General features: G+C 69.5%; 61 protein-coding genes and 1 tRNA gene (1 of these 62 running past the window's edge). 29 read left to right on the top strand and 33 right to left on the bottom strand.

The features are described 5' to 3' along the window. Together AB0M47_RS10765 and AB0M47_RS10760 are read right to left on the bottom strand one after the other, a co-directional pair. Positions 1-718, bottom strand: partial view of a helix-turn-helix transcriptional regulator gene (locus AB0M47_RS10765; RefSeq protein WP_363411588.1) — the 5' portion only. Its footprint begins 455 nt before the window's first position; the window shows 718 of its 1,173 coding nt (coding positions 1-718); it begins with the start codon at positions 716-718; its stop codon lies beyond the left edge, outside the window. A 42-nt stretch (positions 719-760) separates the two neighbouring features. Next, on the bottom strand, positions 761-2,542 hold the full coding sequence (locus AB0M47_RS10760; RefSeq protein ID WP_363411586.1) for an NlpC/P60 family protein: 1,782 nt from the start codon (positions 2,540-2,542) through the stop codon (positions 761-763). 480 nt (positions 2,543-3,022) lie between these two features. Here AB0M47_RS10760 and AB0M47_RS10755 point away from each other — a divergent pair, with 480 nt between their 5' ends. Further along, a complete protein-coding gene (locus AB0M47_RS10755) occupies positions 3,023-4,705 on the top strand; it encodes an endo-1,4-beta-xylanase (protein WP_363411584.1) in 1,683 nt (560 codons plus the stop codon). Positions 4,706-4,809: 104 nt separating this feature from the next. Continuing rightward, positions 4,810-6,174 carry a PHB depolymerase family esterase gene (locus AB0M47_RS10750; RefSeq protein WP_363411582.1) on the top strand — a complete coding sequence of 455 codons (1,365 nt, stop codon included), beginning with the start codon at positions 4,810-4,812 and terminating at the stop codon, positions 6,172-6,174. A 72-nt stretch (positions 6,175-6,246) separates the two neighbouring features. Here the strand turns inward: AB0M47_RS10750 and AB0M47_RS10745 are convergent, their stop codons facing one another. Together AB0M47_RS10745 and AB0M47_RS10740 are read right to left on the bottom strand one after the other, a co-directional pair. Beyond that, positions 6,247-7,710: a M1 family metallopeptidase gene (locus tag AB0M47_RS10745; RefSeq protein ID WP_363411580.1), complete on the bottom strand. Its 1,464-nt coding sequence runs from the start codon at positions 7,708-7,710 to the stop codon at positions 6,247-6,249. Between the two features lie 85 nt (positions 7,711-7,795). Further along, positions 7,796-8,827 carry a LacI family DNA-binding transcriptional regulator gene (locus AB0M47_RS10740; RefSeq protein WP_363411578.1) on the bottom strand — a complete coding sequence of 344 codons (1,032 nt, stop codon included), beginning with the start codon at positions 8,825-8,827 and terminating at the stop codon, positions 7,796-7,798. Positions 8,828-9,015: 188 nt separating this feature from the next. Between AB0M47_RS10740 and AB0M47_RS10735 the strand changes: the two genes are divergently transcribed. Both AB0M47_RS10735 and AB0M47_RS10730 read left to right on the top strand, forming a co-directional pair. Continuing rightward, positions 9,016-11,271, top strand: a complete 2,256-nt coding sequence (locus AB0M47_RS10735) for a glycoside hydrolase family 3 N-terminal domain-containing protein (RefSeq protein ID WP_363411576.1) — start codon at positions 9,016-9,018, stop codon at positions 11,269-11,271. A gap of 167 nt (positions 11,272-11,438) precedes the next feature. After that, a tRNA-Ile gene (locus AB0M47_RS10730) sits at positions 11,439-11,512 on the top strand. A 56-nt stretch (positions 11,513-11,568) separates the two neighbouring features. On the opposite strand, the gene AB0M47_RS10725 is transcribed toward AB0M47_RS10730, so the two are convergent. The 3 genes from AB0M47_RS10725 to AB0M47_RS10715 all read right to left on the bottom strand — a co-directional run bounded on the left by AB0M47_RS10725 (position 11,569) and on the right by AB0M47_RS10715 (position 13,993). After that, positions 11,569-11,904 (bottom strand): DUF5615 family PIN-like protein, encoded by a 336-nt coding sequence (locus AB0M47_RS10725; RefSeq protein WP_363411639.1) that lies wholly within the window; start codon positions 11,902-11,904, stop codon positions 11,569-11,571. A 20-nt stretch (positions 11,905-11,924) separates the two neighbouring features. Further along, on the bottom strand, positions 11,925-12,371 hold the full coding sequence (locus AB0M47_RS10720; RefSeq protein ID WP_363411574.1) for a hypothetical protein: 447 nt from the start codon (positions 12,369-12,371) through the stop codon (positions 11,925-11,927). 1,103 nt (positions 12,372-13,474) lie between these two features. Further along, the gene (locus tag AB0M47_RS10715; protein WP_363411572.1) at positions 13,475-13,993 is read right to left on the bottom strand and encodes a hypothetical protein; all 519 of its coding nucleotides are present in this window, start codon (positions 13,991-13,993) and stop codon (positions 13,475-13,477) included. A 210-nt stretch (positions 13,994-14,203) separates the two neighbouring features. Here AB0M47_RS10715 and AB0M47_RS10710 point away from each other — a divergent pair, with 210 nt between their 5' ends. Further along, a complete protein-coding gene (locus AB0M47_RS10710; RefSeq protein ID WP_363411570.1) occupies positions 14,204-14,842 on the top strand; it encodes a type IV toxin-antitoxin system AbiEi family antitoxin in 639 nt (212 codons plus the stop codon). 156 nt (positions 14,843-14,998) lie between these two features. Here AB0M47_RS10710 and AB0M47_RS10705 read toward each other — a convergent pair whose 3' ends face one another. Continuing rightward, the gene (locus AB0M47_RS10705) at positions 14,999-15,844 is read right to left on the bottom strand and encodes an NAD(P)H-binding protein (RefSeq protein WP_363411568.1); all 846 of its coding nucleotides are present in this window, start codon (positions 15,842-15,844) and stop codon (positions 14,999-15,001) included. A 117-nt stretch (positions 15,845-15,961) separates the two neighbouring features. On the opposite strand from AB0M47_RS10705, the gene AB0M47_RS10700 reads away from it, so the two are divergent. From AB0M47_RS10700 to AB0M47_RS10690, 3 genes are all read left to right on the top strand, one after another. Beyond that, positions 15,962-16,354 (top strand): helix-turn-helix domain-containing protein, encoded by a 393-nt coding sequence (locus tag AB0M47_RS10700; RefSeq protein ID WP_363411566.1) that lies wholly within the window; start codon positions 15,962-15,964, stop codon positions 16,352-16,354. An 84-nt stretch (positions 16,355-16,438) separates the two neighbouring features. Beyond that, positions 16,439-17,467 (top strand): hypothetical protein, encoded by a 1,029-nt coding sequence (locus tag AB0M47_RS10695; RefSeq protein ID WP_363411564.1) that lies wholly within the window; start codon positions 16,439-16,441, stop codon positions 17,465-17,467. A gap of 105 nt (positions 17,468-17,572) precedes the next feature. Beyond that, positions 17,573-18,220, top strand: coding sequence for a dihydrofolate reductase family protein (locus AB0M47_RS10690; RefSeq protein ID WP_363411562.1), 648 nt, complete (start codon positions 17,573-17,575; stop codon positions 18,218-18,220). Positions 18,221-18,260: 40 nt separating this feature from the next. On the opposite strand, the gene AB0M47_RS10685 is transcribed toward AB0M47_RS10690, so the two are convergent. Beyond that, on the bottom strand, positions 18,261-19,415 hold the full coding sequence (locus AB0M47_RS10685) for an FAD-dependent monooxygenase (protein ID WP_363411560.1): 1,155 nt from the start codon (positions 19,413-19,415) through the stop codon (positions 18,261-18,263). 57 nt (positions 19,416-19,472) lie between these two features. Between AB0M47_RS10685 and AB0M47_RS10680 the strand changes: the two genes are divergently transcribed. Then, positions 19,473-20,171 carry a TetR/AcrR family transcriptional regulator gene (locus tag AB0M47_RS10680; RefSeq protein ID WP_363411558.1) on the top strand — a complete coding sequence of 233 codons (699 nt, stop codon included), beginning with the start codon at positions 19,473-19,475 and terminating at the stop codon, positions 20,169-20,171. Position 20,172: 1 nt separating this feature from the next. Here AB0M47_RS10680 and AB0M47_RS10675 read toward each other — a convergent pair whose 3' ends face one another. The 5 genes from AB0M47_RS10675 to AB0M47_RS10655 form a co-directional block, all read right to left on the bottom strand. Then, the gene (locus AB0M47_RS10675) at positions 20,173-20,742 is read right to left on the bottom strand and encodes a GNAT family N-acetyltransferase (RefSeq protein WP_363411556.1); all 570 of its coding nucleotides are present in this window, start codon (positions 20,740-20,742) and stop codon (positions 20,173-20,175) included. A 110-nt stretch (positions 20,743-20,852) separates the two neighbouring features. After that, positions 20,853-21,647, bottom strand: a complete 795-nt coding sequence (locus AB0M47_RS10670) for a C39 family peptidase (protein WP_363411554.1) — start codon at positions 21,645-21,647, stop codon at positions 20,853-20,855. A gap of 528 nt (positions 21,648-22,175) precedes the next feature. Continuing rightward, a complete protein-coding gene (locus AB0M47_RS10665; protein WP_253761219.1) occupies positions 22,176-23,495 on the bottom strand; it encodes an MFS transporter in 1,320 nt (439 codons plus the stop codon). A gap of 55 nt (positions 23,496-23,550) precedes the next feature. Continuing rightward, the gene (locus AB0M47_RS10660; RefSeq protein ID WP_363411551.1) at positions 23,551-25,524 is read right to left on the bottom strand and encodes a bifunctional diguanylate cyclase/phosphodiesterase; all 1,974 of its coding nucleotides are present in this window, start codon (positions 25,522-25,524) and stop codon (positions 23,551-23,553) included. A gap of 11 nt (positions 25,525-25,535) precedes the next feature. Beyond that, entirely contained in the window at positions 25,536-26,045 is a 510-nt protein-coding gene (locus tag AB0M47_RS10655) for a GAF domain-containing protein (RefSeq protein WP_363411549.1), read from the bottom strand. 299 nt (positions 26,046-26,344) lie between these two features. Between AB0M47_RS10655 and AB0M47_RS10650 the strand changes: the two genes are divergently transcribed. Further along, on the top strand, positions 26,345-26,923 hold the full coding sequence (locus AB0M47_RS10650) for a dihydrofolate reductase family protein (protein ID WP_363411547.1): 579 nt from the start codon (positions 26,345-26,347) through the stop codon (positions 26,921-26,923). A gap of 48 nt (positions 26,924-26,971) precedes the next feature. On the opposite strand, the gene AB0M47_RS10645 is transcribed toward AB0M47_RS10650, so the two are convergent. The 9 genes from AB0M47_RS10645 to AB0M47_RS10605 form a co-directional block, all read right to left on the bottom strand. Next, a complete protein-coding gene (locus AB0M47_RS10645; protein ID WP_363411545.1) occupies positions 26,972-27,616 on the bottom strand; it encodes a LysE family translocator in 645 nt (214 codons plus the stop codon). A 112-nt stretch (positions 27,617-27,728) separates the two neighbouring features. After that, positions 27,729-28,085 (bottom strand): nucleoside triphosphate pyrophosphohydrolase family protein, encoded by a 357-nt coding sequence (locus AB0M47_RS10640; protein WP_253761224.1) that lies wholly within the window; start codon positions 28,083-28,085, stop codon positions 27,729-27,731. A 74-nt stretch (positions 28,086-28,159) separates the two neighbouring features. After that, positions 28,160-28,507 carry a hypothetical protein gene (locus AB0M47_RS10635; protein ID WP_363411543.1) on the bottom strand — a complete coding sequence of 116 codons (348 nt, stop codon included), beginning with the start codon at positions 28,505-28,507 and terminating at the stop codon, positions 28,160-28,162. Between the two features lie 93 nt (positions 28,508-28,600). Then, a complete protein-coding gene (locus AB0M47_RS10630) occupies positions 28,601-29,191 on the bottom strand; it encodes a hypothetical protein (RefSeq protein WP_363411541.1) in 591 nt (196 codons plus the stop codon). 180 nt (positions 29,192-29,371) lie between these two features. Next, positions 29,372-29,797 (bottom strand): hypothetical protein, encoded by a 426-nt coding sequence (locus AB0M47_RS10625; RefSeq protein WP_363411539.1) that lies wholly within the window; start codon positions 29,795-29,797, stop codon positions 29,372-29,374. A gap of 38 nt (positions 29,798-29,835) precedes the next feature. Next, a complete protein-coding gene (locus tag AB0M47_RS10620) occupies positions 29,836-30,075 on the bottom strand; it encodes a hypothetical protein (RefSeq protein ID WP_363411537.1) in 240 nt (79 codons plus the stop codon). A gap of 17 nt (positions 30,076-30,092) precedes the next feature. Continuing rightward, positions 30,093-30,467 (bottom strand): DUF2089 domain-containing protein, encoded by a 375-nt coding sequence (locus tag AB0M47_RS10615; RefSeq protein ID WP_253761229.1) that lies wholly within the window; start codon positions 30,465-30,467, stop codon positions 30,093-30,095. A gap of 55 nt (positions 30,468-30,522) precedes the next feature. After that, positions 30,523-31,488 (bottom strand): alpha/beta hydrolase, encoded by a 966-nt coding sequence (locus AB0M47_RS10610; protein WP_363411535.1) that lies wholly within the window; start codon positions 31,486-31,488, stop codon positions 30,523-30,525. A gap of 51 nt (positions 31,489-31,539) precedes the next feature. Then, the gene (locus AB0M47_RS10605; RefSeq protein ID WP_363411533.1) at positions 31,540-32,358 is read right to left on the bottom strand and encodes a helix-turn-helix domain-containing protein; all 819 of its coding nucleotides are present in this window, start codon (positions 32,356-32,358) and stop codon (positions 31,540-31,542) included. A 63-nt stretch (positions 32,359-32,421) separates the two neighbouring features. On the opposite strand from AB0M47_RS10605, the gene AB0M47_RS10600 reads away from it, so the two are divergent. Then, positions 32,422-33,225 carry a hypothetical protein gene (locus AB0M47_RS10600; protein ID WP_363411531.1) on the top strand — a complete coding sequence of 268 codons (804 nt, stop codon included), beginning with the start codon at positions 32,422-32,424 and terminating at the stop codon, positions 33,223-33,225. Here AB0M47_RS10600 and lepB read toward each other — a convergent pair. Beyond that, positions 33,142-33,732, bottom strand: a complete 591-nt coding sequence (gene lepB, locus AB0M47_RS10595; RefSeq protein ID WP_363411529.1) for a signal peptidase I — start codon at positions 33,730-33,732, stop codon at positions 33,142-33,144. The two genes, AB0M47_RS10600 and lepB, sit on opposite strands and share 84 nt — an antisense overlap. 79 nt (positions 33,733-33,811) lie before the next feature. Then, positions 33,812-34,807, bottom strand: coding sequence for an NADP-dependent oxidoreductase (locus AB0M47_RS10590; RefSeq protein ID WP_363411527.1), 996 nt, complete (start codon positions 34,805-34,807; stop codon positions 33,812-33,814). Positions 34,808-34,899: 92 nt separating this feature from the next. Between AB0M47_RS10590 and AB0M47_RS10585 the strand changes: the two genes are divergently transcribed. From AB0M47_RS10585 to AB0M47_RS10565, 5 genes are all read left to right on the top strand, one after another. Next, positions 34,900-35,511 (top strand): helix-turn-helix domain-containing protein, encoded by a 612-nt coding sequence (locus AB0M47_RS10585; RefSeq protein ID WP_363411525.1) that lies wholly within the window; start codon positions 34,900-34,902, stop codon positions 35,509-35,511. Positions 35,512-35,551: 40 nt separating this feature from the next. Further along, complete coding sequence (locus tag AB0M47_RS10580; protein ID WP_363411523.1) at positions 35,552-36,103, top strand: hypothetical protein; 552 nt, start codon at positions 35,552-35,554, stop codon at positions 36,101-36,103. A 277-nt stretch (positions 36,104-36,380) separates the two neighbouring features. After that, positions 36,381-36,995 carry a GrpB family protein gene (locus tag AB0M47_RS10575; RefSeq protein ID WP_363411521.1) on the top strand — a complete coding sequence of 205 codons (615 nt, stop codon included), beginning with the start codon at positions 36,381-36,383 and terminating at the stop codon, positions 36,993-36,995. After that, entirely contained in the window at positions 36,992-37,726 is a 735-nt protein-coding gene (locus AB0M47_RS10570; protein WP_363411519.1) for a class I SAM-dependent methyltransferase, read from the top strand. The genes AB0M47_RS10575 and AB0M47_RS10570 overlap by 4 nt, the downstream gene beginning before the upstream one ends. Before the next feature lie 30 nt (positions 37,727-37,756). Further along, positions 37,757-38,113: a VOC family protein gene (locus AB0M47_RS10565; protein ID WP_363411517.1), complete on the top strand. Its 357-nt coding sequence runs from the start codon at positions 37,757-37,759 to the stop codon at positions 38,111-38,113. A gap of 98 nt (positions 38,114-38,211) precedes the next feature. Here AB0M47_RS10565 and AB0M47_RS10560 read toward each other — a convergent pair whose 3' ends face one another. Beyond that, complete coding sequence (locus AB0M47_RS10560; RefSeq protein WP_363411515.1) at positions 38,212-39,096, bottom strand: RNA polymerase sigma-70 factor; 885 nt, start codon at positions 39,094-39,096, stop codon at positions 38,212-38,214. A gap of 146 nt (positions 39,097-39,242) precedes the next feature. On the opposite strand from AB0M47_RS10560, the gene AB0M47_RS10555 reads away from it, so the two are divergent. Next, positions 39,243-39,995, top strand: coding sequence for an SDR family NAD(P)-dependent oxidoreductase (locus tag AB0M47_RS10555; protein ID WP_363411513.1), 753 nt, complete (start codon positions 39,243-39,245; stop codon positions 39,993-39,995). A gap of 175 nt (positions 39,996-40,170) precedes the next feature. On the opposite strand, the gene AB0M47_RS10550 is transcribed toward AB0M47_RS10555, so the two are convergent. Beyond that, on the bottom strand, positions 40,171-40,929 hold the full coding sequence (locus AB0M47_RS10550; RefSeq protein ID WP_363411511.1) for a hypothetical protein: 759 nt from the start codon (positions 40,927-40,929) through the stop codon (positions 40,171-40,173). A gap of 49 nt (positions 40,930-40,978) precedes the next feature. Here AB0M47_RS10550 and AB0M47_RS10545 point away from each other — a divergent pair, with 49 nt between their 5' ends. The 4 genes from AB0M47_RS10545 (at position 40,979) to AB0M47_RS10530 (ending at position 43,957) form a co-directional block, all read left to right on the top strand. Further along, on the top strand, positions 40,979-41,359 hold the full coding sequence (locus AB0M47_RS10545) for a helix-turn-helix domain-containing protein (protein WP_363411509.1): 381 nt from the start codon (positions 40,979-40,981) through the stop codon (positions 41,357-41,359). Between the two features lie 25 nt (positions 41,360-41,384). Then, complete coding sequence (locus AB0M47_RS10540) at positions 41,385-42,497, top strand: histidine kinase (protein ID WP_363411637.1); 1,113 nt, start codon at positions 41,385-41,387, stop codon at positions 42,495-42,497. Beyond that, positions 42,494-43,153 (top strand): response regulator transcription factor, encoded by a 660-nt coding sequence (locus AB0M47_RS10535; protein WP_363411507.1) that lies wholly within the window; start codon positions 42,494-42,496, stop codon positions 43,151-43,153. Before AB0M47_RS10540 ends, AB0M47_RS10535 begins: the two co-directional genes overlap by 4 nt. Positions 43,154-43,246: 93 nt before the next feature. Further along, positions 43,247-43,957 carry a DUF2306 domain-containing protein gene (locus AB0M47_RS10530; protein ID WP_363411505.1) on the top strand — a complete coding sequence of 237 codons (711 nt, stop codon included), beginning with the start codon at positions 43,247-43,249 and terminating at the stop codon, positions 43,955-43,957. Here the strand turns inward: AB0M47_RS10530 and AB0M47_RS10525 are convergent. Then, positions 43,899-44,591 carry a DUF998 domain-containing protein gene (locus AB0M47_RS10525; RefSeq protein WP_363411504.1) on the bottom strand — a complete coding sequence of 231 codons (693 nt, stop codon included), beginning with the start codon at positions 44,589-44,591 and terminating at the stop codon, positions 43,899-43,901. The two genes, AB0M47_RS10530 and AB0M47_RS10525, sit on opposite strands and share 59 nt — an antisense overlap. Positions 44,592-44,733: 142 nt before the next feature. Here AB0M47_RS10525 and AB0M47_RS10520 point away from each other — a divergent pair, with 142 nt between their 5' ends. Both AB0M47_RS10520 and AB0M47_RS10515 read left to right on the top strand, forming a co-directional pair. Further along, positions 44,734-45,063 carry a YciI family protein gene (locus AB0M47_RS10520; RefSeq protein WP_363411502.1) on the top strand — a complete coding sequence of 110 codons (330 nt, stop codon included), beginning with the start codon at positions 44,734-44,736 and terminating at the stop codon, positions 45,061-45,063. A gap of 10 nt (positions 45,064-45,073) precedes the next feature. Continuing rightward, on the top strand, positions 45,074-46,987 hold the full coding sequence (locus tag AB0M47_RS10515; protein WP_363411500.1) for a sigma-70 family RNA polymerase sigma factor: 1,914 nt from the start codon (positions 45,074-45,076) through the stop codon (positions 46,985-46,987). On the opposite strand, the gene AB0M47_RS10510 is transcribed toward AB0M47_RS10515, so the two are convergent. Together AB0M47_RS10510 and AB0M47_RS10505 are read right to left on the bottom strand one after the other, a co-directional pair. Next, complete coding sequence (locus AB0M47_RS10510) at positions 46,988-47,785, bottom strand: hypothetical protein (RefSeq protein ID WP_363411498.1); 798 nt, start codon at positions 47,783-47,785, stop codon at positions 46,988-46,990. Positions 47,786-47,940: 155 nt separating this feature from the next. After that, entirely contained in the window at positions 47,941-49,059 is a 1,119-nt protein-coding gene (locus tag AB0M47_RS10505) for a lytic polysaccharide monooxygenase (RefSeq protein ID WP_363411496.1), read from the bottom strand. A 166-nt stretch (positions 49,060-49,225) separates the two neighbouring features. Here AB0M47_RS10505 and AB0M47_RS10500 point away from each other — a divergent pair, with 166 nt between their 5' ends. Further along, positions 49,226-49,849 (top strand): transcriptional regulator, encoded by a 624-nt coding sequence (locus AB0M47_RS10500; protein WP_363411494.1) that lies wholly within the window; start codon positions 49,226-49,228, stop codon positions 49,847-49,849. 32 nt (positions 49,850-49,881) lie between these two features. Continuing rightward, positions 49,882-50,349, top strand: a complete 468-nt coding sequence (locus tag AB0M47_RS10495; RefSeq protein WP_363411492.1) for a DUF3291 domain-containing protein — start codon at positions 49,882-49,884, stop codon at positions 50,347-50,349. Here AB0M47_RS10495 and AB0M47_RS10490 read toward each other — a convergent pair. Next, entirely contained in the window at positions 50,333-50,908 is a 576-nt protein-coding gene (locus tag AB0M47_RS10490) for a DUF664 domain-containing protein (protein WP_363411490.1), read from the bottom strand. The genes AB0M47_RS10495 and AB0M47_RS10490 overlap by 17 nt on opposite strands. A gap of 62 nt (positions 50,909-50,970) precedes the next feature. Between AB0M47_RS10490 and AB0M47_RS10485 the strand changes: the two genes are divergently transcribed. From AB0M47_RS10485 to AB0M47_RS10475, 3 genes are read left to right on the top strand one after another with little or no spacing between them, the layout of a single operon-like run. Beyond that, the gene (locus AB0M47_RS10485; RefSeq protein ID WP_363411488.1) at positions 50,971-51,261 is read left to right on the top strand and encodes a DUF1905 domain-containing protein; all 291 of its coding nucleotides are present in this window, start codon (positions 50,971-50,973) and stop codon (positions 51,259-51,261) included. Continuing rightward, positions 51,251-51,724, top strand: a complete 474-nt coding sequence (locus AB0M47_RS10480; protein WP_363411486.1) for a GNAT family N-acetyltransferase — start codon at positions 51,251-51,253, stop codon at positions 51,722-51,724. The genes AB0M47_RS10485 and AB0M47_RS10480 overlap by 11 nt, the downstream gene beginning before the upstream one ends. A 49-nt stretch (positions 51,725-51,773) precedes the next feature. Beyond that, complete coding sequence (locus AB0M47_RS10475; protein ID WP_363411484.1) at positions 51,774-52,196, top strand: hypothetical protein; 423 nt, start codon at positions 51,774-51,776, stop codon at positions 52,194-52,196. Positions 52,197-52,252: 56 nt separating this feature from the next. Here AB0M47_RS10475 and AB0M47_RS10470 read toward each other — a convergent pair whose 3' ends face one another. Then, the gene (locus AB0M47_RS10470; protein ID WP_363411482.1) at positions 52,253-53,224 is read right to left on the bottom strand and encodes a WYL domain-containing protein; all 972 of its coding nucleotides are present in this window, start codon (positions 53,222-53,224) and stop codon (positions 52,253-52,255) included. A 66-nt stretch (positions 53,225-53,290) separates the two neighbouring features. Between AB0M47_RS10470 and AB0M47_RS10465 the strand changes: the two genes are divergently transcribed. Next, a complete protein-coding gene (locus AB0M47_RS10465; protein ID WP_363411480.1) occupies positions 53,291-54,148 on the top strand; it encodes a hypothetical protein in 858 nt (285 codons plus the stop codon). A gap of 69 nt (positions 54,149-54,217) precedes the next feature. On the opposite strand, the gene AB0M47_RS10460 is transcribed toward AB0M47_RS10465, so the two are convergent. Then, on the bottom strand, positions 54,218-54,412 hold the full coding sequence (locus AB0M47_RS10460) for a hypothetical protein (protein WP_363411478.1): 195 nt from the start codon (positions 54,410-54,412) through the stop codon (positions 54,218-54,220). Positions 54,413-54,509: the final 97 nt, after the last annotated feature.

Genomic DNA, 54,509 nt, shown 5'->3' with positions numbered 1-54,509 from the left:
TGGCGTCGTGCACCCGTTGCCCCACACAGAAACCAGTGAAGCCGAGCGTGCATCCACTCGGGACGGTGGAGAGCACGGGATCGGCGAGCGAGGCGGCTGCGCGTACCGGTGCGCCCTTGCCGTAGGTCACGGCGGTGAAGGTGCGATGCGACGGCATGGCCGGGCAGCCGTTCGCGTCGGCCTTCGGCGCCGGGTCGCCGAGCACCAGGACGATGGTGGTCGCCGCCACGATCAGGGCCACGGCGCCGCCGGCCAGGACCGGCCATCGCCAGCTCCTCCGCCTGCCGGGCGCGGTGATGGGTCCTTCGTCCGGCGCCGCGTCGAGATCCGCGCCCGGTTCCGGATCAGGCTCCGCGATCTCGCGGTCCAACTGCTCCCAGCGGCGCCGCCAGGCCTCGACGTCGCCACCGCAGGCCCCCACGTACGCGAGGACGACGTCCAGCGACGGTTTGCGGAGTCCGGCCGCCGCCTCGGACAGCGTGGTGGGACTGTAGCCCGCCGTTCTGGCCAGCGAGCGATAGGTCGGATTGCCCGCCTCGATCCGGACCTTGCGAAGGTCGTACGCGAAGGACTGGAGCGGGCCGGCGAAGGGATCGACAGGATTCTCCTGACGCGCCACGACATCCTCCCAGCGTTCGGAAGGGATCATCGTGCCGAGCCGCCAGCCTGTCGTCAAGCCGATGAGCAGCGCACTGTGGATAACCCGAGGACTATCCACAGTGCACTCATTTGGTTACGGACAGGTGCCCCCCCGGGCTCGTCAGCTCAGGACGCGGACGACCGAGGCGTGTGAGCCGTACACCGAGGTCTGGTGCACGCTCGACGAACCCCGCGGCGGCGCGGCCTCCAGCATCTGGTTGTTGCCGAGGTAGATCGCCACGTGGACGCTCACCCCGCCGGAGAACCAGAAGATGAGGTCGCCCGGCTTGCGCTGGCTGTACGGCAGGACCCGGCCGGATCCCCACTGGCTGCCGGTGTTCGGGCCGATGTCGACGCCAGCCCCGACCCAGTACGCGTACAGCGTGTAACCGGAGCAGTCGAAGCCGTAGCGATTGTAGTCGATGTGGCCACCCGGGCTGGGCGAGCTGATGCCGCACGAGGGCCCGCCCTTGCCGCCGCCGCCCCACGAGTAGGACAGGCCCTTGCCGGTCATGGCCTTGGCCGCGGCGATGACCCGGGCGACCTTCTGCGCGGCGGTGCCGGCCGTCGAACCCTTCGTGCCGCCGATCCGGCCGTGCCCGTCCCGGCAGTCGCCGTAGTGCGAGCCCGTGCCGGTGCTCGTCGACGGCCCGCCGGTCGGCTTGTCGTCGTCGCAGCGCGCCATGTCCGACACGAAGCCGTCGGTGCCCGTCTTCAGGTAGTAGTCGGCGACCCACAGCCCGTCGCTCGTCTTGTCCCAGATGTAGGACCCGTACGCGTACGCGCCGTACGCCTGGCAGACGACGCGCACCTTGCTGCCGGACGCGTACGTCTTGACCTCGGCCGACGAAGTCGACTTCGACTTGCGTCCGGCGAGGTCCACCTTGGCCGGGAAGGTCGTGCCACCGGTCGCGGCGGCCGTCGGGCTGGGTGACGCCACCGGCGTGCCCGCGCACTTCGGTACGCCCGGCGTGAAGTTGTCGAAGCCGGTCTTCAGGTAGTGGTCGGCGACCCAGAGGTTGTCGACCGTCTTGTCCCAGATGTTCGAGCCGTAGGCGTTGGCCCCGATCGTCTGGCAGGTGATGTAGACGGTGCTGCCGGCGGCGTACGTCTTGACCTCCTTGGCCGAGACGGACTTGGCGTCCCGCCCGGCGAGGTCCACGGAGGCCTTGAAGCCGAAGCGCGCGGGGGCCGTGTCGGTGCAGCGGGCGATCCCAGGCGCGAAGTTCTTCTCGGTGCCCGTCTTCACGTACGCGTCGGGGACGTAGACGCCGTCGTCGGTCTTGTCCCAGATGGTCGACCCGTACGCGACGGAGCCGGTGATCTGGCAGACGATGACGACCTTCTCGCCCTTGCGGTACATGTTCTCCTCGACCACCCGGGCGGTGAGCGACGGCCCGGCCCGGCCGTTGAGATCGGCGGTCGCCGGGTACGCCTTGCCGCTCTGGGCGAGGTCGGTGCAGCGGGCGACGCCGGGGGCGAAGCCGTCGGTGCCCGTCTTGACGTACGCGTCCGGCACGTAGACGCCGTCGGAGGTGCGATCCCAGATCGCCGACCCGTACGCCATGTCGCCGCGGTCCTGGCAGACGACCTTGATGGTCGCGCCGGCCTTGTACATGTCCTTCTTGACGACGTTGGCGTCCATCGAGGCGCCGTCACGTCCGTTCAGCGTCTCCTTGGCGGTGAACGAGACCGCCGAATGCGTCGCGGCGGCGGCCTTGCCCTCGGCCACGAAGGTCATGTCGGCGGCGGCGTCGTCGGCCACCGCGCTCGGCTCGGCCGAGGTGGGGGTGAAGGTCGCCGGATCCCCGCCAGATCTCAGCGCGACCGCCGTGCCGACGGCCACCGCGAGAACGGCGGCGGAACCGATGAGGAACCAGGGTTTCTTGAGCACATTTGCCACGCGTCGTTTGTAGACCGGACTGCGGCGCGCAGGAAGCCCCTGACCTGCCGATCAATCAATTCCGACCAACGGACGCCCCACCTCTCCGCGCTGCGCTCCGGCTTGGGCGCTCCTCTCCGCGCTGCGCCCCGGCTTGAGCGCTCCTCTCCGCGCTGCGCTCCGGCTTGAGCACTGGATCAGGGTTCTCGGTCGAATCTTGGCCCAAGATTCGACACAGAACCCTGATCCAGTGCTCAACAGCCGGCGGCAGCGCCCACTAGTCGGCGCAGGCGGCGCGGGCGGCGCGGGCGGCGCGGGCGGCGCAGGCGACGCGGACCGCAGCCGCGCGCTGACGCTGGGAAGCGATAACGATTCCGATAATTTCCGGAAGGTCATTGACGTGTTGTTCGGCACCCTCAATACTGGGGTCGCTTCCATTGATGCGCGCCTGTCCGCTCCTCGCCGACCAGCGCGAACGCCCCATCAACGCAGGGAGGAACAATGCCATTCCGTACCCGCCGGCTCGGTGCAGCGACGCTCGCGCTGACCGCGCTGGCCGGTTTCACCGTCAGCCTCTTGTCGGCTCAGCCCGCCGCGGCCGCCGATCCGTTGCGTACGCTCGCGGCGGCCAAGGGCAAGTTCATCGGGACCGCCGTCGCGACCAGTCCGCTGGCCAACGAGACGGCGTACCGGACGATCGCGGCTCGGGAGTTCAATCAGGTCACCGCCGAGAACGCGATGAAGTGGGACGCCACCGAGCCGAGCGACAACCAGTACAACTTCATCGGCGCCGATCAGGTGGTCGCCTTCGCCCAGGCGAACAACCAGATCGTCCACGGGCACACGCTCGTCTGGCATTCGCAGACGCCGAGCTGGGTGCAGAGCCTCTCGGCGACCGCGATGAAGGCGGCCATGCTGGACCACATCGCGACCGTGGTCGGCCACTTCGCGAACAACTCGGCGGTCCAGTCCTGGGACGTCGTCAACGAGGTGTTCGACGAGAGCGGCGGCTACCGGACCAGCTTCTGGTACAACACGCTGGGTTCGAGCTTCATCGCCGACGCCTTCCGGGCCGCGCGGGCCGCCGACCCCGACGCCAAGCTGTGCATCAACGACTACAACGTCGAGGGGATCAACGCCAAGTCGACGGCGATGTACAACCTGGTGTCGACGTTGAAGTCGCAGGGCGTCCCGATCGACTGCGTGGGATTCCAGTCGCATCTGGCCACCCAGTACGGCTTCCCGGGCCAGGTCACCGAGAACGTCGCCCGGTTCGCCGCGCTCGGGGTGCAGGTCCGCTTCACCGAGCTGGACGTCCGCATCGTGCTGCCGGCCGACGCCACCGAGATCACCACGCAGAACCAGTACTACACGAACATCATCAACGCCTGCCTGGCGTCGACGGCCTGCCCCGGCGTGACGATCTGGGGCTTCACCGACAAGTACTCGTGGGTGCCCGACACCTTCCCCAGCGAGGGTCAGGCGCTCATCTACGACGCCAGCTACAACGCCAAGGCGGACTACACGGCGATCGCGACCGCGTTGGGCGGCACGCCCAGTGGTGACACCACCGCGCCGAGCGCGCCGACCAACCTCACCGCGTCCGGCACCACGTCGAGCGGCACGACGTTGTCGTGGACGGCGTCCACGGACAACACCGCCGTCACCGGCTACGACATCCTTCGCGCGCCCGGCGCCAGCGGCGGCACGTTCGCCGTCGTCGGCAGCTCGACGTCGACGTCCTATGCCGACAGCGGGCTCTCCGCGTCCTCGACCTACCGCTACCAGGTCCGGGCGAAGGACGCGGCCGGCAACCTCTCGGCCGTCTCGGCCACGGTCAGCGTCACCACGCCGGCCGGCGGCGGCGGACCCGGCGGCTGCTCGGCCGTGGGGACCACGCAGACGCAGTGGCAGGGGGGCTACGTGATCCAGCCGGTCACGGTGACCAACACCGGCTCGGGCCAGATCACCTCCTGGACCGTGACCTTCACGCTGCCCGCGGGCCACACGATCACCGGCTCGTGGAACGCGGTGCTCACGGTCAGCGGCCAGACCGTGACCGCCAAGAACGCGAACTACAACGGCACGCTGGGGGCCGGTGCGAGCACCTCCTTCGGCTTCCAGGTCGCCCGGCCCACGAGCAACACGGCATTGCCCAGCGGGTACGCCTGCGCAGCGTCCTGATCGGCAACGCGCCGGCGGTGTCCCCGGGCACCGCCGGCGCGCTCGCCGACCGCTTGTCCCGCCGGCGTCGCCCCGCACGCCGGCTCTCCACGGAAGAGGTGATCATGCAAACCCGCGTGAAAGCCCTGCTCGCCCACGTCACCGCCGCCCTGGTCGCGGTGACGGCGGCGATGATCAGCGCCCCGCCCGCCCAGGCGGCGACGCTCACCGAGGTCACCGGCTTCGGTACCAATCCCACCAACCTGCGGATGTACCTCTACGTCCCCGACACCGTGCGTACGCGGCCCGCCGTGCTGCTCGCCCTGCACTACTGCACCGGCACCGGACCGGCCTTCTACTCCGGTACGCAGTTCGCGTCCCTGGCCGACCAGTACGGCTTCATCGTCATCTACCCGTCGGCGACCCGCAGCGGCAGCTGCTGGGACGTCTCGTCGCCGCAGGCGTTGTCGCACAACGGCGGCAGCGACCCGGTGGGGCTGATGTCGATGGTCACCTACGTGCTCCAGAACCGTGGGGCCGACGCCAGCCGCGTCTACGTCACCGGGGCCTCCTCCGGCGGCATGATGACCAACGTCATGCTGGGCGACTACCCGGACGTCTTCAAGGCCGGGGCGTCGTTCATGGGCGTACCGTTCGGGTGCTTCGCCACGACCGACGGCTCCAGCTGGAACAGCGCCTGCGCCAACGGCACCATCACGAAGACGCCACAGCAGTGGGGCGACCTCATACGCACGGCGTACCCGGGCTATTCCGGGGCGCGCCCCCGGATGCAGATCTGGCACGGCACCGACGACACCACGCTGCGCTACCCGAACTTCGGGGAACAGGTCAAGCAGTGGACCAACGTCCTCGGCGTCAGCCAGACCCCGGTCTCGACCGACACCCCGCAGTCGGGCTGGACCCGGACGCGCTACGGGGCCAACAGCGTCACGGCACCGGTCGAGGCGATCAGCGTGCAAGGCGTCGGGCACAGTCTGCCGCTGAGCGGGCAGGCCGCGATGGCGGTCGCCTTCTTCGGCCTGAACGTCCAGCCCACGTCCTCGCCGTCGACGTCGCCGTCGCCGTCGCCGTCGACGTCGCCGTCGACGTCGCCGTCGACGTCGCCGTCGACATCCCCGTCCACGTCTCCGACGACCTCGCCGCAGCCCGGCGGGGGCTGCAAGGTCGTGGACACGGTCAACGCCTGGAACACCGGCCTGACCTCGGACATCGCCATCACCAACACCGGCACGACGGCGATCAGCGGCTGGACGCTGACCTTCACGCTGCCGTCCGGGCAGGCCATCACCAGCGGCTGGAACGCGACCTACGCGCCGACCAGCGGCGCGGTGTCGGCCCGCAACGTCAGTTACAACGGGACCATCGCGCCGGGCGGCTCGACGAGCATCGGCTTCCAGGCCACCCACACCGGTAACACCGCCAAACCGGCGTCGTTCGCGCTCAACGGCGTGACCTGCACCGTCGGTTAGGCGCCGCGGACAGCGAGGTCCCGGGAAGCGTCCACCCGGGACCTCGCCTCGCGGCGTCGATCAGGCGCGCTGCTACGGCTTGGCGGGCTTCTTCGTCCCGAACAGCCAGGCCTGGAACACCGCGTCGAGCTGTTTGCCGGAGACCTGCTCGGCGAGCGTGACGAACTCGTCCGTCGTCGCTACGCCGTCCGCCTTCTGCTCGGCCCACTTCTTCAGGATCTCGAAGAACGCCTTGTCGCCGACCGCCTTGCGCAGCGCGTGCAGTGCCATCGCGCCCCGGTCGTAGGGCGAGTCGCCGAACAGCTCCTTCTTGCCCGGCTTGGCCGGAGGCGTACGCCAGATCGACGCGTCGGAGTTCTTGTAGACATTGTCGAAGATCGCCTGAGCGGTGGACTCGTGCTTGTGCTCGGCCCACAGCCACTCCGCGTACGAGGCGAACCCCTCGTTCAGCCAGATGTCCTGCCAGGTCTTGACCGAGACACTGTCGCCGAACCACTGGTGGGCCAGTTCGTGCACCACGACGCTGTCGTTCACGCCGCGCCGGAAGAACCCGGCCGAGTAGACCGGCCGGCTCTGACATTCGAGCGCGAAGTGGAGGTCGTCGTCCTTCACCACCACGCCGCCGTAGGAGTCGAACGGGTACGCCCCGAAGACCGACTCGAGATAGTCGGCGATCGCGACGGTGTGGCTCATGGAGGTGTCCGCCGCCCCCTTGGCGAGCTGCTTCGTCACGCCGAGCACGACCGGCTTGCCCTTGTGGGTGGAGTTCACGACGCGGTAGTCGCCGATGGCGAGCGTGGTCAGATAGCTGGCCATCGGCTTGCTCTCCGACCATTTCCAGGTCGTCCAGCCCGCCTCGGTCTGCTGCGGCCCCGGTACGCCGTTGCTGATGGCGGTCAGCCCCGCCGGGACGGTGACCTGCACGTCGTAGGTGGCCTTGTCCTGCGGATGGTCGTTGACGGGGAACCACAGGCTGGCCGATTCGGGCTCACCGACCACGAACGCTCCATCGGCGGTGTGGAAGAAGCCCATCTTGCCGACCTCGGGATCGGTCACCGAGCCCGGTACGCCGTCGTAGACGACGCGTACGGTGAACTTCACGCCGGTCGCCAAGCCGTGGTCCGGGGTGATCACGAGCTCGTTGCCCGTGCGGGTCTGCGTCGCGGGCTTCTCGTCCACGGCGACCGACCGCACCGTCATACCGCGCAGATCGAGATTGAACGTCGACAGGTCGGCGGTCGCCGCAGCGGTCACCGTCACGTCGCCGTTCAGCCGATTCGTCTTCGGGTCGTACTTGACCTTGATCGCGTACGACGCGACGTCGTAGCCGCCGTTGCCATAGGTCGGGTAGTACGGATCCCCGATGCCGGCCGCACCCGCCTGGAAGTTCAGGCTCGGCGTCGGCGTCGGCGACGCGGCCGGCGCGGACGAGGCGGACGTCGGCGAACCCGTGTCGTGGCTGGTGCACCCGGTCGCGGTCGCGGCCAACGCCGCCGCCGCGAGGGCAGCCCAAACCGTCTTCCCCCGTGTGTTCAACTCTTCCTCCTGGTCGAACGAAGTCCGCCGAGCACTCGGCGGACTTCGAGGAGGTTAAGCCGATGAGATCACACCCGGATCACGGTCACTGACCAGCGCGGGCGGTGCTGTCCCGGACGACCAGCTCGGTGGCCAGCTCGACGCGCGGGCTCTCGACCTCCTCGCCCCGGGCCAGCCGGAGCACGGTACGCGCGGCGAGCATCCCCATCTCGGCCAGCGGCTGCCGGACGGTGGTCAGCGGCGGCGACGCCCAGCGGGCCTCGGGCAGGTCGTCGAAGCCGACCACGCTGATGTCGTCCGGCACGCGCAAACCCTTACGGCGTACGGCTTCGTAGACGCCGAACGCCATCTGGTCGCTCGACGCGAACACCGCCGTCGGCGGGTCCGGCAGTTCCAGGAGCGCGGTTCCGCTGGTGAAGCCGGACTCGTGGTAGAAGTCGCCCGGCTGGATCAGGGAGTCGTCCACCTCGATCCCGGCGGCCTCCAGCCCGGCGCGGTAGCCGTCCAGCCGGGCGCGGCTGCACAGCAGGCGACGCGGTCCGGCGACGAAGCCGATCCGCCGGTGGCCCAGTGAGATCAGGTGCTCGGTCGCGGCCAGCCCGCCCGCCCAGTTGGTCGCGCCGATGGTGGGCACGTCGAACGACGGCACCCCGGCCGGGTCGATGACCACCAGGTGCACGTCGAGCCGCCGCAGTTCGGCCTGCACGGGCGGGTCGAGCACCGAGGTGACCAGGATGACGCCGTCGCTGGCCCGGGCGCGCAGGTTCTGTAGCCACTGCCGGGTCGACGAGGTACGCCGGTGGATGGCGGACACCACGGTGCCCGCCCCGCTGGTGTGGGCGACGTCCTCCACCCCGCGGATGATCTCCACCGCCCATGGGCTGTCCAAGTCGTTGAAGACGAGGTCGATCAGGTCCGCCCGATCGCGCGTACGCCCGGTGCGCCGCCGGTATCCGTGTCGCCGCAACAAGTCCTCGACGCGCTGGCGCGTCTCGGGCGCCACATCCGCTCGCCCGTTCACCACCCGCGACACCGTCGGCACCGAGACGCCGGCCTCCCGTGCGATCGCGGTGATGGTGATCCTCTGCTCGTCCGCCGCCACTACCTGTCTCCTCATCATTCGTCGGTTCAGCGTACGACCGGAATGTTGCGGAAGGCCACGGCCGCCCCAGTGAGCCGAAGTTTCGGAGGACTATCGTAAATTTTCGGTCCCATGACGTACGCTATGTCGGCCCGTCGGTCCGTCACAAGCGTTGCCAGGACGAAAACTCGGGCCAAAAGTTCCGGAAGACAGGCAGGAGCCGCATGCTCACGGACAAGGCCACCGGCGACACCGCCCGCGAAATCTGGCAGGACGTCGCCCGACCGGCCGCCGACCGGGCCGCCGATCTGCTCGCCCGGATGACCCTCGAGGAGAAGGTCGCCCAGCTGGGCTCGGCCTGGGTGGCATCGTCGCCGAACCCGGGCGCCGAGGTGGCGCCGCACCAGTACGAGTTCGCCGAGCCGACCATCGACTGGGCCAAGCTGGTCCAGCACGGCCTCGGCCAGCTCACCCGGCCCTACGGCACCGCTCCGGTCGAGCCCGTCGACGGCGCGCAGTGGCTGCGCCGCCGCCAGGCCGAGATCGTCGAGGCCAGCCGCTTCGGCATCCCCGCCCTCATCCACGAGGAGTGCCTCGTCGGGTTCATGACCTGGCGGGCCACCGTCTTCCCGACGCCGCTCGCCTGGGGCGCCACCTTCGACCCGGCGCTGATCGAGCTGATGGCCACGCACATCGGCGCGACGATGCGGTCCGCCGGAGTCCATCAAGGACTCGCGCCGGTCCTCGACGTCGTCCGCGACCCCCGCTGGGGCCGGACCGAGGAGACCGTCGGCGAGGACCCGTACCTCGTGGCCACCGTCGGCTCGGCCTACGTGCGCGGCCTCCAGCAAGCCGGGATCATCGCCACCCTCAAGCATTTCGCGGCCTACTCGGCCTCGCGCGCCGGGCGCAACTTCGGCCCGGTCGCGGTCGGCCCCCGCGAACTCGCCGACGTGCTCCTGCCGCCGTTCGAACTCGCGCTGCGCGAGGGCGCCGGCTCCGTCATGCACTCGTACGCCGAAATCGACGGAGTGCCGGCCGCGGCCGACGTCCGCCTGCTCACCGGACTCCTGCGCGACGAGCTGGGGTTCACCGGCACCGTCGTCGCCGACTACTTCGGGGTGTCGTTCCTCCAGACCCTGCACGGTGTCGCCGCCGACCCGGCGGACGCGGCAGCGCTCGCCCTGGCCGCCGGCGTCGACGTCGAACTGCCCGCCACCCGCTGCTACGGGGAACCACTGCTGGACGCCGTACGCTCCGGCGCGATCCCCGAAACGCTGATCGACCGCGCCGCGGATCGCGTACTGCGGCAGAAGATCGACCTCGGCCTGCTCGACCGGCTGGACCCGCCCACCGCCGTCGACTTCGACCCGGCTGCCAGCCGAGACCTGGCCCGGCGGGTCGCCGAGGAATCCGTCGTGCTGCTCGCCAACGACGGCACCCTCCCACTCCGGGCCGCCAAGATCGCCCTCGTCGGCCCGTACGCCGACGACGTGGCCGCGATGCTGGGCTGCTACTCGTTCGCCGCCCACCACGGCCGCCAAGCCGACCCGGGCGTGGACGTGCCGACGCTGCGGACGACGTTGCCCGCCGAACTCCCAGCGGCCACCTTCACCGACGACGTCGCCGACGCCGACGTCTGCGTAGCCGTCGTGGGGGACACCTCGGGACTCTTCGGCCGGGGCACCACCGGCGAAGGCTGCGACGTCGAAGACCTCAGCCTTCCCGGCGACCAGGACCGGTTCCTGAGCGAACTGCTCGACATCGGAACCCCGGTCGTCCTCGTCCTGCTGACCGGACGGCCCTACGCGCTCGGGGCGTACGCCGACCGCTGCGCGGCGATCGTGCAAGCCTTCCTCCCCGGCGAAGAAGGCGCCTCCGCCGTCGCCGGAGTGCTCAGCGGACGGGTCAACCCCTCCGGCCGCCTCCCGATCGGCATCCCGCGCGGCCCCGGTGGACAGCCTGCGGCGTACCTGGGACCCCGATTGGCCCACCGCACCGGCGTCAGCAGCGTCGACCCCACACCCCTGTACGCGTTCGGCTACGGTTTGGCGTACACGTCCTTCAGCTGGAGCGACGTGACCCCAGCCGAACCCACCGAGCTGGCCGCCGACGAGCCGATCACGGTGTCCCTGACCGTGACCAACGACGGCGACCGACCCGGCGCGGAGATCGTGCAGCTCTACCTCCACGACCCGGTGGCGCAGGTCACCCGGCCGGTCCAACGCCTCGTCGGGTACGCCCGCGTGCCCCTCGACGCCGGACGATCAGCCCGAGTCAGCTTCCGCTTCCACCCCGACCTCGCCGCGTTCACCGGCCTGGACGGCCGCCGCGTCGTCGAACCCGGCGACCTCGAACTCCGCCTCGCCGCCTCCAGCACCGACCTCCGGGCGACGATCCCGCTCCACCTCACCGGCCCCGAACGAGTGGTCGGCCACGATCGGGTCATGGTCGCCGACGTGACCCTGGGGGTTCGCTGACCCCCTTCCCAAGGGCCAGGGTTATCCATGCGATCTTGGGTCTGGATCGCATGGATAACCCTGCTCCGCTGAAAAGCACGGGACGGTGGATGAAATCGGCTGGCCCCGACGGCTACTCTAGGGACCACGCGAAGGTCAACCGGCCCGCCCGGCCGACCGCCGTGCCAGGGGCCGTAGCTCAGCCGGTCAGAGCAGGGGACTCATAATCCCTCGGTCGCGGGTTCGAGCCCCGCCGGCCCCACTTCACCATGTTGAGCTGGGCAAGTCTGCTTGGCGTGTGTCGGTATGCGAAGGAATTCAGCCGCTGGGCGCTAGCCAGATGACGCCGTCCGGGCCAGGAAGCTGGTCGGCGGCGAGTAGTGCTTCGAGGGCGTCGCCCAGTCGAACGAGTCCGTTGGTGGTGCGGGGGAACCTTTGAGAAGACACGAAGACGAGGCCGGCATGGGTCGCCCCCTGGGCGGCGAGGCGGGCGAAGTCGCTGATGTTCTCGGTCACTACGCAGCGGCTGTTGCGCGCTGCCCACGCCAAGACGTCGTCGTCGGACCTGGAGGCGAGACCGACTTCGACGTCCAGTGCAGCAAGCACGTCGTAACCCTTGTCGCGTAGTCGCTTCGCTAGCGCGGGCGGGTACATCTCGTCGAGTAGTACTCCGGTCAGGGCTTCCGTCGTAGAAGCGCCTGTTGGGCTGCCCACAGCTGCTCCTCTCGCTCGGACACCTCGACGTTGCTGGCGATGCGCTCGTCGATCTCGTCCGAATAGGCAGCGTAGTAGCGGAGTGCGACACTGACTCGAACCGAACTCAGACCGGTAACGGCGGCGAGCTCGGAGGCGAGGGCGTTCCCGTTCAGGTCGGGACTCTCCGTGCGGATGGCGTTGAGCGCCGCGATGACCTCCCAGACATCCGGACCACCCGCTAGTGCGGCTCGGCGGCCGGCTGGACCGGGGCGGAAGACGATGCCGGGATGTTCGTACGCACGCAGCGACTCGTCGATGAACATGTTGGCGACCGACGAGGAGGACGAGCCCGGGTGCTCCTTGACGTACTTGTCCAGCCGGGAGAGCACCTCTTCATCGAACCGCACAGAACGCGGAGCAGTCATGACTACAGCGTAGTCGATCGTAGTTTGCTGAGCGAGGAGTTTCGCGAACCCAAGCCGCATGCGAGTCAGCCGCCGGCATCGGTGGGCTGACAGGGGGTGCCATGATCCTGTGGTGGCGCGCACGACCGACTCTTCGAATCGTGGCCTGTCCCTGGTGGGATACCTGGTCGCAGGTGCTCTGTGGGTCAGCTTGATCGGCTGCTTCCGGGGCGTCTTGGGTGACGGGGGTGTCGCCGAGTCAGCAGCCGTCGGAGCTTTGACGGGACTTCCGATCGGCCTGTCGTGGTACGTGGAGGCGCGACGGGCACGGCGGTACCGCTCGTCCGTTGACCCGGACGCTCGATCACTACGCCCGCCTGAGCCGTCGGCTGCGGCGAAGCCCTGGCACGGAAGCCGCCGCTATCGGCATTCAGTCGGGCTCCGCGCCTTCATGATGACGAGTGCCTTGATCGGCTCGGCTGTCGCAGTCTGGGCCACCTTCGCGCCCGACGCCGCCCCCGCTGGCATCGCGGTCGGTCTTTGGGGCTTGGCGGCTGTCCCGGTCGCCTTCGTCTGGAGCCTCCACATGACGTTCACCGAAGTTGGCGCCGACGGTCTCGTTGTCCGTACACCGATCCGAAAGCAGGCGATCGGATGGAACGAACTGGACTTCGTTCGATGGCAGCGGGAGGAGAGCCATGACGTCTTGGTGTTCCGCACCATCGACGGCCGGGAGGTCAAAGCTGCTGGTGTCGCGGTCGCTGCGACCGGGCAGGGCGAGCGACGGATGCTGCGGCTGCGGGACGCTGTGCAGACGGCGTGGGCAGCTGGTTCGGCGCTTCGGCAGCGTCGCAGACTTGTGATCCGCCTGGCCGAGGTGCTCAGGGCGCGTCGGGCTCAGATGGCGCCGACCGAGTGCGAGGTACCGGGCACGATGTGCGCAAGATGTCCCCGTGCTCACAGCGGAGCTGCGTCAGGAGCGGGCTCCGCTACCTGCCGGCAGAGCGATGATGTCGCACCTTCGCCGCTCGAACAGCCAGTGGAGGGGCCAGTGACGAAGATGGGTCGGTTCGCATTCTGACGCTGCGGGCCGACAAATGTCCGATTTGCCCTCTAGGCTCGAACTAAATGATCTTGCGGGCCGCAGTCTCGGCCGGAGATCGAGATGAAGGCGTCGCTCGGGTGTCCGTCGCCACCCAGGTGAGCTCCCAGGTCTTGCCGCTGTCGGCGGAGTAGGACTGCTCGAAACGCGCCGAGTCGTCGCTGATCTTCAGGATGACGAAGCGGACGAGGATCGCACGTCCGCGTAGCGTGTCGACGCCGAAGAACTCGCCTCGTTCTTCGGTGAACTCACCGAATGTCGGTGGGGTGAGCAAGCCGTCGCCCATGTTGGCGAAGTTCAGGCTCCACTGCCGAGCCTCGGGACTGTAGAGCCGTAGCGAGACGCCCTGAATCCGGCCCGACGCGCCCGCGACGTCCAGCTCGACGAGATTGGAGCCGCCTTCACAGAAGGAATGAACAACCGACGTCCCGGCGAACTCGATCCACGTCGCCTCAGGCGAGAAGGCACCCCTCAGCACCCTGACATGGGTCGCCCAAGTGCCGATCTCCCAATCGAAATCCCGGCTGCCGTCGCGACTCATCGTCCACACCCACCGATCCGATGGACGGCCTCGTCGACGACGAGCCGGTCGTAATGGTCAAGCATCGGCATCAGCAGCCCTTCAGCGCGTGCACCTCGGCTTGCGGCGGTAAGCCCTCGCGGTCACCCTAGCGGACCGGGCTTCTGTCGGTGCACCATGCTTAGGAGGGCTTCGGCGCGGTTGGGTTCAGGCTGGGGAAGTCGGGTACGAGTGGCTGCGAGGCAGGCGGGGCTGCCGCTTGAGCTGGCACAGGCTCCGCTGCGGACGCTACGCCCACGGGACGTCACGGTCTACGCCCATGCGCGCCCGCAGCTTGCCCGGCTCGCCGAAAGCGGACTGCTTCACCGGCTCGCCCCTGGCTTCTACGCGGTCGTTCCCCAAGACCGTGTCGGTGGCAATTGGCTTCCATCGCTCGAAGGTGTCGCGGCCGGGATCGCTGCCGTCGAGTTCGGTGTCGGCCGCTATGCGTTGATGGGGATGACCGCGGCGCGCCTTCATCGCGCCGTCCCTCGGGCCATCGCAGTGGCGAGCGTCGCCGCTCCCCGGCGGAGGGAGTCGCTGAGGCTCACCGACCGCCCGGCGACGATCCGATTCTTCGTGCGCGACATTGATGTGATGCAGGCAGAAACGCTGCAGACGGACATGGGCCCCTGCCTCGTGACCACGCCGGAGCAGACGGTGCTCGACCTTGCGCATCTCGCCGTCGGTGACGACTCACCGCAGGAGGCCGAGTCGGCGATCCGCGCGCTGCTCCCTCGTTGCGATCGGGAGACGCTCGACGAGATCGCTGCGGGTCAACGGCTGAAGCGTGCGTTGGATCGCGTTCTCAGGCTGGAGACGACGAGATGAATGAGTCACGCCGGTCCGGTGATCAACGCCCAGGTCAGAGACGCATTCTGAAGCGGAATCGCACCAATCCTGGGGCTCGTGGCGGTCCGCGCGCTCGCATGAATGCGGGCCGGTATCGGGCGCCTGGGCATGCCGTGAGATCGAAGTCGACCCGTCCTACCGGAATGCCGAGATGTGGTCGCGGACCCAGTCGGCGAAGGTGCGTGGCGCGCGGCCGAGTAGCTGCTCGACAACGGGGCTGACCTCCTGCTCGGCCGGTGTCGGCTCGCCGAGGACGGCGAGCGTGGTCTCGACCGCCCACTCGGGCATGAACCGCAGCATCTGTGCGCGTGCCTCGTCGCGGGTCTGCTCGATGAACTGGATGTGCCCGCCGAGTGCCTCGCCGATCGCCTTGGCGCGCTGTCGCGGCGTACTGATCGCCGGCCCGGTCAGCTCGTAGATCGCTCCGGCGTGTCCGTCGTCGCCTAACGCGATAGCGGCGACTTCGGCGATGTCGGAGGGATCTACCGTCGGCATGCCGACGTCACCGAACGGCGTGATGACCGTCCGTTGATGACGGATCGAATCCGCCCAGGCGTACGCGTTGGAGTTGAATCCGCCGGGCCGCAGAACGGTCCAGTCCAGGCCCGATTGCTGTACGGCGTCCTCGGTGGAGCGCATCAGGACGCCGTGAGAGTGAGAATCGGGGCGAGTGCGGACCCCTTGCGACGACAGCAACACGACCCTGGTCACTCCGGCCGACGTGGCCAGGCTCAGGATGTCCTGCGGCTTCAGGATCTCGGCGCTATTGCTGCCGTCGTGGAGGAAGAGGGCTTCGGCGTTGTCGAAGGCGGGCCGCAGGCCCCGCAGGTCGGTGAGGTCCGCGGCGACGACGCGTACGCCCTCCGGCACGGCATCTTCACGGATGTGGCGGGACACGGCGGTCACCTTGTGTCCGGCGGCTGTGAGTGCTCGGACGAGCGGCCGGCCGACGTTGCCGGTCGCTCCTGTAACGACGATCATCGAAAGTTCTCCTGGTCAGAGCGGTCCGTTCGGGGCCTGGCGGCCGGGACGGGATGACGCTAACACCGCCGATATAGTAGGTACCTAGGAGAAAGTGACTATGCCGAAGGGATGTACATGCCGACCAAGCCGACCTGGACCGCACGAACGTCGACCGGCCCCGAGGATGCATGCCCGATCGGTCCGGTCGTAGACATCGTGTTCAGCCGATGGACCACGCCGATCCTGTGGAGTCTCCATGAACACGGCCGTCAGCGCTTCGTCGAGCTGGAACGGCGGATCAGCACGATCACGCCGAAGGTGTTGACTCAGCGGCTGCGCCAACTCGAACGGGACGGCCTGATCGTGCGCACCTATCATCCCGAAGTCCCGCCTCGAGTCGAGTACGAGATCAGCGATCTCGGCCGTAGCCTCGCACCGCTCTTCGCGCACCTGGCGACCTGGGCGAGCACCAACCTCGACACGGTGGAGCAGTCCCGGCACGATTACGACGCCAAGGCGGCCCGATAGCCGGAACGCCGTCACCGCCGGGCCGGTTTCGGGCAGCGCGACCCGTTAGCATCTCGACATCCAAAGTCGACAGAGGGAATCGAGATGTCACGCCTGCGCCTGCTCATCCCGCTGACGCTGCTGGCCGTCGTCGCGGCCGGATGCACGACGCCGCAACCGGAACCGGAGCCGACGCCGTCCGGACCGGCGGCTGAGGTGGTCGCGCCGGACTACGTCCGCATGGCCCAGAACTCGCCGAGCGAGGCCAGCCCGCTGCTGCGGCAGAAGCATCCGCTGACTCCGGCCGACGCGGCGATCATCGGTCCCGAGTACGCCGTGGCCTTCGACTGGACGGCGACGGTGTCGCGGATCGACGAGGACGACGCGACCCGGATGGGTCTGCCAGGGGCCATCGCCGCGCCGTCGGGTGCCGAGTTCTTCCTGGTTCACGTGGCGCAGCCGTCGCCGCGTCCCGTCGGCAAATCCGGCGCGTTGACGCCCGCGACGCAGGTGGTCGTGGCCGGACAGGCGCGGCCGTTGTCCGTCCGTTTCGGCCGCAACGGCGTACTCGTCATCTCTGCTCCCACGGGCGCGCCGGTTCTGCTGAAGATGACCGACAAGGGGCGTACGCAGACCCTCGATCTGCGTACGGGGAAGCGGGGTTCGGATGCGAACCCGTTGTTCTACACCCGCTATGCCATGAAGGACTTCGACGTCCGGACGAATATCCGGCCGCCGGAACCGGGCCGGATCGGGATGTCGGGCTCGCTGGCCCTGCTGCCCTGGACCGAGGACCGTGGCTGGGCGCCTTCCGGCAAGGCGTGGCTGCATTTCGAGGGGTCGCTGTATCAGCTGCTCGCCGACACCGACGGCCCCGTGACCCTGGACCTGTCGCGGAGCATCACCGTCATGGCGGGTGGGAAGGCGTACCCGGCTCCGGCGGAGAAGCGGCAGCTCTCCGAAGCGCTGAACAACACCCCTACTTCCGAATCGCTGGACATCGAGGTGCCGGTCGGCTTCCGCACCGGCGTACTTCGGCTGAAGCCCGTCGTGACCTGCGGTGACTGCCATCCCGGTACGCAGTCCAGCGTAGGCGTGACCTTGGTGGCGTCGCCCGTGCCGATGGAGCCGTGACGCCACGCTGGCCGGCCCCGATAGCGGGCCGGATCTCGCATGAGCGGCCATTATGAGGGAATTGGGCAGCAACTGGCCTGACTGCCGAGGAAGGGAACGCCGACGATGTCAGTCACCCGAGTCCACAACTTCTCCATCTCGCTCGACGGGTTCGGCACCGGTGAGGGGCTGAGCCTGGACGCCCCGTTCGGTCACGCGGGCGAACGGCTGCACGAGTGGATGTTCGCCACCCGGTTCTGGGGCGAGATGGTCGGCCAGCCCGGCGGTGGCCGCGGCGTCGACAACGCCTTCGCCCAGCAGCATGGTCCCGGTATCGGCGCCGAGATCATGGGCGCCGGAAAGTTCGGCTACCCGGGATGGCACAAGGACCCGGAGTGGCAGGGCTGGTGGGGCCCCAACCCGCCGTTCCACACGCCGACCTTCGTCCTCACCCACCACACGCGCGAGCCGATCGACATGGCGGGCGGCACGACGTTCTACTTCCTCGACACCTCGCCGGCCGAGGCTCTGAAGGCAGCCCGCGAGGCTGCCGGCGAGCTGGACGTACGCATCGGCGGGGGCGTCACCGTGGTCCGCGATTTCCTCGCGGCCCGGTTGATCGACCACCTGCACGTCGTGGTGGTCCCGATCCTGCTCGGCCGAGGCGTACGCCTCTGGGACGGGCTCGAAGGCATCGAGGACGACTACCAGATCGAGGCCACCGCTTCGCCCAGCGGAGTCACTCACCTGACGTTCACGCGTTCGGTTCGCTGACCGCGTCGCTTCCGCCGGCCCGCACCGCACAGCGCCCTCGTCACTCGGCGGGCGTCGGCTCAGCTGGCGTCGGCTCCGCTGGCGTCGGCTTGGCGGGCCGGCGGGTGAAGAAGCGGACGATGTCGTCGGCCGCGGTGGGGGACAGCATCATCGCCTGGATTCGGGCGGACCGCTCGGCGATCGGGTGGATTCTGGCGAACATCGCCTCCTCGTACGCCCGGATCGCCGAGTCGGGGTCGGCGGGGTTGGCGGCCAGTTCCGCGGCGAGTTCGGCGGCGTCGAGCATGGCTTGGTTGGCGCCCTCGCCGACCGGCGGCATGAGGTGCGCGGCGTCGCCGATGAGGGTGATCCCCGGTCGGTTCGCCCAGCGCGTACCGGTGGGCGTCGCTTCGACCACGCGAGGCGTCGGCTCGCTGTCGCCCGCTTCGATGAGTGCGGTGAGGCTGGGATCCCAGCCGCCGAACAGGTCGAGCAGGGCGTCCTTGCTCCGGTACGCGTCGACGGCGCGATCTTCCGCGCGCAGTGAGATCCCGACTCGGATGGTGCCGTCACCGAGGCGTTGCGCGGCCAGGATCTGGTTCACGCCGATGCTCCACAGGTTCCCGGGGCCGACCAGCTCGGCGATCGCCGGGTGGCGCCGATCGGCGTCGCTGATGCTCAGCTCCACCAAGGTAGCCACATAGGACAGTCGCGCGTCGGTGAGCAGCCGCCGAACGATCGAGCGTGCACCGTCGGCCCCGATGAGGACGTCGCAGTCGACGCGCCGGCCACCTTCGAACTCCAGCCCGAAGCCCTCGCCCGATCGTGGCGTCGCCGCGACGAGCCGGTGCCGCCAGCGGACTGTGCCGGGGGGAAGTGCATCGAGCAGGAGATCACGCAGTGCGCTCCGGTCGATCTCGGGGCGTCCGGAGAACGAGCCGGGAGTGGGCTTGTGGTGCACGAGGACGCGACCGGCCGGATCGAGGATGCGGTGCTCCTCGCCTTCCGGCCGCGCTTCAGCCTGAAAGCGGACGGACAGGCCCGCCTCGGCCAGTGCCCGCTGCCCGGACTCCGGGTGCAGGTCGAGCATTCCGCCTTGTGACCGGGCGGATGGGCTCGCCTCGCGCTCGTACACCACCGCGTCGATGCCGTGCAGGTGCAGAATCCGGGCCAAGGTCAGGCCGCCGAGGCCGCCACCGGCGATCGCGATTCGCATCAGGGTCTCCCTTACCGTACGCTGTATCTTATGGATACGCCGTACGGTAGCGAATCAGTGCCTGTTTGGGAACGGCCGGAGCCGCAGCCGCGAGCGGCGCCGGTGCCGCTGAGCCGGGCGAAGATCGTCGCCACGGCGATTCACCTGGCCGACGACCAGGGCCTCGACGTGCTGTCGGTACGCAAGATCGCCAAGGAACTCGGGGTCGGCCCGATGCGGCTCTACGACTACGTGACCAGCCGATCCGAGTTGCTCGACCTGATGGTCGACGCCGTGTACGCCCAGATCGCCGAGGCTGCCCAGCACGCCGAGTGGCGGGCCACGGTGCTGGCCGTCGTGCACCGGACCCGTACTGCCGCCCTCGATCACGAATGGTTCGCCGACCTGCTCGGCGGACGGCCACACCTGGGACCTCACGCGCTCGCAGTGGGCGAGGCGACCGCGGCGGCGCTCGACCAGGCTCCCGGCGTACGCGATGTCGACGAGCTTCAGCGGGCCTTGGGCGCCCTCAACTCCTTCATGATCGGAGCGATTCGCCGAGAGGTGACCGAGCGGCGTACCGCCCGGTCCACCGGCACCGAGTTGGCCGCGTGGCAAACCAGCCTCGGGCCCTACCTGACTCGCATGCTGAAGACAGGCCGCTATCCCACCGTGGCTCGGCTAGTGATCGACGGCGCTCACCTCGACGCCGAGGAGACCTTCCATCACAACCTGACCACGATCTTGGACGGCATCACCGGCCGTCCCGCCAGGTGACTCACCGTCCCGGGTCTCCAGTGGACGGTTGCCAATCGCGGCGGAGCAGGCCGAAGATCCACGAGTCGGAGACATCGCCGTTCACGACACAGTCTTCCCGCAGGGTCCCTTCGCGCTCGAAGCCGAGCTTCTCCAGGACACGCGCGGATGCCACGTTGCGCGTGTCGGTCTCGGCCTGGACTCGGTTCAGTTCCAGCGTGTCGTACGCCCACCGCAGCAGGCCACGCGCTGCCTCGGTCGCGTAGCCGTGGCCCCAGGCTGCTTCGCTGAAGCAGTAGCCCAGCGACGCGCTGCGGTACTCCGGGTTCCAACGGTTCAGGGTGCACCAGCCGATGAATGCCCCATCGGATACGCGATCCACGGCCAGCCGTGCTCCAGTGCCCTCTTCGGCCATCTGCCGGCAGGCGGCGATGAACCGCTCAGCGCGTACCCGCTCGCTCCATGGTGGCGCGTCCCAGTAGCGCAACACGTGGGCGTTGCTCTGGAGCGCGAAGAGGTCGTCCGCGTCCGAATCGTCGAAGGGCCGCAGCTTCAGACGAGTCGTGCGCAGCGTGGGAGTGGGTAGCGGCATGGGCCGATCAGACCGCCGATGCCGGTCGCTCGCAACGGGTTTTTGATCGGAAGACAGTTTTGGGGCGGGCCGATGACGGCCCGCCCCATGTCGCACTACGCGATCAAGCGTCAGTGGCTGTAGCCCCGGGTGGCGATCCAGTTGGCCAGATCGGTGGTGTTGATCCAGTAGCTGGCGCTGTTCGGGTCGGCGGAGTCGGCGATCTCTACCTGACGACCGTCGTTGCGGTAGCCGTGGACGGCGATGTAGTGACCGCCCTCGTAGCTGTGCGCCCCGCCGTTGGCGTCCTTGGCGGTGCCGGCGACGTTGGCGACAACAGCCCGGTTGTCGTCGATGGTGGCGACGATGTCCTTCTTGAGGGTGTCGGCCTGCTTGCTCGTGGCCGACGACTTGGGGATCTCGGTGGTGCGGTACTTGTTGCCGCCCATGATCTTGTTGAGGGCGGAGGTGATCTCGTAGGCGCTGTCGGTGCCGGCCTCGGTGGTGCCCATCGTCTTCGCGAGGCTGGCCATGGTGACGTTGTGCCCCATGGCGCTGAGGGCGTTACGGGTGGCGGCCGGACCGCACCAGTAGAAGTTCGGCTGGGACTGGTAGTTGACCTTCAGCACCTTGTAGGTGGCGCGCTTGGTGGTGGAGGTGGCCGCCTTCTTGCTGTCGGCCTTCTTGCTGGGGGTGGACTGCTTGCTGGGGGCGGTCATCGCGGCGGTCGCCACGGAGGCTGCGGCCGCGGGGGTGGCTGCTTCGGTGGTAGCCGGGGCGGCGGACAGCGCGAGGGCTCCGGCGCCTACTACCGCGAGCAGGCCGTACGACGCTGCGCGTCGAGGGGACAGGATGTGGGCACGGACGAAGTTGAAGGCCTTGGCACGGATGGTGGTCATGGCATTGACGTCGTTGTCGTGTCGCATGCCGACAACGATAGGGGGCAGAAGTCCAGCGCCAACCAGGCAAGATAGAAAGACTTCTTTGTGTCAAAGATTGACTTCGGAAATGATGGGCCGCCCGGGGTCTGTCGGGTTAAGTCCGGCAAACACCTCGTAGACTTCGCAATCAACGCTCAAAGCCGGAGTCGGACATGAATCGGGCGGACAATCAGCCCGAAACCTCGCGATCGTCACAGCATGATCAACACGGTGATGTGGCCTCATGCGACCGTGACCTGAGTAACATCCATAGTGGATTCAAGGAGCCGATAAGGCGCAATTCCGTTGCGTTACAAGGGGTGTACGAAGGGTAGCGTCATTTGCTCACTGGCCGTGTCGGCCTGATTGCGTACCGGAGTTGCGTGATGACGCGCTGACTGTCGGTGGTCGGCCGGGGGCCTCGCGTCGAGCGGTTTGACTTCCGGCGATTTCGGCGCGATGGGGACCTGCTGTCCGGTTCGGCTGCTGCCGGGATCTCCTGCAGCCGTAGCTCGACCTTTGCTGCCGGAGGGCTTAGGAGGCAGTGGAGGCCGCTTCGACCTTGTCGGTCGCGGGTCCGTCGACGATGCCCTCACGCGTCAGGAAGCGCTCGGCCATGCGTACCGACGGGTGGAAGCCCGCCACCGCGAGCAGTGAGATGCCGGCGATCACCAGCCAGCCCGCGCTGGGCAGGCCGGCGGGATGCCACGACATGGCGAGGAACGTGTACAAGGCCGGCGCCCAGCGGCCACCCAGCGTGCTGAACACCTCGGCGACGCCGCCGTACTCGCCGCGGCGGGCCGGATCCATGAGTTTGGCCTGGAATGCCCAGCCGGCGCCCGAGAAGTACAACTCCGCGCCGGTCACGGCCACGTGCCCCAGCCAGACCAAGAAGATGGTCAGCAAACCGGCCGTGTTGTGGGTGGCCATGGTGATCAGGCAGGAGGCGACGAAGAAAGCGCCCGAGATGCGTACGGAGCGAAGCGCGTCGGAGACTGTCTTGACTCCACGGGAGGTGTACGCGGGCAGGAAGATGCACAGCACCGTGTTGGTGCCGAACAACCAGGCCAGCAGCCAATGGGGCGCGTCCGTCGCCTGCACCAGCCACAGTGGAATGACGACGTTCAGGAGCACCTGGTTGGTCCACATCGTGCCGCTGAAGAAACTGCTCAGCATCCAGCCGACGTTGTGCAGCGGTCCGCGCCCCGTCGGCCGTACGCCGGTGGACTTCCGGCCGGAGGACGACCGCGCGATGTCATGGGGCGCCCGCGGCAGCCGCGCGATGAACACGGCGTTGAACAAGCCGATGACCAGCGTGAACAGTGGCATCCACCGGATGAGGGTCAGGTCGTCGACGGCCAGCGCGATGCCGCCGATGATCGCGCCGAGGGTGAAGCCGACGTTCAACGCCGAATACATGTACGCCTGCGTCGCCACCCGTTCCTCCTCGGGCATGACGTCGAGGATGTAGGCGTTCCGGCCGGCCCCGGCGGCGTTCTCGATGATCTCGAAGCAGATGACCATCGCGAGGTAGCCGGCGAAGCTGCCGATGAACGGCCAGGCGCCGAACAGGACGGCGGCCACCAACGCGCCGACGGCCCACATCCGCTTCGGCCCGATCCGGTCGGTCAGCTTGCCGGCGGGATACGCCAGCAGGAACGACACGACTCCGGCCGCGGTGAGGCCCAGCCCGACCTGCGCCGCCCGCAGGCCCACGACCTGGGTGAAGAAGACTGCCGAACCGGTGAGGAACGTTCCCTCGGCGGTCGCGAACAACAGAGACTGGGTCGCCAGCCGCCGGGACAGCGGTGTCGGGGGGATCAGCCGGCGGAGGGACGCTCGGAGGTGAGACACGGGTCCATCTGACCAGGAACAGCCGTGGTCTTCACCTGATTATCCCGCCCGGGGGTCACTCGGCGTTCGCTCGCCTCGTCCACGCGACGGCGTCTTCGTGCGACATCGGCCGGGCGAACAGGAATCCCTGACCGTAGCCGCAGCCGATGGCCATCGAGATGTCCCGCTGGCGCTCGGTCTCGATCCCTTCGGCCACCACCGTCAGGCCGAGCGTCCGGGTCAGCTGCACGATGCCCCGCACCAGCTCGCGTTGTCGCGTGGAGGTGGCCATCGTGCTGATGAAGATCCGATCGAGCTTGACGATGTCGAGCGGAACCTGGCGGAGGTAGCCCAAGGCGGAGTAGCCGGTGCCGAAGTCGTCGATCGCCATCCGGATGCCCCACTGCCGCAGTCGCTTCAGGTCGTTCCAGACCTTGTCGTCGTCGCGCAGCAGGAGGCTCTCGGTGATCTCCAGGACGAGCCGAGCCGGGGGCAGGCGGGTCTCGGTCAGCAGACGGAGCACCGTGTCCACGAAACCGCTGGAACGGAACTGTTGGACCGACACGTTGATGCTGATGTACGGGTACGTGTTCGACGCCGTTCGCGGCCACTCCAGCGCGTCGCGGATCGCCGTGGCGAGCACCCAGTCGCCGATCGGGGTGATCAGGCCGGACTCCTCGGCGATGTCGATGAACTCGCCCGGTGACAGTACGCCCCGCGTGGGGTGCCGCCAGCGGACCAGAGCCTCGAACCCGGCGGTGTGACCGGTGCCGAGCGCGATGATCGGCTGATACTCCACCAGCAGCGCGTCGTCCTGAAGGGCCTGCCGAAGCGCCGTACGCAACTCCAGCCGGTAGCCGACGGCGGTCGACGTCGCGGGATCGTACCGCCGCCAGTTGCCCCGGCCCGCGGCCTTGGCCGAGTCGAGGGCGAGGTCGGCGTGGCGCAGCAGTTCCTCGGCCGTGCCGGCGTTCATCGTCGTAGCCACTCCGATGCTGGCGGTGCACGACAACATGTCGGCGCTGTCGAGGATCGGGCTGGCGAAGGCGTCGGTGAGCCTGGCCGCCAGCTCGTCGACGATCTCGACGCCCGCGACGTTCGCCGCGAGCACGGCGAACTCGTTTCCGCCGACCCTGGCGATGAGGCAGTCTTCGGCGGCATCACCCAGCCGTTTCGCCACCGCTTGCAGAACCGCGTCCCCGGTCTCGCGGCCGAGGGCCTCGTTGATCGCCCGGAAGTTGTCCAGATCGATGAGGAGGACGCCGGTGACGTCGAGGTCCGCGGCGATGGCCTCGCTGACCCGCTCGTCGAAGAACAGCCGGTTCGGCAAACCGGTGAGCGCGTCCCGAAACAGCCGCCGGGTCAGCTCGTGCTCCAGGCGGCGTTGGTTGGTGACGTCCCGGAGCGTCACCACCACGCCGCGAATCGACTCGTCGGTACGCAGATCGCGACACGAAACCTCGACCCGGACGGTCCGGCCGTCGTCGGCCCGCAGGGTCCAGTCGGCTCGGCTGCCCCCCGCGACGGCACGGGGGTCGATCGATCGGGCATAGCGCAGCAGGTATCCGGCCTGTCGCCGCTCGGACGAATCAACCAGGTCGACGAGCGAAGCTCCGGACAGTGCCGAGGTGCCCAGCAGGACGCGGGCGGACGGGCTGGCGTACCGGATCCGGTCGTCGTCGTCGATGATCAGGATGACGTCGCTCGTCTGCTCCACCAGCGTGTTCAGCCGATCATGGTGGCGCTCGATGATCTCCGCGGTCAGGCGTACCCGCTCGAGTGCGAAGGTGACTTGGGACGCGAGCACTTCGAGAGCGACCGAGAGGTCCGGCCGCTCGGCCGTGTCGCGATCGAGGACCAATGCCCCTCGACGCACGGCGGCGGTCGGAGGCGTCCTCGTGGGCGGGAAGAGATCCGCGAAGACGGCAGGCCCGTCGGGGCGGTCGGCCAGGCGTGCGACGGCGCGTGCGACGACTGCGGCGACATCTTGGCGGCTGGTGGCGGTCAGGAACTCCGCCCCGGCGTCGCGTAACACGTCCAGCACCGACATCGGCGCGACGGTTACTTCGGCGACATCGCGTCCGCTGGGGCAGGCGACTCTGCGATCGAGCTGTCCATCCGGGCCAACGCCGCTGCGGCGGCGGCCGCAAGCTCTTCCAGTGCGGCGACTTCGTCGGCGGACGCGCGGTGCAGATCGGCCCAGTAGGCGCCAATCGCTCCGATCGGAGACTGCGGACGGATCGGCACCATCACCAGACTCCGCACGAAAGTGGGCCGGTACGCCTCCTGCGGGATGCGACCGTCGACGCGAATGTCCGGAACGACCACGGTCTGGCCGTGCATCATGGCCCACCCGCTGATGCACCGGTCGACCGGGAAGCGTTGCCCCTTCCACAGCGGGCTCATCGCGTCCTCGTCGGCGTAATGGCAGTGCCCGTCGTCGTCGAGCCGGACGATCGTGACGCCCTGGGCGTTCACGCCGGCCCGGGCGCTGCCCTTGAGAATGAGCTGAACCTCCTCGACGCTCTCGGCGTCCTCAAGCATCTGGACCGCCCATCCGATCGTATGCATCTTCGGGCTCCCCTCCGCTGCGCTCGACCCGCCGATCGCCTGCTCACCATGGCCAGCACCGATAGCGGTCTCGCATACTCGACCAAAGCCATCATATCAGACAAACCGAGTCATCCTCACGATACGATCCCGCGCCCAAGTAGGCGGTCGAGAGTGGGAATGCATCCGGCCCGCACGGGAATCCAGATGCCCGGCGGCGATGAGTTTCGCCGTCGCACTCGGTCTCTATCAATAACTTCCCAGGACGCCACAGATTCCCGGGACGACAGATTTCCAGGACGCACCGAGGAGAGATCATCATGACCGCGACCTACACGTTCGACGTCTTCTCCAGCCTCGACGGCTTCGGCTCCGTCAACGGCGGAGACTGGGGTGGATATTGGGGCAAGCAAGGCCCCGAGCTGCTCGAACACCGTCTGGCCCTGTACTCCGGCGAGCAGCGGATGGTCTTCGGGGCCACCACCTACCGGGTCTTCACCCAACTGCTCGCCGAGGGCGCCGAGGAGACCGTTCGCGACCCGTGGGTCACCCGGATGACGCACCTACCGGCCGTCGTGGTGTCGAGCACGCTGGACGGCGCCCCCGACTGGCCGGACGCGACCGTCATGAGCGGCGACGCCGTCGACGTCGTCGCCCGGCTCAAGGCGGAGTCCGACGTGCCGTTGCGCTCGCACGGCAGTCTGTCGATGAACCGGGCGCTCATGGCCGCCGGCCTGGTGGATCGGGTCCAGGTCACGATCTTCCCGGTGATCACCGGTCAGACCGGCGCGGAGCCCATCTTCCAAGGGGCGGCCGATTTCGATCTCGAACTGATCGAGAGCCGTACGCTCGACGGCAACATCCAGGAGCTGATCTACCACCCCGCGCTGCACGGCTGAGCACATGATCAAGCTGAGCCGTACCGTCCATCAACAGGTTCTCAGGCCTCAGGCGGAGAGCGGGCGTGCGCGGTCGGCGAGCATACGCACCGCCAAGACGCCCAGCACCGACGCCATCACGTAGCGCTGGACGCGGATCCACCTCGGCCGGGCCGCCAGGAATGTCGCGACCTTCCCGGCGGCCAGCACGATGAGCCCGTTGCCGATCAGCGCGATCGCGATCTGGACCAGGCCCAACAGCACCGCCTGTACCGCGACGTGGCCGCGGGCGGGCTCGATGAACTGCGGCAACAGCGCGACGTAGATCATCGCGATCTTCGGATTGAGCAGGTTGGTCAGGAAGCCCATCGCGAAAAGCCGCCAGGTGGGGTCCTTCGGCAACTGCTGGGACTCGAACGGTGAACCCTTCCGACCCCGGAGCGCCTGATAGGCCAGATACAACAGGTACGCCGCGCCGCTGACCTTGAGCGCTGTGTAGAGCACCGGAACAGCGGCGAAGACGGCGACGAGCCCGGCGGCCGTGGCGAGCAGGTAGACACCGAATCCGGCGGCCGTTCCGAGCAGCGAGGTCAGCCCGGCGGTACGCCCCTGGGACAGGGTGCGCGAGACGAGATAGAACATGTTCGGCCCGGGGATCGCGACCATCGTGAGCTCGACGAGTGCGACGCCGAGGACGGCACCGGTGCTGATCATGAACGGAGCCTTTCAGCGAGCCCATGACCAGGCAAGTCATTGCGATCCACGGCACAATTCGGCCGACCTGCGGCACCGGCCGGATCGGCCGGTCGGGCCTTCGGCCGGTCGCTTACCGGGCGTCGCCGTCGCCGTGGAGTACGCCGCGCGAGGCCCGGTCGGCGAGCTTGGCGATGTTCCGGGCGGCGACGTCCTCCAGCCGGATGTCGAGCCGGGTGCACAGCTCGGACAGGTACCACAGCACATCGCCCAGCTCCATGGTCAGCGCCTCCCGATCCGCGTCGGTGACCACGCCCTGCCGATCGCGGAAGATCTTCTTCACCTTCCCGGCGACCTCGCCGGCCTCGTTGGCCAGGCCCAGCGTGGGATAGACGATGGGATGGTCGGTCGCGATCGGCGCCCCCGTACGCGCGGCGGCCGCCTGGTAGGCGCTGAAGTCGAAGGCGTCTGAGCTGTTCTGGTCCGTCACGGTGCTAAGTGTGGCCCAAGCGAGCTGTCCCGGTTTCTGGCGACCGGGACAGCCCTGCCGACAGCGGCCGAGTATCAGCTCCAGACCCAGGTCGCGCCGTGCCGATGCTGCGACGGCGCGGGCTCGGCGTCCACCGGACCGCCGCCGCGATGCTCCTTGATCGCTTCGAGCAGCGTCAGGCGTACGGTCGAGCGCTGCCGGCTGGTCCAGTAGTCCCGGACGAACCACGCCGGCGGATGGTCCGGCCGCCAGGGCGCAGGCAGCCAGCGCCAACGGCACTCGGCGTACTTGCCGAACTGTCGATGTCTCGGGGGAGCGTCCGGCAGCGCGCATTCGCCGCGGCCGGACAGGCACTCCGGCGTGTGCCGGGGCTCCCGTTCGCGGCCCAGCCAGGCCGGGGCGTCCTTGTCGGTACGAGACACGATCGAACCCTCCTTCGAACCACACACGATGTGGCCCTAAGGAGGGTGAGAAGTCGAGGTCACGGCATCAGGGTAGCGATTCGGCCCGCGGTGTCAGCCGAGTATTTCGCGGCGACGGCGGTCCGACTCCGGTGTGTCCAGTTCGAGCGTCGTCTCGCTGAAGACGTTGTAGAGCTGGAGTTTCCGGCCGTTGTCGAAGACCAGTTCGAGTCCGGCCAACAACCACGTCTGGACCCGTTGCCCGTCCACCCGATCGAGGTGGAAGTCGTTCTCCAGCACGGCGACCTGCTGGACCGCCGAGCCGAGGACGGCGTCCAGTTCCGGCCGGCCCGGGTCGGCCCAGGCCAGCGCCAGATCCGGGTCGTCCGGGTCGTCCGGGTCGTCCTGGTCGGCAGAGTCGGCGGGGTCGGCAGGATCGGCCGTGTCGATCGGTACGCCGGAGTCGATCGTGTTCCAGCTCAGGTACAACTGGTCGAAGCCGTCGAAGACGAGCTCCAGACGCGTACCGCCGAAGTCGAGGATGAGCGGATAGGTGCTGCACCATTGCCCGTCGACGGTGAAGCACAGGCCCAGTACGGAGTCGAGCCGTCGGCCGACGAGCGCCCGCAGGTTCGGGCCGTGGGTGCTGAGCGTCGCGCCGACGGTGTCCGTCACGACGGGCCGGTAACCGGCGATTCCGAACATCGGGGCCTCCCCGCGAGGGTGGAACCAGGGGCCACCGGCAGTCGGTGGCCCCTGGTCAGAGCGGTCGATTCGGTTAGGATTCAGGTCGGCAGTTCCATCGTGCTCTGCTGTTGCGGGCGCGAACCTCGGGGAGGTGTTCCAGCACCTTCCCGGGGGCCCGTCCGATCATCCGGACGGCGCCTACTCGCAGAAGATGCGGACCTTGGCGTCCGGCTGGTCGACGTCGACCGTCAACTCGTCCAGGTGCTCGATGAGGGTTTCGAGCTGGTCGGGCTTGAGCTGGGTCAGGTCGAACGGGATGCCCGACCGGGAGAGTTCCTTGTTGGCCTCGCCGAGCGCCTGCGGGGGGATCAACGCCGCGAGGCGTACGCCGGCGCGGAGCAGTTGCAGGGGAACCCGGATGTTGACCCGGCTGGGCGTGCCGTCGTCCGTCGCGTCGACGACGACGCGCAGATACTTCGGCTTGCCCTTCGGACGGGCCTCCGCAGCAGGCGCGGTCGGGGCGGGCTGATCGCGGTCGAGGGCGGCGAGGAGCTGGTCGGCCTCCTCCGCCGTGAGCTTTCCCTCGGCGAGCATCTGCAGGATGTCCTTGCGCTGTTCGTTCACTGTGCTTCTCCTTTCCAGGTGACTGGCTGATGGTCTTGCTAGGTGATGGTCACGAGCACTGCCGTGCGCCCGTGCTCGACGTCGAGCCGGGTGCCGGGGAGGGCGGACACGATCCGCCAGCCGGAGCCGAGCGCCCGCAGCATGTTGACGCGGTACACCAGGCACGCGACCGCTGCCACGCCCACCGCCAGCACGATCAGCGGCGACAGGACGAGCAGAACGGGGAGCACCGGAATCCAGATCCGGATGGGACGACGGTTGTGACGCGTGGTCTTCACCGTCAGAAGCTGTGGCATCATGGGCGACCCTCCAACTCGCGCAGTGCCTGCTGGGCGTCGATCTCGCCGCGGCGCAGCCGATCGATGACATCGGCTCGCGACGGCGCCGGATCGGTCTCGACGAAGGCGAGTGTCTGCGTGATCCGGTTGAGCCGGGATTTGATCGTCGGGTAGCTCACCCCGAAGATCCGCTCCATCTCCTTGATGGAACCGTGGCACCGGACGAACGCCGTGACGAACACCTGGTCTTCCAGGCTGAGCTGGCCCAGTTGCGGGGGCTCGAACGCGCCTTCGATCGCCACGCCGCTGGCCAGGCGTACCCGCTCGACCACGAAGGGCTGGCCCCGGGTCAGGTTGGTGAGTTCTTGCCAGTCCATCGTCCGCGCTGTCATAACTCAAGTTGTACCTTGAGTATCTTGAACTTACAAGACGTGGATCTTAAGTTTCTTAAACCCGACTCAGCTTCGCCTGGAGGAAGGCGAGGATCTCGCGGCGGGCGGGCCTGGCGGCCGGCACCAGCCCGGGGATGCTCAGGAACGTGTGGGTGGCCCTCGGATAGCAGCTCAGCCGGGTCTCCACGCCGTCGGCGCGCAGCCGGTCGGCGTACCTGCGGCCATGGTCGTCGATCGGATCCAGTCCACCGGTGACGATCAGCGCCGGCGGCAGGTCGCTGAGATCCGCGTACCGCAGTGGAGACACCGTCCGGGCGTCGAGCGCCGACGGCACGGCGAACTTGCGTGCCGCGGACAGGCGCGACAGGGAGAGCGTGGGGTTGTCGGCGTTCGCCGCGATCGACGGATACTCCTCGGCCGAGGCCATGGCTGCGGTCCAGTCCGTGCACGGATAGTTCAACACCTGAGCACGGAGCGCCGGGCCTTCCGCGCGTGCCCACAAAGCGAGGAGTGCCGCGATCGTGCCGCCGGCGCTCTCGCCCATCACCGCGACGGCGCTGGGGTCGATGCCCCAGTCCTCGGCGGTCTCGGTCAGGTGCACCAGGGTGTCGTAGCCGTCGTCGACCGGCAGCGGAAGCGGATGCTCAGGGGCCAGGCGGTAGTCGACCGCCACCACGACCGCGGGGCAGCGAGCGGCGAGCCGGCTGTTGAGCCAGTCGTTCTGGGTCGCGCTGCCCGCGATGAAACCCCCGCCGTGGAACGAGAGGATCAGCGGCAGCGGGCGGTCCGCGGTCTTCGGGCGGTGCACCCGCACCGTCAGCGTGCGGCCTGGCAGCTCGATCTTCGTGTCCTCGATGTGGGCCCGGCGGTCGGGAAAGCCGGTGACGACGCGCGCGGCCCGGGACGCCATCGCCCGGTCGGCCTTCAGCCGCGCGGCGATCAGCTCATCCTCGGTCAGCGTCGACCAGTCTCGAGTGTCCCGGAGGAGGCGAGTGCCCAGAGGTGCCGTCGAACCGCGCATGACGGCCAGCATCGCTCGTCCCGGCGTTCGGAGTCTTGAAGAAATGTTCCGTCAGGGCCACGCCACGCTGTCGACGGAGAGCCAGGGCGCGGCGGCCACGGCCCTGGGGGTCAGACCGGTGAACGAGCCGACCTCGCGGCACAGGTGGGACTGATCCGCGAAGCCGCTCTCGGCCGCCACCGATGCGGCGTCGTGTCCGGCGGCCAGGCGATGCGCCACGTGATCGAATCGAATCAGCGACGCCGCGCGCTTCGGGCTGAGGCCGATCTGATCGCGGAACCGGGACCACAACCGCTTCCGGCTCCAGCCCACCTCCGCGGCCAGTCGCTCGACGCGAAGACGTCCGCGGCTGGTCACCATCCGTCGCCAGCCGAAGGCCACCTCCGGATCGGGCGCGCGGCCCACGGCGTACCGGCGGGCGAGGGCGGCCTCGACGATCGCGAACCGGTCACGCCACGACGTCGCGGTCCGCAGCCGCTCCTGGGTCCGCGCGGCGTCCCCGCCCCACAGGTCCGCCAGCGCGGCCACGGCTCCGCGCAGCTCCAGGCCCAAGCCGAGCAACTGGTACGCCATGAGGGGCGACAGTCGTACCTGGAGCAGGTCGACGTCGCGCCCGCCGCCGCGCACATTCCGGGGATCCAGGCCGATGACGATGCCACCACGCCACTCCCGGCTCGACGCGTCGACCAGCCGGGCGTCGCCGAAGTCCACGATCAGCGTGATCGCCGGATAGGGGATCAACTGCCAGCTCACCGGTTCCGCGGCGCGACCCCGGAAGCCCGCCATGCGTACGCCCGGCAGCCGGCCGCCGGCCGGGACGGCGATGTCCGGCACAGCTCCGCCGAACCGCACAGACTCCACAGGTCGCACATCGGCAAGCGTACGGCGGCCGATTCCGGCACCGGGGTGGCGGAGATGCGGGACGATCGCTGAGTGGAACCCCAGGCGTTGCATGACACGGCCCGGCGCTACCTGACCGACCGGTACGCCGAACTGTGCGCCGATGACAGCCGGCCGTTCCCTCGGTACCGCGTCGTCAACGCGATACTGGCCGAGATCGAACGCCTCGACGCCGACGATCTGCCGCCCGCACCCGAGCTGTCGGTCCTGCTCGGGCGGGCGGCGTTCGAGGCCGATTCCCTCTATACCCGGCCGTCCGACGAGGGTCAGGCGCGGGCGATGGCCGACGAGCGCGGGCTGTTCGCCACTCGCGTACGCGAGTGGGCGGCGCAGCCGGATTTGCAGGCAGAACCGGTCGGCTATCGGCGTGTGCTGACGAAGGACGAGTCCACGGAGTGGCGCGAACGGGTGGAGGTCCGGTGGGGCGTGGCCAACCTCGTCTGGTACCCGATGCTCTTCGTCGACGTGCCACCTGACGTGCTGATCGTCCAGGGAAGCACGATGTGGGAGGAGCCGAAGGCCGAGCTGATCCGCCAGGCCCTCCGGGAACTCGGGACGCAACGGGTGATCGAACTACGCGAAGGCGGCCAGGACCTGGCGATCGAACTGTCCCTGATGGCGCCGTGCTATTACGGCGGCGAGGAAGCAGTCTGGGTCGACGAGTCGCTGGCCTGGATCGCGTACGCCTCGCACGAGGACACGGTGGCGTTCGGCGGCACGCTGGCCGACCGGCTCCGGCTGCCGTCGAACGAGCTACTGCTGGACGACAGCGGTGACCGCCGCTACTGGAACGGTCGCCGTGCCGATGTCGTTGCTGACCATGAACATCCGGCGTGAGTCGTTGGAGTTCTCCCGGTTGTCGCCCATGACCCACAGCCGCCCGTCGGGGACGACGACGGCGAAGGGCCGCTCCGTGCCGGGCGTCTCGAGGTAGGGCTCGGCCAGTGGCTGCCCGCCGACGAGCCACTGCCCGGTGCTGTCGCAGCAGGACAGCCGGTCGCCTGGCAATCCGATCACACGCTTCATGATCGTCTGGCTGTTGTCGCTGGAGAGCCAGCTGGACGGAGCCGTGAACACGATGATGTCGCCGCGCTTCGGCTGGTACTTGCCGGCGGCGACCTTCTCGGCGGTCACGGTCTGCCCGGCACGGATGGCCGGCTCCATGCTGACGCCGGTCGCCTTGAACCGCATCGTGTCGGCGCCGAACACCGAGCTGCCGAGAACGACCGCCGCCACCACGACCAGGATCAGCGCCAGGCCGCCCGCGACGATGCCGACGACGGCGCCCGTGGGCAAGCCGCGACGGGGTGGGACGACCGGAGTGGTCACCGGGGCGTAGGTCACTGGTCTGTCTCCACATTCGAACGCCGACGCTGGACTCGGGCACGGTACCCCAGCGGGCGGTGTCCTGCTCGGGCGTTGCTCAGTCCATGACAACGACCAGCTTGCCGGTCTTGTGCGTACCGGCGAAGTCGGTGAGTGCCTGAACCGCCTGGTCCAGCGGATAACGACGGCTGATCGTCGCGGGCAGGCGACCGGCGGCGGCCAGCTCGGCGACCTTCGCCATGCCGCCGTGGACGCCCTCCATGTCCAGCACGAACTGCGTACGCACGTCGGCCCGGCCGAGGGCCGCCGAGTCGGGCACCGGACCGGTGATGCTGATCAGGAGGCCGCCCGGGATCAGGGTCGAAGCCAGTCCGGCCAGGGATTTCAGGCTCGGGACGGCGTTCACCACGAGGTCGACCCCCGCAGGATGGCGGCGCAGCACCTCCTCGACGGTGTCGACCGCACGGTAGTCGACGGTTTCGGCCGCCCCCAGCTTCTGGAGCAGTTCGGCCTCGGCCGGAGTGGTGGTCGCGATGACGCGCGCGCCCGCCTCTGCCAGCAGCGGCACGACAGCGGTGCCCGCACCGCCCGAAGCGCCGACGACGAGGGCCGTCTGACCGGGGCGAAGATCGGCGACAGCGGCGACCGCGACGGCGGTGAACCCGGTCGTCGCCAGCGCAGCGGCGTCCACGGCGGTCAGCCCGGCCGGCCGGTGGGCGACCAGCGGGGTGTCCGCCTCGACCACTACGTACTCGGCCAGCGATCCGGTGCCCAGGGACGGCCGCGTCGGCGGGGCCATCGAGCGCATCACCCGGGGCAAGGCCACTCCGAACACCTCGTCGCCCACGGCGTACCCGTTGGTGCCGAGGCCGACCTCGGTGATCTGGCCGGCGAAGTCGTTGCCCGGGATGTGCGGGAAGTCGAGCTCGATCATCGCGCGGACGTCGCCGCGCGGGAGCAGGACGTCGGCGGGGTTGATCGAGGCCGCCGTGACGCGGACCTGGAGCTGGCCGGGGCCGGGCCGGGGGATCGGCATCTCGCGGACGGTGAGCTGGTCGACGGGGCGGTAGGCGGTGGCGACGACGGCCTTCATGAGGGTCCTCCCAATAAACGGACCGTGTGGTCACATTAGCTCGGACCGTAGCCTAACCGGACCGTGCGGTCAACTTAAGGTACGCTCGCGTGGTGACCCGACCGCTGCGCGCAGACGCCGCCCGCAACCGCCGTGAGCTGCTGCGCGCCGCCGCTGAGGAGTTCCGCGAGCACGGGGTCGGGGCGTCGATCGCCGACATCGCGCGCCGGGCGGGCATCGGCAAGGGCACGGTGTTCCGGCACTTCGCGACCAAGGAGCAACTGCTGGCCGCGATCGTCATCGACCGCCTGGACACCCTGAGTGAGCTGGGGGAATCGCTGGCCGACGCGGCCGACGCCGAGGCTGCGCTGCACCAGTTCCTCGCGGCCAGCGTCGAGCAGCAGCAGGATCAGAACATCTCGTTCCTGTACGCCGCCAGCCCGGATGTCCTGGCGACCGCCGACGTGACCCGAGCGCGGCAACGCATGTTCGACTCGGTGTATGCGCTGGTCGAGCGGGCGAAACAGCAAGGTGCCCTCCGGGCGGACGTCACGGGGCCGGACGTGGTGCTGCTGATGTGCGCGCCGGGACACGTGGCCGAGCCGCTGGCCCAGCAGTCGCCGCAGCTGTGGCGGCGCTATCTCGCGGTGCTGCTCGACGGACTGCGCCCCGAAGGCGCGCGCGACCTGCCCCATCCGCCGCCCGCACAGCCGATGCCGGTCTGACGGGGCATCGCCGACGATCATCGGTGCGTACCCTGACCGGATGTCGAGCGACTCCGTCCCCGTACGCGCGGTCTGGCCGGCGGCCGGAATTCCGTTGGCGGCGTGGCTGCCGACGATGTTCCTCTGTGTACTTCTCGCGCACGGCCTGCAGACCGAGTACGTCCCGATCGAGGCCGCGACCGTCGGGCTCTGGGCCGCCGGGATGGCGCTGACCGGCCTGCTGGCGGTGTGGCTCCGCCGCCGGCCCCACCCGGTGCTGGCCGTCGTCGCACTGATCGCCGGGGCGCTCGTGTCGATCGACCTGGCGGTGATCCTCGACAGCCACCTCATCTACGGCGTCTACCACTATTGGACGCTCAACTACGACGTCGCCCTGCCGTACGCCTATTCCCCGATGTGGTTCCCGGCCTCGCTGATCCCGGTGGACTCGTTCGGCTTCGCGACGCAGGCCCAGATCACCGCGGGCGACTTCGAATGGCAGGACGAGCACGTCCGGCCGGTCGCGGTCGTGCTGTCCCTCGCGTCGGCGGCGGTCGGCGTCCTGCTCTTCCGCGCGACGCGCCCCGCTACGTCGCTGCTCGCTCCCCGCTGACTCGCTTCGCTTCCCGCTGACTCGCTTCGCTTCCCGCGAACTCGCTTCGCGCCGCGCTGCTCGCGCCGCGCTGCTCGCGCCGCGCTGCTCGCGCCGCGCTGCTTCGCGCGGCGTGTTCATTCGCGCTGGATCACGGATATGGGTCGAATCTTGGCCCAAGATTCGACCCATATCCCTGATCCAATGCCCAAGGCAGGGCAGCCGGAGCCGGGGGCGCGGGGCGCGGGGCGCGGAAAATCGCCTCCGCGCGAGCGGATGGCGCGGGTAGGGTGCCGGGATGCGGATGCCGCCCTTGCCCGAGCCCTCGCCGGAGGTCACGGAGGAGTGGCTGCGCCAGCGCAACGCGGGCGGGGTGCTGCCGCGACCGGCCGGGGTCATCGAGATCCGGGACTACGATCTCGCCTGGCCGGAGATGTTCGCCGAGCATGAGAAGCGGCTGCGTACCGCGCTCGGCCCGGCTGCGCTGCTGGTCGAGCACGTCGGCTCGACGTCTGTGCCGGGTCTGGCCGCGAAACCCCGGATCGACGTCGACGTGATCGTGGCCGATCCAGCCGACGAGCCCGCGTACCTTCCGGCTTTGGAGGCTGCGGGCTATGTGCTGCGGGTACGCGAACCTGACTGGTATGAGCATCGTTGCCTGCACGGCTTCGAACCGACGGCGAACGTGCATGTGTTCGGCCCGGACTGCGACGAGTTCCGGCGGCACGTGATCTTCCGCGACTGGCTGCGCGATCACCCCGCCGACCGGGAGCGGTACGCCGCCGAGAAGCGCCGGATCGCCGCCGCCGGGGTCACCTTCATGGCCGAGTACGCGGCGCAGAAGTCGGGCGTCGTGATCGACATCCTGCGTAAAGCCGGACTGACCGTATCGAACGAGGAGAAGCGCGCGTGACAAGCAGCGACCTGTGGGACCAGGCGGCGGCCGAGCGGTATGAGGAGTCCTCCGCCGCGATGTACGCCCCGGAGGTCCTCGGACCAGCCGTGGACTTCCTCGCCGAGTTGGCCGGATCGGGTCCCGCGCTGGAGTTCGCGATCGGCACCGGACGGGTCGCCGTGCCGCTCGCTGCGCGGGGCGTACGGGTGTCGGGGATCGAGCTGTCCCAGCCGATGGTCGACCAGCTGCGGAAGTCGGCATCCGCCGAACAGATCCCGGTCGTGGTCGGCGACATGGCCTCGGCGACCGTCCCCGGCGAGTTCTCGCTCGTCTACGTCGTGTGGAACAGCATCGGCAATGTGCGTACGCAGGACGAACAGGTCGAGTGTTTCCGGAACGCGGCCCGGCACCTCGCGCCCGGCGGCCATTTCGTCATCGAGCTGTGGGTGCCGGGCATCCGCCGGTTCCCGCCGGGCCAGTCCGCGGTGCCGTTCGACGTCTCGGAGGAGCACGTCGGCTTCGACACCTACGACATGGTGACGCAGCAGGGCACCTCGCACCACTACTACCGGAACTCCGACGGCAGTGCCCGATACGGCGCCAGCAACTTCCGGTACATCTGGCCGGCCGAGTGCGACCTCATGGCCCGGCTCGCCGGGATGGAGCCGGTACGCAGACTGGCCGACTGGCGCGGCGCGCCGTTCACCAACGACAGCGAAAGTCATGTCTCGGTCTGGCGGAAGCCCTGATTGTCGGCCGTCGTCGGTAGCCTCGCCGACATGGCTATCGCACGGTTTCCCAGCCTCGTGATCGACTGCCCGGATGCGGCGGCGCTCGGCGCGTTCTACGGGGCGATGCTGGACTGGAAGGTCGAAACCCGGGAGGACTGGGTCGAGATCCGGGCCGACTACGGCCAGTGCATCTGCTTCCAGCAGGTCGAGGACTACGTCGCGCCGAAATGGCCCAGCCAGGAGGTGCCGCAGCAGATGCACCTCGACGTGGTCGTGGCGGACCTCGACGAGGCAGAGGCGGCGGTGATCGCCCTCGGCGCGACCAAGCCCGATCACCAGCCGGGCACCACGTTCCGCGTCTTCCTGGACCCGGCCGGTCACCCGTTCTGCATCTGCCTCAGCTGATAACCGAGAAGCGTCTGCCTCAGCTGATAACCGGGAAGCATCTGCCTGAGCAGACACCGGGAAGCATCTGCCTCAGCTGACAACCGGCACGTGACGAATCAGAGCCGGGTCACCGCGGTCTCCTGGGAGACGCGGGAGAGCTTCTGGGGATTGCGGACGGCGTAAAGGCCGGTGATGCGCCCGTCGTCGACCCGCAGCCCGAGGACGGTGTCGACGTCGCCGTCCACGCGCAGGATCAGCGCCGGATAGCCGTTGATCTGGGCCGGGAGCAGCTTGGTGGTCGCGGCGATCTTCGTCATGCCGATGAGGAAGACGCGCGCGATGCGGTCGGCGCCGACGATGGGCTGTGGCACCGCCTGCACGATTCCGCCACCGTCGCCGAGGAAGACGACGTCGGGCGCCAGGATGTCGAGCAGGCCTTGGAGATCGCCGGTCTCCACCGCCCGATGGAAGGCGTCCAGCACCGTCCGGGCCTGCGTCGGGGTCACCTCGCCCCGGGGCCGGCGGGCGGCGACGTGTTCCCTCGCCCGATGGGCGATCTGGCGTACGGCGGCTTGGGTCTTGCCGACGGCCTCCGCGATCTCCTCGTATTCCACGTCGAACACCTCTCGCAGTACGAACACCGCCCGTTCAGTCGGCGTGAGCGTCTCCAGGACCAGCAGCATCGCCATCGAGACACTGTCGGCCAGCTCGACGTCCTCGGCCACGTCGGGCGCGGTCAGCAACGGCTCGGGCAGCCATGGGCCGACGTAGGACTCCTTGCGGCGGCGCAGCGTACGCAGCCTGGTCAGGGCGAGCCGGGTGGTGATCCGCACCAGGTACGCCCGTTGATCCTGGACGACGCCGAGGTCCACGCCCGACCAGCGCAGCCAGGTCTCCTGCAGGACGTCCTCGGCGTCGGCCGCCGAGCCGAGCATCTCGTACGCCACGGTGAACAGCAGGCTGCGGTAACTGACGAAGGCGTCGGTGGCGGTGTCGCTCATACGCATTCGACGCCGAGCCCCTTGATCGTGTGACCTCCGCGGGTGGTGGTCCTCGTCACGCCGTCCTCCCGTCACAAGCTCTGGAGCAGCGGCATCTCCATGTCCGTAGGCGCCAGAAACGCTGGCCGCGAGAGCAGGAGACAACCATGAACGACAAGATCGCACTGGTGACCGGGGCGAACAAGGGCATCGGCCGGGCTGTCGCCGAGCAACTCGCCGAGGCGGGGATGACGGTGGTGATCGCCGCCCGGAGCGCGCAGCGGGGCGAGGAAGCCGCCGCCGAGCTGCGGGCGGCCGGTCGGGACGCGTACGCCGTCACGCTGGATGTCACCGATCCGGGAACCGTCACGGCGGCGGCCGCCGAGGTCGAGGCCCGGTTCGGCCACCTCGACGTGCTCGTCAACAACGCGGGGATCTCCGGGGCCGCCCCGGACGCGCCGATGGACGTCCGCGCCCAGCTCCCCAGCCTGGCCGACCTGGACGTCGTACGCGCGGTGTTCGAGACCAACGTCTTCGGGGTGATCATGGTGACCAACGCGCTGCTGCCGTTGCTGCGGCGGGCGGAGGCGGGGCGCATCGTGAACCTGAGCAGCGACGCGGCCTCGCTGGCCTGGACGAGTGACCAGGAGGGCAAGTTCGGGTCGCTGCCCCCGGCGATCGCGTACGCCCCGTCGAAGACCGCGGTGAACGCCGTGACCGTTCAGTACGCCCATGAGCTGCGCGAGCATGGAATCCTCGTCAACGCGGCCGCGCCTGGGTTCTGCGCGACCGACATCAACGCCCACCTCGGGCACCGGACCGCCGCGCAGGGTGCCGCCGTCGTCGTACGCCTGGCGACGCTCGGCGCGGACGGCCCGACCGGTGGCTTCTTCAGCGAAGACGGCCCACTGCCCTGGTAGCGGCCACTGGTAACGGCCACTATGGACACCGCGTCGGCGGCCCGGCCCCTTCGAGCCCGCCCGGCCGGCCGAACCCGCAGGCCCGTCCAGCCCGCCCGGCCGGCCGGCCGAACCCGCAGGCCCGTCCAGCCCGCAGGCCCGTCCAGCCCGCCGGGCCGGCCGAACCCGCCGAGTGCTACCGCGCCGGATCCGTGACCAGGGATGCGAGGGCGGAAGCCAGCCGCTCCGCCGTCGCGGGATCGAATTCGGGCCGCGCGAGCGAGATCGGCGTACCACGGCGTAAAGCCGAGAGCGGCGCGGCCGGCGGGTCGGCGAGCAGATCCGCCAGCCGCCGGGCCATCGAGGCGACGCTGGTGCCGAAGATCTTGGCCGCCGCACCGACCAGGGCGCGGGTGGGCTGGCTGAAGTAGCGGTGTTGCCCGCTGTCGACGAACAGCGGGTTGTAGAGGACGTAGCGGATGCGGCTGTCCGGGTCCTGCGCCGCGAAGTGCACGCCGAGCAGGTCGTTGGCCCGCGCGCCTTGCATGGTGGCTTGGAGCAGGCTGTAGCCCTGGGTGAGCTGGAGGTCGTCCCAGTGGAGGTGGCCTTGCCGGCCGCCGGTGCCACAGAGGTTGAGGATGACAGGTTTCTCGGCGCGGTCGAGGGCTGGCCGGAGCCGTTCCGCGAGCAGATATCGGGCGAGGACGTAGATGGCGAAGCTCTGCTCGAAGCCTTCCGCGGTCACGACGCGGCGCGGACTGAATCGGCCGGCCGCGAACACGAGGGCGTCGATCCGGTCGGGGAGCCGATCGGCGAGGGCGGCGGTCTGGCGGACGGAGGTCAGGTCGGCGTCGGCGCTGCCGATCGCGATCACCTGGTCGCCGGCCGTTCGCAGGCGGGCCGCGAGGCCGCCGCCGATGCCGCGGGTGCCGCCGAGGATCACTACTGTGCGCATACTTGATCCTGTGCTGACGACTGCGTTGCCCGACAGAAGGCACATTGATGTGCCCTCCACTTCGGCCGACCGGGAGGCGTGCGCGGCGACCGAGGTGCTGCGGCGAGTCGGCGAGAAGTGGAGCGTCCTGGTGCTGGCGCTGCTCGACGAGCGGGCGTACGGCTTCAACGAGCTGGATCGGGCGGTCGACGGGCTGAGCCGCCGCATCCTCACGCGTACGCTGCGGACGCTGGAGGCGGACGGGCTCGTGGCCCGCGAGGAGAAGCTCGATCGAGTGGAGTACGCGCTGACCAGGCTGGGCCGCTCGTTCCTGCCGCTGGTCATCGCGATCGGTGAATGGGCCGAGGCGCACGCCCCGGAGATCGCCGAGGCGCGGGCGCGTACGCGGGTCGACGGAAACGGTCGTACTTTGGGCGGATACGCCGGCTGATCCTCGCTCGTACCATCGGGCCGTGATGCACCTCCCACGCGCGATCTGGGCCGAGCCGCGGCCGCCGGACGCACCGCCGCGCGGCCGGCGCGACTGGGTGTTCGTAGGCCTGGTCGTCGTCCTGGCGGTCGTCGAGTTCGCGGCGCGGCCGAGCCTGCGCGGGCATCCACTCGCGTTGCTGGTGACGGTCGGGCTCGCGCCCACCCTCCTCTGGCGACGGTCGCGGCCACTCCTGGCGCTGGCTGCCGCGTTCGTGGTGTCCGGGCTGGTGGCGGCGCTCGCGCCGGAGGTGCCCGACACGTACGTCATGATCTACGTGCTGGTGCTGCCCTACGCCTTGTTCCGCTGGGGTTCCGGGCGCGAGATGGTCGCCGGGCTCGCCCTGATGGCGGCCAACCTGGCCGTCTCGGTGGCCGTGGATCGGCTGAGTCTCACCGACGCGTTCGGCGGGGCGGCGATCCTGTGCACGGCGCTCGCGCTCGGGGCCGCGCTGCGCTTCCGGGTCAAGGCCCGGACCCGGGAGCTGGAGCAGGTCCGGCTCGTGGAGCGCGAACGGCTCGCCCGGGACCTGCATGACACCGTCGCCCACCACTTCTCCGCGATCGTGATCCGCGCCCAGGCCGGGCTCGCGGTCGCGCCCGTCCAGCCGGAGGCGCCGATGGAAGCGTTGCGGATCATCGAGACCGAGGCCACCCGGGCGCTGGGGGAGATGCGGACCATCGTCCGCGTACTGCGCCGGGACGAGGCGGCCGAACTGGCGCCCAACCCCGGCGTCGCCGACCTCCCCGGGCTCGCGGACCACCCCGGCCCGCCCGTGGCGATCACCGTCGAGGGAGACCTCCGCGAGCTGCCGACAGCCGTGGGCGCAGCGCTCTACCGGCTCGCGCAGGAGTCGGTCACCAACGCCCGCCGCCACGCGCGGCACGCCAGCCGCATCGAGGTCCAGCTCCACGCCGACGACCAGGTGGTACGCCTGACGGTGCGCGACGACGGGGAGATGGCTGGCGCGGCGTCGCCGGGATTCGGCGTACTGGGCATGATCGAGCGGGCCGAACTGCTGGGCGGCGAATGCCATGCCGGACCGGACGGGCAGCGGGGTTGGGTCGTGTCCGCCGTGCTGCCGAGGAGCGGGCGATGAGCGTACGCGTGATCGTGGCCGACGATCAGGAGATCGTCCGCACCGGACTGGTGATGATCCTCAACGCGCAGCCGGGCATCGAAGTCGTCGGGGAAGCGGCCGACGGCGTGGCCGCCGTGCGCCTGGCCCGCCGCGTACGCCCGGACGTGTGCCTGTTCGACATCCGGATGCCGGAACTGGACGGCATCTCGGCCACCCGGGCGCTGGCCGGGCCCGACGTCGCCGATCCGCTCGCCGTCGTCGTCATCACGACGTTCGACCTCGACGAGTACGTCTACGCGGCGTTGCGGGCCGGGGCCAAGGGGTTCCTGCTCAAGGACGCCGGCGCCGTGCTGTTGGCGCAGGCCGTGCACGCGGCGGCCGACGGCGACGCGCTCATCGCCCCGGCCGTCACCGCGCGGCTGCTCAAGGCCTTCGCCGACACCGGCCCCAGCGCCCCGCCCGCCCAGCCGATCGATCCACTGACCGACCGGGAGGAGCAGGTGCTCGCGTCTGTCGCACGTGGATGGACGAACGCCGAGATCGCCGCCGAGCTGCGGATCACGCTCAGCACGGTGAAGAGCCACATCGCGAGCCTGATGACGAAGCTGGGCGTACGCAATCGCGTGGAAATCGCGATGTGGGCGTACGAGATGCGGCGCGTCCGGCCGAAGTAGCCGAAAGTACTACGCGCGAGCCGTTCCGGAGTACGTCTTCGTCGCGACCCGATTGCCGATGAGTCCTCCGCCCGGGATCGCGACCATCGATTCGTGACCTCTTCGCGGAAATCCCAGTGGCTGGCTCCGGCCGGACTGATCGTGCTCAGCCTCGTTCCGGTGATCGCGGCCTTCGTCCGCGGCGCCGAACTGGCCTCCCGTCCGGAGGTGACGCCGGACAACGCGCGCTTCGTCACCGCGCCCGTGCCGATCGTGCTGCACATCGTCGGCAGCATCCTGTTCTCGGTGCTGGGCGCCCTGCAGTTCGCGCCGAGCCTGCGCCGTCGCCGCTGGCATCGGTACGCCGGCCGCCTGGTCGTGCCGAGCGGCATCGCGGTGGCCGGTTCCGGCCTGTGGATGACCCTGACGTACGCGCTGCCGCCGATCGAGGACTCCGGGCTGAGCGTCATCCGGGTGGTCGTCTCCACCGGGATGCTGCTCTGCCTCGTCCTCGGCTTCGTGGCCGTCCGGCGGCGCGACTTCACCACGCATCGCGCCTGGATGATGCGGGCGTACGCGCTCGGCCTCGGCGCGGGCACCCAGGCGTTCACCTTCGGGTTCTGGACGGTGGCCGTCGGCGAACCCGGCGTCCTCGCGTACGCCCTCCTGATGCTGGCCGCCTGGCTGATCAATCTCGCCGTGGCCGAATGGTTCATCGCACGAGGAAAGCCCCGCCCGAAGGCGGGGCGTTCCAGCTTCGGTCGGATCACCGGCGACGCAGGTGACGGGCGGCCAGTGCCGAGATCCACAGCATCGAGGGGATGACGCCGAGGGCGAGGGTCAGCGAGCCGGCCTTGCCGCCGGTCATCGCCCACAGGTTGCCCACGAGGGTGGCGGTACCGGTGATCCGGGAGACGATCGCCCGGCCGCGGTCACCATCCCGGCTGAACTCCCGGCCCAGCACGTAGCAGGCCGCGATCAGGGCGGCGAACGCGATCGTGCCGGACGCGAAGTGGCCGTAGCTGTGCCAGCTCAACGAGGCGGGCATGCCGGCCGGCGTACCGGCGGGGAAGCCGTCCGCCGGGTCCATCACGAAGACGCCGGCGGCCATCATCCCGAGACCGTTGATCCGGACCAGGCGTGGCGCCCACTTACTGCGGACGACCCGGCGCAGCCCGGCCGCGCCGATGACGGTGAGCAGCCCGGCGACGAGGAAGTTGGTGATCTGGAGCCAGCCGAGCGAGCCGGTGCTCAGCTGGCTCAGCGGGTGGCGGGTCAGGTCGAAACCCGCCCGGGTGGCGGCCTGGATCAGGCTCACCGCCGCCCACAGCGGGGCGCTCACTGCCGCACAGATGAGCAGTACGCGAGTGCCGGCCGACGAGGCGGCGGCCGACGGGGCGACGGTGGCGGTGGTGGACGACGCGGTGGTGGACGAGGTGGTGGTGACGCTGGCGGTCATGTCGGGCTCCTTCAGCCGTGAGGACTTGTTTCGCTGACACGTCGATCGGATGATGTGACAGAGAACGGCGGGGTTACCTGTCACATCGGCTATCCGACGTCCTGCCAGACACGCCCTTTCACAGCGGAATGGAGACCATGTCATGCGGTTCCTGATGACGGCCCTGGCCGACGACAACAAGCCCGACGAGAAGCTGTTCACCGAGATGGCCAAGTTCATCGACGAGATGATCGCGGCCGGCATCCTGCTGGCCACCGGCGGTCTCGAAGCCGGCGGGGTCCGGCTGACCTCGGCCGGCGACGAGATCACGGTCACCGACGGCCCGTTCACGGAGGCTAAGGAGGCGGTCGCCGGCTTCGCGCTGATCGAGGTGCGCTCGCGCGAGGAGGCGATCGAACTGGGCCGCCGGTTCCGCCAGATCGTCGGCGACGGCGTCAGCGTGATTCAGCAGGTCTACGGGCCGCAGGGCTGATCGCCGACCAGTGACCGCCGTACATCGGACGGTCGACGCCGTCTGGAAGCTGGAGTCGGCCCGGATCATCGCCGGGCTGACCCGGCTTGTCCACGACGTCGGACTCGCCGAGGAGTTCGCCCAGGACGCCCTGGTCGCGGCGTTGGAGCAGTGGCCGTCGGCCGGGGTGCCGGACAATCCGGGAGCCTGGCTGACGACGATCGCGAAGCGCCGCGCGATCGACCACATTCGACGGTCGGAGCGGCTCGACCGCAAACACGAGGAACTGGCCCGGGACCTCGACCAGCAGCCGGATCAGCAGCCCGACGACGTCCTGCGGCTGATGTTCATCTCCTGCCACCCGGTGCTGCCCACCGCGGCCCGGGTCGCGTTGACGCTGCGGCTGATCGGCGGCCTGACGGCGGCCGAGATCGGGCGCGCCTTCCTCACCACCGAGGCCCGGATCACCCAGCGCATCGCGGCGGCCAAGCAGACTCTCGCCGACGAGCGCGTCCCGTTCGAGCTGCCGGCCGGTCCGGAACTGGCCGGGCGGCTGTCCTCGGTCCTCGAGGTCGTCTATCTGATCTTCAACGAGGGGTACGCCGCCAGCGCCGGCGACGGCCTGATCCGGGCCGACCTGTGTCTGGAAGCCCTCCGGCTCGGGCGGCAGCTGGCCGAGCTGGCCCCGGACGAGCCCGAGGTGCACGGGCTGGTGGCGCTGATGGAGATCCAGGCGTCCCGCAGCGCCGCCCGGACCGGCCCGAACGGGGAGCCGGTCCAGTTGCACGAGCAGAACCGGGGCCGCTGGGACCAGCTGCTCATCCGGCGTGGATTCACCGCGATGCTGCGCGCCCGGGATCTCGGCCGCCCACCCGGTCCCTATGTGCTGCAGGCCGCGATCGCCGTCTGCCACGCGCAGGCGCCGACGGCCGAGGACACCGACTGGCGGCAGATCGCCGCGCTCTACGAGGCGCTGGCCCGGCTGCTGCCGACGCCGATCGTCCAGCTGAACCGGGCCGTCGCCGTGGGCATGTCCGCCGGGCCGCAGGCGGGACTGGACCTCGTCGACGCGCTGCTCACCGATCCGGCGTTGCAGAACTATCACCTGCTGCCGGGCGTACGCGGAGATCTGCTGGCCCGGCTCGATCGGCCGGCCGAGGCCCGGCGGGAGTTCGAGCGGGCCGCCGCGTTGACGGCGAACTCCGCCGAGCGGGAGTTCCTCCGTCGCCGAGCCGAAAGCCTCCCCGACGACGCACCGCCGTCTCTGACGCTCGGCCAAGCGACGGGGGAGTTCCTGCGCCGGGAGGATCTCGACGCGCAGACCCTTCGGGCGTACGCGCAAACGCTGCGACGCCTGTGCCTCGCCGTCGGGGAGGGTCTGCCGCTGGCCGAGCTGACCCCGGATCGGGTGGCGCAGACGTTCGAGCTGGCCTGGGCCGGGGCGGCGGCGCGTACCTGGAATCGGCATCGGGCGGCCGTCCGGTCCTTCAGTGCCTGGGCCGACCTCCCCGATCTCGCCCGTACGCTCGACCGCCGAACCGAGCCGCCGTCGCCCCGGCGAGGGCTCGATCTGGCCGAACTCTGGGCTCGCGAGGTGCCCCTGCGGGAACGCGCCCTGTGGCGGCTGCTGGCGGAGTCGTCGGCCGGACCCCGGAGTGTGCTGGCGTTGAACGTCGACGACCTGGATCTCGACGAGCGCCGGGCGTGGACCGGGAAGACCTGGATCACCTGGCGGTCGCAGACCGCGTCACTGCTGCCCGGCCTGATCGCCGGGCGGGAGCGGGGACCGGTGTTCCTCGCCGATCGGCGGCGCGGGCCGGGCCGGCCGCCCGCTGCGGCCGACGTCTGCCCGCACACCGGCCGGACGCGGTTGTCCTACGAGCGCGCCGAGTACCTGTTCAAGCAGGCCACCGGGCATACCCTGAGGGACCTGCGAGAATCCTGATCAGCGCTCGACGAGGGCGTGCAGCTGGTTGTACAGCTGCCGGTCGGTGATCGAGCTGTGGAGAACGATCTCGCCTTCGGCCGGGACGAACGTGAGGATCGGGCAGTCCTTGCCGGCCCCGGTCACCCGGACGTCAAGGAGCTTCCGCCCCGTAGCCACCTCATACGCCGTCACCTTGTACACGCCTTCCGCGAAGGCCACCGTGGTGGGCTTGGGCTTGGTGAACTTGCAGGTGCCGAGGGACTTGCCGGCGGCGGCGAGATCGACGCAGGCGACGATCTGCGTCTTCGTGAGATCGGCCGGCTGCCAGGCGTCCCGCAAGGACTTGGCGGTCCCGGCGGGCACGTCGACGGAGCCGGGCTGGTAGCGGTAATCGTCGAAGAACTCGTCCAGCACGGTGACCATGACGGGGTGGGGTGCCGGGCTCGTCAGGGCGGGCGATTGCGGGTAGTACCAGCCTCGGCAGACGCCGTCGAGATCTTCCTTGGTCGTGACGGGAAAGTCGCGAGCCCAGGCGCTGCCGGGGCTGGCCACCACGGTCGGTTCAGCGGGCAAGCCGCTGCCGGGTGCCGGGTGTTTGCGCAGCTTCGTCAAGGCGAGACCCGCCCCGGTCAGGAGCGCCACACTGACCACGATCGCCAGAATGGGCAGCCACGCGGCGCCCCGTGGCGAGGTCGTGCCCGGTGCCGCCAGCCAGTCCGCCAGCGGATCGTCCGCCATGGACAGTAATTCGTCCGCATCGGGCAGTGAACCGTCCGTCTTGGACAGCGGTTCGTGCCCAGAGTTGTTCTGCTCCACCGAACGCCCCCGTCGCGTCGAGTTTCGAGTTCCCGAGTCTACTGGCGAGGGCGTACGCGATGGGGCCGCGTTCAACGGGTGAACGCGGCCCCAGCTCAGCAGATCAGCTCAGCAGATCAGCTCAGCAGATCAGCTCAGCAGATCAGCTCAGCGGATCAGGTCGCGGAGCAGGTGAAGACGGGTGGCGCGTTGGTCGTGCCGGAGTTCGCGAGGAACCCGAACGTCGTGCTGGCCCCGGCGGCCAGACTGCCGTTCCAGCCGGCGTTCGTCACCGTCGTTACCGTGCCGGCCGTGCTGGCCGTCCCGTTCCACGCGCTGGTCACGACTTGGCCGTTGGGCCAGGTCATAGTGACCTTCCAGGTGCTGATGGCCGCGCCGCCGGCGGTCACCGCCACCTGACCCTGGAACCCGCCGGACCACTGGTTGACCACCGTGTACGCGGTCGAGCAGGACTTGGTTCCGCTCGACGAGGTGGGCGACGTGGACGCCGACGGGGAGGTGGAGGCGGACGGGGACGTGGAGGCGGACGGCGAGGTGGACGCCGAGGCCGACGTGGACGGCGATGGCGACGACGAGCCGCCGAAGTTCACGTCCGCGCAGAAGTAGTAGGACTGGTCCATGTGGCTGGCCTGCCAGATGGTGTAGACCATGGCCCGGCCCGTACGCCCGGGGGCGCTCGCGCCGATCAGGGTCGACCAGCCGCCGGCCGACTCGGTGGTCCACTGCGACACGGGGGTGTTGCCCTTCTGCCCGACGAGTTCGAGGTCGGACCATTTCAGGGCTTGGGTGACCGGGTTGAAGCCCGGTTTGCTGACGTACACGTAGACGTAGTCGGCGCCGTGGCCGGCCTGGTCGAACAGCTTCACGTTGAACGTGTTCGCGATCGACTGGGCCTTCCAGTCGCCGATCGTGTCCATCGCGTTGTACCGGCCGCTCTGCGTGTGACCGGCGCTGCACAGCTGGCCGTCCGGGACGGCGGCCTGGTGGTTGCCGGCGACGCCCTCGCGGTAGAGGCCGTTCCAGTTCCACATGGCGTTGGTGTCGTACTGCCAGGCTTGCCAGCACATCGGGTCCTCGGTGGCCATCACCGGGTCCTGGAAGCGGGAGCCCCAGCGGAGCCAGCAACCGTAGTTGCGGGAGGCGGGATCGACGGTAGTGCCGTGGGCGTCGGCGACCTTCGCGAGGCCGGTGGTCAGGAGCACGACTGCGAGGGCGGCGACGATCGCCATGGAGAGGGCGATGGACAGCCACCGCCGGTAGGTGTGGGCGGTCATGCGATGACTCCTTGTCCGTGGAGTGCCCGGAGCGACACTTGGGCGAGTGGGAGTCGCGGCCACGGGGCCGCGCCCTTTGCTCCGGACGTATTCATCTATGGGAAACGATTCAACCGTCCCGCGCCGGTTTTGGGAAGAGGCGGCGGGACTGAGGCACACTACGAGGGTGAAAGACCTGGATGCGGTGGCCGCGCTGCACGACCCGGTGCGCCGGGCGCTCTACGAGTTCGTCGCGGCTTCCGGTCGCGACGTCGGGCGCAACGAGGCCGCCGAAGGGGTCGGCGTCTCGCGTACGCTGGCCGCTTTTCACCTCGACAAACTCGCCGAGGTCGGGCTGCTGGAGACCGGCTTCGCGCGCCTGGGCGAACTCCGGCCCGGCCCGGGCGCAGGGCGACCGGCCAAGGTCTACCGCCGTGCGCGTACAAGTCGATCTGTCGCGGTGCCCGAGCGCGACTATCGCGAGCTGGCGTCGCTGCTCGCGGAGGTGGTCCACGGACTGGACGCCGCCGACGGCGCGATCGCCGCGGCGGCGCGCGCGGGCGAGAAACTGCACGAGCCCGGCGAGTGGTTGGCCACGCTGCGTGAGCGCGGCTACGAGCCCTACGAGCAAGACCAGGTGGTACGCCTCAGGAACTGCCCGTTTCAGCAGGTCGCCGACGAGCAGCCGCTGTTGGTCTGCGCGATGAATCTGGCGTTGTGCCAAGGCGTCGCGGGCGACGACGCGACCGCCGAACTCGACCCGAAGCCGGGCGAGTGCTGCGTCTCGTTTTCTAAAAACAATTCTCGTTGACATAGAAGCGCGCGGTCGGCCATGCTACTGCCATGCATCTCGCGCAACTGAACGTCGCGCATCTCCTCGCCCCGGTCGAGGCGCCCGAACTGGCCGAGTTCGTCGCACTGCTGGAGCCGATCAACGCGCTCGCCGACGCCGCGCCCGGATTCGTCTGGCGGCTCAAGGAGTCGGAGAGCGATCCGACCGCGACCGTCCAGCACGACTTCGGCGACGACCTGCTGATCAACATGTCGGTGTGGCGGACGCGCGACGACCTCTGGAACTACGTCTACCGGTCGCGGCATCTGGGCGTGCTGCAACGGCGGCGTGAATGGTTCACCAAGGCGCTGGAGGTCTACAGCGTGATGTGGTGGATCCCCGAGGGGCACCTGCCGACGGCGGCCGAGGGGATGGCCCGGCTCGCGGCTCTCCGTGAGCGGGGAGCCGGGCCGGAAGCCTTTACCTTCAAGGAGTTCTTCGAGTCGCCGGACGCCTCTCCGGTCACTGTGGACGGCTGACCGGCCGCCAGTCCGCGGGCGGGTCCTCGCCGGTCCGCCCGTCCACGGCCTCCCGCAGCAGGTCGGCGTGCCCGGTGTGGCGGCCGTACTCCTCGATCAGGTCGCACAGCAGCCGGCGGAGGCTCATCTTGCGCCCGTCCGGCCACCCGGTGTGCACGGGCTGCTCGAGCCCGCCGTTCCGCAGGGCCGTGGCCAGCCGGGCCCGGGACCGTTCCACCGCCCCGTCCCAGTACGCGTACAGGGTCGCCGGGTCGTCCGCGGCGGCCGACGAGAACTCCCAGTCGTTGGTGCCGTCCCAGCCGATGGCGTCCCACGGCGCGCCGATCGGATCGCCGGTCAGCTTCGAGGTGAACGTGTAGTCCTCCACGGCGGCCAGGTGCTTCAGCAGACCGCCGAGGGTCAGCGCCGAAGCCCCGATCGAGGTACGCAGTCCCGCGTCGTCGAGGCCGTCGGCCTTGAACCGGAACGTCCAGCGCAGCCGGTCCAGCGCGCCCGTCAGGTGCTCGACTTCGGTCCCGGCCAGCGGCGGCTCCCACGGCGGAGCTGTCTTCTCACTCATGAAGCCCAAGCTAGCGGCTATTCCCGACATCCTTTGTCGGGTACGTCTTTTATTGTGGCCGGATGGAATTGGAGTTCACCGGCGAGATCTTCCACTGGCGCGGCCCCGCCCCGCATCACTTCGTGACCGTGCCGGCGGACGTGTGCCAGGAGATCCAGGAGGTCGCCGCCCGGCTGACCTATGGCTGGGGCGTCATCCCGGTCGGCGTACGCGTCGGCGACACCGACTGGACGACGTCGTTGTTCCCGAAGAACGGCGGGTATCTGGTGCCCGTGCGGGCCGACGTACGCCGGGCCGAGAAGCTCGAACTGGGGGACACCGTGATGATCACGCTGATGCTCGATGCCGACTGACCCCGCCTTTCCAGTACGCCGTGCGCGGGTCGCCGACGCGGCCGTCGTCGCCGTGCTGCTGGACGACTTCAATCGAGAGTTCGACACCTACACCCCGGGGGCCGAGTGGCTCACCGAGCGGCTGAGCAGGCTGCTTCCCGGCGACGAACTGGCGGTGTTCCTCATCGGGGAGCCCGCCGCCGGGCTGGCGGTGCTCTCGTTCCGGCCCAGCGTCTGGACGCCCGGCCCGTCGGTCGTGCTCGACGAGCTCTACGTACGCCCGGAGCAGCGCAATCAGCGGCTCGGCCATGCGCTGCTGGAGGCGGCGTGCGCGCTGGCCGCGCAGCGGGGCGCCGAATCGCTGGAGGTCAACGTCGACGGGATCGACGTCGACGCCCGCCGGTTCTACGAGGCGCACGGGTTCAGCAACACCGAGCCGGGCGAGACCGAGCCGATGTACTTCTACTACCGGGAACTCGCGTAGATCTGTTCGGCTGATCCGATGACTTGACGCTTCATGTGATCATGCGCGCGTGGATTTCGCCGGAAAACGGCGAGGCATGGGCCTCGCGCTATACGTCATCGCCGCCGTCCTGGTCGTCTGGGGCGGATATCAGGTGATGCGCAGCTGGAACTGGGTCACCGCCGAGGGGAAGGTGGACCGGTGCCGGCTCCAGACCACCGGTAGTGGCAACGGCCGGACGTACACGCAGCACTGCGACGTGACGTGGACCGCCGACGGGGTGACGCACAAGGCCACCGTGTCCTTCGACGGCCGGCCGGACCGCACCGGCACGACGCAGAAGCTCCGGGTCAGCGGCGGTGAGGCGCAGGCGTACGAGGGGCGGCTGGGTTCGATGGCGACCGCCGGGCTGGGTGTGCTCCTCGCCGGGGTCGGGTCGCTGCTGCGCCGTCGTCTCGGGGACGCCACCCGCATCGCGACTCAGGGCCGGTAGAACGCCTGGGCCGCTGGGCTACTCAGGCCGCTGGGCTGCTCAGGCCGCTGGTCTGCTCAGGCCGGGTTCGTCTCGGAGCCGGGGTAGTGCGCGGCCGCGGCGTGGATCTCGGCGGCGATCCGGTCGCGGACCGACGGCGGAGCCAGCACCTCGATCGCGGAGCCGAAGCTGAGCAGCCCTTCGACGGCCCACCACTCCTCGTCGAAGGGCACCGTCACCTCGACGGGCTCGGTGGCGGCCACCGGCACTCTGTGCTGGCCGCGTACGGGGATCATGCGCCGAAGGCGCGGCAGCGCCTGCGGCGTGGCCCGCACCGTCACCTCCACCGCGACGTGCTCGTCCTCCAACTCGGCTCGGGCCGCCGCCCACGCCTCGGCCAGGTCGAAGTCGGCGGGCCGGTGCGCCGCGTCGGCGAGCAGCTCGACCTCGCGTACGCGGGAAACCCGGTAAGTGCGGCGTACGCCGTCCCGCAGGGCCAGCAGGTACCAGTCGCCGGCCGCCAGCACCAGGCCCATCGGGTCGACGACGCGAGTCGACGCCTTCCCGCCGCGCACGTACTCCAGGCGTACGCGGCGGTCGAAGAAGGCCGCTTCGGCGAGCTGAGCCAGACAGGGCACCGGTTCGGGCGTGCTGTAGAACCGGACCGGGTCGAGGTGGAACCGTTCCGCCGTACGCCCCGCCCGCTGCCGCGCCTCGCCGGTGAGACTCGCCCAGACCTTGATCCGGGCGCCTTCGAGCAGCTCGCCCAGGCCCAGCTGCTCGGCCGGGCCGGCGAGCCCGAGGAACGCCAGCGCGCCCGCCTCGTCCAGGCCCATCCCCGTCAGCCGAGTCCGATAGCCGCCGTCGAGGCGGTAGCCCCCGGCCGGGCCCCGGACCGAGCGGACGGGCACCCCGGCGGCGGCCAGCGCCTCGACGTCCCGCTGGACCGTACGCTCACTGACCTCCAGCAGGTCGGCCAGCTCCTGCCCGGTGGCCCGGCCGCGTACCTGAAGGTGCAGGAGCAGGGTCATCATCCGGGAGGCGCGCATGCCCCCCATCTTCGCTTCTCGTCCGTCCGGCGGTTTGTGTCGGTGGGTGCTGCCACACTTCGGCTCATGACTCTCGTCGATTCCGCTCGCGCGTTCCTCGACCGGGAAGGGCGGCTGGTCGAACGCCGTCTCGCCGCCGTCCTGTTCGACGGGGCGGACCCTGCCGGAGCAGTCGCCGCCGCGGCGGCGTACCGCAACGCCGACGGCGGCTTCGGCCACGGCTTCGAACCCGACAAACGCTGCCCGGCCAGCCTGCCCATCGACGTCGAGTGCGCGCTCGACGTCCTCGTCGTCGCCGGTGCGCCGGCCCCCGGCTGGGTGCCGCAGGCCTGTGACTGGCTCGCCTCGGTCGCCGCACCCGACGGCGCGGTGCCACTGGCGTTCCCGGTCATCGAGGGCTATCCCCGCGCCGACCACTGGTCCGACTGGACCTACGCGCCCGGCCTCAACCCGACCGCCGGCCTAGCCGGACGGCTGCACCAGCTCGGCGTCACGCATCCGTGGCTCGACCAGGCCACCGAGTGGACCTTCAGCCGGCTCGAAGCCGGGTTCGCCGAAGACGCACACTCGCTGAGCGAGGTGCTCCTCTTCCTCGCGGCGGCACCCGATCGCGTACGCGCCGACGCGCTCGCCGCGCAGGTCGGCGGCTGGCTGGCGAAGCTCCAGTTCTTCCGCGCCGATCCGGACGACCCCGGCTACGGCCTCACTCCGCTGCACTTCGCGCCCACGCCCGACAGCCCGTGGCGGCCGTTGTTCACCGACGCCGCCGTCGACGGGCATCTCGACCGGCTCGCCCGCGACCAGCAGCCCGACGGCGGCTGGCCGATCACCTGGGAGCCGCCGAGCCAGGCGTCTACTGTGGAGTGGCGGGGGATCGAGACGCTCCGGGCCTTGCGGGTGCTCCGGGCGTACGGCCGCCTCTGACCGCCGAGCGAACGACAGCGGCGCCGCCCAGAGGGACGGCGCCGCTGCTTCGGTAAAGCTGTTCGGGGCTCAGATGTTGTTGTCCCAGCCCCGGTTGATCGCGCCCGACGACTGCGGCAGGCCGACGCGCAGCACGTCCCACCGGCGCGCGGGCTCCTCCGAAGACTTCAGAGTCACCTGGTCGCCGACGCGGACACGCGGCTCGACCCAGCAGGTGAGGTAGCGAGAGTCCGACCGTAGATCGACTTGAACCAGCATCGTCATGACGATCACGGTAAGCGCCCCCCACCCCCCACGTCACCCGACTTTCCCCCCACCCACCCCCACCCCCCACCCCACCCCGCCCCCACCCCCACCCACC

The organism is Hamadaea sp. NPDC051192 (assembly GCF_040682475.1).
In the GTDB taxonomy this organism is placed as follows: Bacteria; Actinomycetota; Actinomycetes; order Mycobacteriales; family Micromonosporaceae; genus Hamadaea; species Hamadaea flava.
The sequence above is the reverse complement of the archived record's forward strand: the minus strand, read 5'-3'. Positions and strand labels throughout refer to the sequence as shown.

Coding starts and splice junctions, on each gene's coding strand:
- AB0M47_RS10755 (WP_363411584.1), top strand. CDS start 3,023: ATGCCATTCCGTACCCGCCGGCTCGGTGCAGCGACGCTCGCGCTGACC.
- AB0M47_RS10750 (WP_363411582.1), top strand. CDS start 4,810: ATGCAAACCCGCGTGAAAGCCCTGCTCGCCCACGTCACCGCCGCCCTG.
- AB0M47_RS10740 (WP_363411578.1), bottom strand. CDS start 8,827: ATGAGGAGACAGGTAGTGGCGGCGGACGAGCAGAGGATCACCATCACC.
- AB0M47_RS10735 (WP_363411576.1), top strand. CDS start 9,016: ATGCTCACGGACAAGGCCACCGGCGACACCGCCCGCGAAATCTGGCAG.
- AB0M47_RS10725 (WP_363411639.1), bottom strand. CDS start 11,904: ATGTACCCGCCCGCGCTAGCGAAGCGACTACGCGACAAGGGTTACGAC.
- AB0M47_RS10720 (WP_363411574.1), bottom strand. CDS start 12,371: ATGACTGCTCCGCGTTCTGTGCGGTTCGATGAAGAGGTGCTCTCCCGG.
- AB0M47_RS10715 (WP_363411572.1), bottom strand. CDS start 13,993: ATGAGTCGCGACGGCAGCCGGGATTTCGATTGGGAGATCGGCACTTGG.
- AB0M47_RS10705 (WP_363411568.1), bottom strand. CDS start 15,844: ATGATCGTCGTTACAGGAGCGACCGGCAACGTCGGCCGGCCGCTCGTC.
- AB0M47_RS10700 (WP_363411566.1), top strand. CDS start 15,962: ATGCCGACCAAGCCGACCTGGACCGCACGAACGTCGACCGGCCCCGAG.
- AB0M47_RS10695 (WP_363411564.1), top strand. CDS start 16,439: ATGTCACGCCTGCGCCTGCTCATCCCGCTGACGCTGCTGGCCGTCGTC.
- AB0M47_RS10690 (WP_363411562.1), top strand. CDS start 17,573: ATGTCAGTCACCCGAGTCCACAACTTCTCCATCTCGCTCGACGGGTTC.
- AB0M47_RS10685 (WP_363411560.1), bottom strand. CDS start 19,415: ATGCGAATCGCGATCGCCGGTGGCGGCCTCGGCGGCCTGACCTTGGCC.
- AB0M47_RS10675 (WP_363411556.1), bottom strand. CDS start 20,742: ATGCCGCTACCCACTCCCACGCTGCGCACGACTCGTCTGAAGCTGCGG.
- AB0M47_RS10670 (WP_363411554.1), bottom strand. CDS start 21,647: ATGCGACACGACAACGACGTCAATGCCATGACCACCATCCGTGCCAAG.
- AB0M47_RS10660 (WP_363411551.1), bottom strand. CDS start 25,524: ATGTCGGTGCTGGACGTGTTACGCGACGCCGGGGCGGAGTTCCTGACC.
- AB0M47_RS10655 (WP_363411549.1), bottom strand. CDS start 26,045: ATGCATACGATCGGATGGGCGGTCCAGATGCTTGAGGACGCCGAGAGC.
- AB0M47_RS10650 (WP_363411547.1), top strand. CDS start 26,345: ATGACCGCGACCTACACGTTCGACGTCTTCTCCAGCCTCGACGGCTTC.
- AB0M47_RS10645 (WP_363411545.1), bottom strand. CDS start 27,616: ATGATCAGCACCGGTGCCGTCCTCGGCGTCGCACTCGTCGAGCTCACG.
- AB0M47_RS10630 (WP_363411541.1), bottom strand. CDS start 29,191: ATGTTCGGAATCGCCGGTTACCGGCCCGTCGTGACGGACACCGTCGGC.
- AB0M47_RS10615 (WP_253761229.1), bottom strand. CDS start 30,467: ATGACAGCGCGGACGATGGACTGGCAAGAACTCACCAACCTGACCCGG.
- AB0M47_RS10610 (WP_363411535.1), bottom strand. CDS start 31,488: ATGCGCGGTTCGACGGCACCTCTGGGCACTCGCCTCCTCCGGGACACT.
- AB0M47_RS10590 (WP_363411527.1), bottom strand. CDS start 34,807: ATGAAGGCCGTCGTCGCCACCGCCTACCGCCCCGTCGACCAGCTCACC.
- AB0M47_RS10580 (WP_363411523.1), top strand. CDS start 35,552: ATGTCGAGCGACTCCGTCCCCGTACGCGCGGTCTGGCCGGCGGCCGGA.
- AB0M47_RS10575 (WP_363411521.1), top strand. CDS start 36,381: ATGCGGATGCCGCCCTTGCCCGAGCCCTCGCCGGAGGTCACGGAGGAG.
- AB0M47_RS10565 (WP_363411517.1), top strand. CDS start 37,757: ATGGCTATCGCACGGTTTCCCAGCCTCGTGATCGACTGCCCGGATGCG.
- AB0M47_RS10560 (WP_363411515.1), bottom strand. CDS start 39,096: ATGAGCGACACCGCCACCGACGCCTTCGTCAGTTACCGCAGCCTGCTG.
- AB0M47_RS10555 (WP_363411513.1), top strand. CDS start 39,243: ATGAACGACAAGATCGCACTGGTGACCGGGGCGAACAAGGGCATCGGC.
- AB0M47_RS10550 (WP_363411511.1), bottom strand. CDS start 40,929: ATGCGCACAGTAGTGATCCTCGGCGGCACCCGCGGCATCGGCGGCGGC.
- AB0M47_RS10540 (WP_363411637.1), top strand. CDS start 41,385: ATGCACCTCCCACGCGCGATCTGGGCCGAGCCGCGGCCGCCGGACGCA.
- AB0M47_RS10535 (WP_363411507.1), top strand. CDS start 42,494: ATGAGCGTACGCGTGATCGTGGCCGACGATCAGGAGATCGTCCGCACC.
- AB0M47_RS10525 (WP_363411504.1), bottom strand. CDS start 44,591: ATGACCGCCAGCGTCACCACCACCTCGTCCACCACCGCGTCGTCCACC.
- AB0M47_RS10520 (WP_363411502.1), top strand. CDS start 44,734: ATGCGGTTCCTGATGACGGCCCTGGCCGACGACAACAAGCCCGACGAG.
- AB0M47_RS10505 (WP_363411496.1), bottom strand. CDS start 49,059: ATGACCGCCCACACCTACCGGCGGTGGCTGTCCATCGCCCTCTCCATG.
- AB0M47_RS10495 (WP_363411492.1), top strand. CDS start 49,882: ATGCATCTCGCGCAACTGAACGTCGCGCATCTCCTCGCCCCGGTCGAG.
- AB0M47_RS10490 (WP_363411490.1), bottom strand. CDS start 50,908: ATGAGTGAGAAGACAGCTCCGCCGTGGGAGCCGCCGCTGGCCGGGACC.
- AB0M47_RS10485 (WP_363411488.1), top strand. CDS start 50,971: ATGGAATTGGAGTTCACCGGCGAGATCTTCCACTGGCGCGGCCCCGCC.
- AB0M47_RS10480 (WP_363411486.1), top strand. CDS start 51,251: ATGCCGACTGACCCCGCCTTTCCAGTACGCCGTGCGCGGGTCGCCGAC.
- AB0M47_RS10470 (WP_363411482.1), bottom strand. CDS start 53,224: ATGCGCGCCTCCCGGATGATGACCCTGCTCCTGCACCTTCAGGTACGC.
- AB0M47_RS10465 (WP_363411480.1), top strand. CDS start 53,291: ATGACTCTCGTCGATTCCGCTCGCGCGTTCCTCGACCGGGAAGGGCGG.
- AB0M47_RS10460 (WP_363411478.1), bottom strand. CDS start 54,412: ATGACGATGCTGGTTCAAGTCGATCTACGGTCGGACTCTCGCTACCTC.